Annotated in this window: 42 protein-coding genes and 1 other RNA gene (2 of these 43 only partly in view); 25 read left to right on the forward strand and 18 right to left on the reverse strand. The window is 37.1% G+C overall.

Annotated elements, in window-relative coordinates:
• A protein-coding gene (gene creD / locus IAG46_RS06710) for a cell envelope integrity protein CreD (protein ID WP_190809529.1) crosses the window boundary here: on the forward strand, positions 1-885 show its 3' portion. The gene continues 465 nt to the left of window position 1, outside the view; 885 of the gene's 1350 nt are visible here — the last part of the coding sequence; its start codon lies beyond the left edge, outside the window; its stop codon occupies positions 883-885.
• Between the two features lie 139 nt (positions 886-1024).
• Positions 1025-2140, forward strand: coding sequence for an Sb-PDE family phosphodiesterase (locus IAG46_RS06715; RefSeq protein ID WP_190809530.1), 1116 nt, complete (start codon positions 1025-1027; stop codon positions 2138-2140).
• Positions 2141-2200: 60 nt separating this feature from the next.
• Here the strand turns inward: IAG46_RS06715 and IAG46_RS06720 are convergent, their stop codons facing one another.
• Both IAG46_RS06720 and IAG46_RS06725 read right to left on the reverse strand, forming a co-directional pair.
• A complete protein-coding gene (locus IAG46_RS06720) occupies positions 2201-2476 on the reverse strand; it encodes a hypothetical protein (RefSeq protein ID WP_190809531.1) in 276 nt (91 codons plus the stop codon).
• Positions 2477-2559: 83 nt separating this feature from the next.
• Positions 2560-3765, reverse strand: coding sequence for an NAD(P)-dependent oxidoreductase (locus IAG46_RS06725; RefSeq protein ID WP_190809532.1), 1206 nt, complete (start codon positions 3763-3765; stop codon positions 2560-2562).
• A 454-nt stretch (positions 3766-4219) separates the two neighbouring features.
• On the opposite strand from IAG46_RS06725, the gene ssrA reads away from it, so the two are divergent.
• The 3 genes from ssrA (at position 4220) to IAG46_RS06740 (ending at position 6390) form a co-directional block, all read left to right on the forward strand.
• Positions 4220-4617, forward strand: a transfer-messenger RNA (tmRNA) gene (ssrA, locus tag IAG46_RS06730).
• Positions 4618-4851: 234 nt separating this feature from the next.
• On the forward strand, positions 4852-6096 hold the full coding sequence (locus IAG46_RS06735; protein WP_190809533.1) for a site-specific integrase: 1245 nt from the start codon (positions 4852-4854) through the stop codon (positions 6094-6096).
• A 9-nt stretch (positions 6097-6105) separates the two neighbouring features.
• Complete coding sequence (locus tag IAG46_RS06740; RefSeq protein WP_190809534.1) at positions 6106-6390, forward strand: DUF2188 domain-containing protein; 285 nt, start codon at positions 6106-6108, stop codon at positions 6388-6390.
• 229 nt (positions 6391-6619) lie between these two features.
• Here IAG46_RS06740 and IAG46_RS06745 read toward each other — a convergent pair whose 3' ends face one another.
• The 13 genes from IAG46_RS06745 to IAG46_RS06805 form a co-directional block, all read right to left on the reverse strand.
• Positions 6620-8413, reverse strand: a complete 1794-nt coding sequence (locus IAG46_RS06745) for an ATP-dependent endonuclease (protein WP_190809535.1) — start codon at positions 8411-8413, stop codon at positions 6620-6622.
• A 12-nt stretch (positions 8414-8425) separates the two neighbouring features.
• Positions 8426-10066 (reverse strand): response regulator receiver domain, encoded by a 1641-nt coding sequence (locus IAG46_RS06750; protein WP_190809536.1) that lies wholly within the window; start codon positions 10064-10066, stop codon positions 8426-8428.
• The gene (locus IAG46_RS06755; protein ID WP_190809537.1) at positions 10059-13046 is read right to left on the reverse strand and encodes an ATP-binding protein; all 2988 of its coding nucleotides are present in this window, start codon (positions 13044-13046) and stop codon (positions 10059-10061) included. Before IAG46_RS06755 ends, IAG46_RS06750 begins: the two co-directional genes overlap by 8 nt.
• Positions 13013-14122, reverse strand: coding sequence for a DNA cytosine methyltransferase (locus IAG46_RS06760; protein ID WP_223826598.1), 1110 nt, complete (start codon positions 14120-14122; stop codon positions 13013-13015). Before IAG46_RS06760 ends, IAG46_RS06755 begins: the two co-directional genes overlap by 34 nt.
• Before the next feature lie 1177 nt (positions 14123-15299).
• A complete protein-coding gene (locus IAG46_RS06765; RefSeq protein ID WP_190809538.1) occupies positions 15300-15953 on the reverse strand; it encodes a hypothetical protein in 654 nt (217 codons plus the stop codon).
• Positions 15954-16000: 47 nt separating this feature from the next.
• Positions 16001-16255 carry a hypothetical protein gene (locus IAG46_RS06770; RefSeq protein ID WP_190809539.1) on the reverse strand — a complete coding sequence of 85 codons (255 nt, stop codon included), beginning with the start codon at positions 16253-16255 and terminating at the stop codon, positions 16001-16003.
• Positions 16256-16337: 82 nt separating this feature from the next.
• Positions 16338-17156 (reverse strand): hypothetical protein, encoded by an 819-nt coding sequence (locus IAG46_RS06775; RefSeq protein ID WP_190809540.1) that lies wholly within the window; start codon positions 17154-17156, stop codon positions 16338-16340.
• Between the two features lie 85 nt (positions 17157-17241).
• Positions 17242-17958: a hypothetical protein gene (locus tag IAG46_RS06780; RefSeq protein WP_190809541.1), complete on the reverse strand. Its 717-nt coding sequence runs from the start codon at positions 17956-17958 to the stop codon at positions 17242-17244.
• Between the two features lie 173 nt (positions 17959-18131).
• Positions 18132-18902, reverse strand: a complete 771-nt coding sequence (locus tag IAG46_RS06785) for a LytTR family DNA-binding domain-containing protein (protein ID WP_190809542.1) — start codon at positions 18900-18902, stop codon at positions 18132-18134.
• Positions 18903-18916: 14 nt separating this feature from the next.
• Complete coding sequence (locus IAG46_RS06790; protein ID WP_223826599.1) at positions 18917-20689, reverse strand: histidine kinase dimerization/phosphoacceptor domain -containing protein; 1773 nt, start codon at positions 20687-20689, stop codon at positions 18917-18919.
• Positions 20690-20711: 22 nt separating this feature from the next.
• The gene (locus tag IAG46_RS06795) at positions 20712-21284 is read right to left on the reverse strand and encodes a hypothetical protein (protein ID WP_190809543.1); all 573 of its coding nucleotides are present in this window, start codon (positions 21282-21284) and stop codon (positions 20712-20714) included.
• Positions 21285-21837: 553 nt separating this feature from the next.
• Positions 21838-23292 carry a hypothetical protein gene (locus tag IAG46_RS06800; RefSeq protein ID WP_190809544.1) on the reverse strand — a complete coding sequence of 485 codons (1455 nt, stop codon included), beginning with the start codon at positions 23290-23292 and terminating at the stop codon, positions 21838-21840.
• 10 nt (positions 23293-23302) lie between these two features.
• Positions 23303-24706, reverse strand: a complete 1404-nt coding sequence (locus IAG46_RS06805) for a hypothetical protein (protein WP_190809545.1) — start codon at positions 24704-24706, stop codon at positions 23303-23305.
• 407 nt (positions 24707-25113) lie between these two features.
• On the opposite strand from IAG46_RS06805, the gene IAG46_RS06810 reads away from it, so the two are divergent.
• The 17 genes from IAG46_RS06810 to IAG46_RS06885 all read left to right on the forward strand — a co-directional run bounded on the left by IAG46_RS06810 (position 25114) and on the right by IAG46_RS06885 (position 44215).
• Positions 25114-26799, forward strand: coding sequence for a hypothetical protein (locus IAG46_RS06810; RefSeq protein WP_190809546.1), 1686 nt, complete (start codon positions 25114-25116; stop codon positions 26797-26799).
• A 91-nt stretch (positions 26800-26890) separates the two neighbouring features.
• Entirely contained in the window at positions 26891-28693 is a 1803-nt protein-coding gene (locus IAG46_RS06815) for an amidohydrolase family protein (RefSeq protein WP_190809547.1), read from the forward strand.
• A gap of 50 nt (positions 28694-28743) precedes the next feature.
• The gene (locus IAG46_RS06820) at positions 28744-29913 is read left to right on the forward strand and encodes an AAA family ATPase (RefSeq protein WP_190809548.1); all 1170 of its coding nucleotides are present in this window, start codon (positions 28744-28746) and stop codon (positions 29911-29913) included.
• The gene (locus IAG46_RS06825) at positions 29910-30824 is read left to right on the forward strand and encodes a hypothetical protein (protein ID WP_190809549.1); all 915 of its coding nucleotides are present in this window, start codon (positions 29910-29912) and stop codon (positions 30822-30824) included. Before IAG46_RS06820 ends, IAG46_RS06825 begins: the two co-directional genes overlap by 4 nt.
• Before the next feature lie 292 nt (positions 30825-31116).
• On the forward strand, positions 31117-31362 hold the full coding sequence (locus IAG46_RS06830) for a GIY-YIG nuclease family protein (protein WP_190809550.1): 246 nt from the start codon (positions 31117-31119) through the stop codon (positions 31360-31362).
• A gap of 57 nt (positions 31363-31419) precedes the next feature.
• Positions 31420-31704, forward strand: a complete 285-nt coding sequence (locus IAG46_RS06835) for a DUF2188 domain-containing protein (RefSeq protein WP_190809551.1) — start codon at positions 31420-31422, stop codon at positions 31702-31704.
• A gap of 282 nt (positions 31705-31986) precedes the next feature.
• On the forward strand, positions 31987-32322 hold the full coding sequence (locus IAG46_RS06840; protein WP_190809552.1) for a hypothetical protein: 336 nt from the start codon (positions 31987-31989) through the stop codon (positions 32320-32322).
• Positions 32323-32402: 80 nt separating this feature from the next.
• Positions 32403-33023, forward strand: coding sequence for a DUF1963 domain-containing protein (locus IAG46_RS06845; protein WP_190809553.1), 621 nt, complete (start codon positions 32403-32405; stop codon positions 33021-33023).
• Positions 33024-33192: 169 nt separating this feature from the next.
• Positions 33193-33534: a hypothetical protein gene (locus tag IAG46_RS06850; protein WP_190809554.1), complete on the forward strand. Its 342-nt coding sequence runs from the start codon at positions 33193-33195 to the stop codon at positions 33532-33534.
• Between the two features lie 167 nt (positions 33535-33701).
• Complete coding sequence (locus IAG46_RS17735) at positions 33702-33836, forward strand: hypothetical protein (RefSeq protein ID WP_255512506.1); 135 nt, start codon at positions 33702-33704, stop codon at positions 33834-33836.
• Positions 33837-34005: 169 nt separating this feature from the next.
• Positions 34006-34596, forward strand: a complete 591-nt coding sequence (locus IAG46_RS06855) for an RNA polymerase sigma-70 factor (RefSeq protein ID WP_190809555.1) — start codon at positions 34006-34008, stop codon at positions 34594-34596.
• A gap of 127 nt (positions 34597-34723) precedes the next feature.
• Complete coding sequence (locus IAG46_RS06860) at positions 34724-35848, forward strand: FecR family protein (protein ID WP_190809556.1); 1125 nt, start codon at positions 34724-34726, stop codon at positions 35846-35848.
• Positions 35849-36041: 193 nt separating this feature from the next.
• Entirely contained in the window at positions 36042-39563 is a 3522-nt protein-coding gene (locus tag IAG46_RS06865; RefSeq protein ID WP_190809557.1) for a TonB-dependent receptor, read from the forward strand.
• Between the two features lie 17 nt (positions 39564-39580).
• Positions 39581-40996: a RagB/SusD family nutrient uptake outer membrane protein gene (locus tag IAG46_RS06870; RefSeq protein WP_190809558.1), complete on the forward strand. Its 1416-nt coding sequence runs from the start codon at positions 39581-39583 to the stop codon at positions 40994-40996.
• Between the two features lie 156 nt (positions 40997-41152).
• Positions 41153-42082 carry a glycerophosphodiester phosphodiesterase family protein gene (locus tag IAG46_RS06875; protein ID WP_190809559.1) on the forward strand — a complete coding sequence of 310 codons (930 nt, stop codon included), beginning with the start codon at positions 41153-41155 and terminating at the stop codon, positions 42080-42082.
• A gap of 8 nt (positions 42083-42090) precedes the next feature.
• Positions 42091-42966, forward strand: coding sequence for a nucleoside phosphorylase (locus IAG46_RS06880; protein WP_190809560.1), 876 nt, complete (start codon positions 42091-42093; stop codon positions 42964-42966).
• Positions 42959-44215, forward strand: coding sequence for a ComEC/Rec2 family competence protein (locus IAG46_RS06885; protein WP_190809561.1), 1257 nt, complete (start codon positions 42959-42961; stop codon positions 44213-44215). Before IAG46_RS06880 ends, IAG46_RS06885 begins: the two co-directional genes overlap by 8 nt.
• A gap of 25 nt (positions 44216-44240) precedes the next feature.
• On the opposite strand, the gene IAG46_RS06890 is transcribed toward IAG46_RS06885, so the two are convergent.
• From IAG46_RS06890 to IAG46_RS06900, 3 genes are read right to left on the reverse strand one after another with little or no spacing between them, the layout of a single operon-like run.
• Complete coding sequence (locus IAG46_RS06890) at positions 44241-47381, reverse strand: glycoside hydrolase family 2 TIM barrel-domain containing protein (protein ID WP_190809562.1); 3141 nt, start codon at positions 47379-47381, stop codon at positions 44241-44243.
• A gap of 10 nt (positions 47382-47391) precedes the next feature.
• Positions 47392-50424: an aminotransferase class III-fold pyridoxal phosphate-dependent enzyme gene (locus IAG46_RS06895; protein WP_190809563.1), complete on the reverse strand. Its 3033-nt coding sequence runs from the start codon at positions 50422-50424 to the stop codon at positions 47392-47394.
• A gap of 3 nt (positions 50425-50427) precedes the next feature.
• Entirely contained in the window at positions 50428-52449 is a 2022-nt protein-coding gene (locus IAG46_RS06900) for a trehalase family glycosidase (RefSeq protein WP_190809564.1), read from the reverse strand.
• Positions 52450-52768: 319 nt separating this feature from the next.
• Between IAG46_RS06900 and IAG46_RS06905 the strand changes: the two genes are divergently transcribed.
• From IAG46_RS06905 to IAG46_RS06915, 3 genes are all read left to right on the forward strand, one after another.
• Positions 52769-53326, forward strand: a complete 558-nt coding sequence (locus tag IAG46_RS06905; protein ID WP_190809565.1) for an RNA polymerase sigma factor — start codon at positions 52769-52771, stop codon at positions 53324-53326.
• A 120-nt stretch (positions 53327-53446) separates the two neighbouring features.
• The gene (locus IAG46_RS06910; RefSeq protein WP_190809566.1) at positions 53447-54574 is read left to right on the forward strand and encodes a FecR family protein; all 1128 of its coding nucleotides are present in this window, start codon (positions 53447-53449) and stop codon (positions 54572-54574) included.
• 153 nt (positions 54575-54727) lie between these two features.
• Positions 54728-57671, forward strand: partial view of a TonB-dependent receptor gene (locus tag IAG46_RS06915; RefSeq protein ID WP_190809567.1) — the 5' portion only. Its footprint extends 368 nt past the window's final position; only the first 2944 of its 3312 coding nucleotides appear in the window; the start codon lies at positions 54728-54730; the stop codon falls past the right edge of the window.

Consider the following 57671-nt stretch of genomic DNA (forward strand, 5'->3'; position numbering starts at 1 on the left):
TGGGATAAAGCTACGCTGTTGTTCAAAACCAGTAACCTAAAAGGCATTCGAAATACGGTCAAAGTAACATTGGGTGAAAAGGAATATGCACTAAAGCCCAAATTTGACAACGCGTACATGAATACCCTTGAATCGAGCTACCTAGCTGATTTGCAGGAAATACAAGAGCAACCCTTCGCATTTGAGTCTAAAATTGCCATAAACGGAAGTAGTGCCCTGCAATTTATCCCTATTGGAAAGGAAACCAATGTTGCCATGAAATCCAACTGGCACTCTCCAAGTTTTAATGGCAATTTTCTTCCTGATACGGAAGGTAAAAAGATATCAAGTGCTGGTTTTGAGGCCAAATGGAAAGTTCTGGAAACCAACCGCAGGTTTGGACAATACTTTTTTGACAGCTTGCCCGATCTTTCCGATTTTTCTTTTGGAACCGAATTTTTGGTTCCCATAGATGATTATCAAAAAACCGAGCGCACAAGCAAATATGGCCTAATGATTATTGGGCTCACACTTCTGGTATTCCTATTGATTCAAATCAGCAGTAAAATAGCCATCCATCCTTTTCAGTATTTGATGATTGGATTGGCCTTGGTGATGTTCTACACGCTTTTGATCTCTATTTCCGAACATCAAAATTACCTGATTGCTTATTTAATCTCGGGAATAGCAGTAGTAGGGTTGATCACGATCTATTCACGTTCCATTTTGAAAAACCCCAAGTTCACTCTATTGATTCTAGGATCCATGTTCAGTTTGTATACTTTCATTTTTGTAATTATCCAATTGGAAGATTATGCTCTGTTGGTTGGTAGTATAGGTTTATTTATAATTCTGGGCATTATTATGTTTACCTCGCGAAGGATTGATTGGTCCGGTGGGCAATAATCCCTAAAAATTCAAGTAAGATACTGCCCCAAACTAGGGGCAGTTCTTATGTTTTAACAATCCAATAGTTAAATATTAAATAATTGCTCCATACGGTCAATCAACTTGTTTGTTTCTTATTTTTGATAAAACCACGATCATGAAAATCCAAACCATCCTTTTTGCTCTTCTTTTTTCCGTTGCGATTAGTGCCCAAGAACATTCTCATCACAGTACAAAAGCGCTGTCCTTTCCGGATGTACCGGGTTACAAAACACTAAAAACTGATTTTCATCAGCACACAGTTTTCTCAGACGGAAGTGTTTGGCCCAATATTCGAATTATGGAGGCACTCCGTGATAATCTAGATGCCGTTTCCCTTACAGAGCATTTGGAATATCAACCACACTCCAAAGATATTCCTCATCCAGACCGAAACAGGGCCTATGAGATTGCCATGAATGAGGCAAAAAACCACGATTTATTGGTCATTGCGGGTTCAGAAATCACAAGAGACGCACCTGTTGGGCATAGCAATGCAATTTTTATCACTGATGCCAATGAACTGATGGAAGATGAGGCCGAAGATGCCTTTGCAGCAGCTAAAAAACAAAATGCCTTCGTGTTTTGGAACCACCCAGCCTGGCATCCGCAAAATCCTAATGGGAACCCCTATTTGAGCGATTTTCAAAAAGCCCGGATTAAAAATGGGGAGTTGCATGGTATTGAGGTCATCAATGATGGAGATTATGCGGAAGAATCACTTGCGTTGGCCTTGGAACAAAATTTGACCATTATGGGAACCAGTGACATTCATGGTCTTATCGATTGGCATTTTAAAGAAAAAGGCCATTCCCGGCCCATTACCTTGGTCTTAGCCAAGGAAAGAACGAAAAACAGCATAAAAGAAGCGCTGTTTGCAGGAAGAACCATTGCCGTTTTTGATGATTTAATGGTAGGGAAAGAAGAAAATCTGTTGCCTTTGCTCAATGCTTGCATTAAAGTTAAGGAAGTAAAGTACATTGGAAAAACTTCAATTGTGAGCGTAACGCTTGAAAATGTATCCAGCACAGATTTATTATTCGAAAATTTGATGCCCTACACTTTTTATTCGAATCCAGCAGTATTCACAGTCCCTGCAAAAGGAACCAAAACCTTGCAAATAAAAACCTTGGAACAATTAGAAAATCTGGAACTTAAATTAAGTGCCATAAGAACATACGTCGCACCAAAGGAACACGCCGTGTTGACTAGAAATTTAAAAATTGAAGAATAACCAAACTCTTTTTGGATTCCCACCTCCGTAGGAATGACACCTTAAAAGATTCTTTTTTGACTAAGCAACGGAAAAAAGGTGGGAACCGTTGATTTCGCGATCAAAATCAACCTTGATTTTTTCGATGACCTCAACTGGTGTTTTTTCAGAAATCCAAACCCATTGATTTTTTATATCAACATCGAAATGATAACTGGAAAAATCAATAACATGATCGCCATCGAATTGCGAAAGTAAAAATTTGGTGATTCTAGGTCTTAACCTATACTCTAAATCGATACGCTCCTTCTTCATTGAAGGATTATCGTCACCTGAAATTAGCCAATTGAATGTCACGCTTTTAGCTATAAGGATAACCAATATAGCAAAAAATAGTGGTCTACTGCTTAATTTAGACTTTCGTACTCGACCAAGGGCAATTATTCCTGTCCATCCACATAATCTTGAAGATAGGCGTAGCGTTCGGTCAATTTGCCATTTTGGGTCATCCGAGCGCGTTCTAAAATTCCGTCCTCATCGTTGTTGAAGAAAGCGGGAATCACATATTTTGAAAAAGCTCCTCCAAAACCATTACTGGCATCCCTAGGCAGTTCACAAGGCAAATTATCCACCGCCATTACGGCAACTGCCTTTGGGTTTTTAAAATCAACCTCTTTTTCAGTTTGTGGGTCATACCCATAAATTGGGTCTGCAATGGTACTGGGTTTAATGGTTGTAGCCACTGGCCCGTCGATATCACAGCTCACATCGGCCACTACTTTTATGTTGAAATCGGGATGTTTGGCATCTTCACGGGTGTACAAATAGGGCGCGCCATCTCCATAAAAATGTCCAGCAATATAAAAATCGGTTACTTCGGCAAAACGGAAGAAATTGGATCTATATTCCTCTGGATTTGCAAAGAAATCGGCCTTGTTCCCGCGAACACCATCTTTGCGCTTGTTGTATTCAGAAGCATCTATCTGGCAATATACTGGTTCGCTGAACGAATCGTTTAGAAATTCGGCCACATTTACTTTTCTTAAGTTCATGGCATCCAACATTTCTCTAGAACCGTTACCTACCCTTCCCCTACCCGTCAATAATATTTTAATGTTGGGCAATTTGACTTTATTAAGTTCGGAGATCAATGCTTGCTGATCTCTGAGGGTTTCCGCTTTGGGTAGGTTGAACATATCAAATTTTAATCCATAAGCTCGAACTCCGTTGTAAGCTCCAACAATTCCAGCATAGCGCCCAAAAGCTACCAAACGTTGTCCTTTAGCATTGGTGATGACCTCGTGATCGTACAGCTCAATGTTTTTATCCAAAACAGCCTTGAGCAAGGTTCGGTTATAAGGTTGTTTTTTTATGGTATGGGAAAAGAAAAAGTATTTTTTGTTCGGAATCAAAGCATCGATAGGTACCTCTTTTACCCCCAGCATAACATCACAATCCTCTATATTTTTGGTAACAGAAATGCCCATATCCTTATATTCTTGGTTTGTGAACACTCTAATGGGTGATGATTCTACTACTATTTGTGCTTGGGGAAAGTTGGAAAGAACATTTTGACACTCAGTTGGGGACAGTACAACCCTGCGGTCGGGTGGGTTCTTTCGTTCTCTTATGATTCCGAATTTCATTAATTATATAACTTTTTGGCTGGTTATTGTTACAAACATAACTTTTAGTGTTTGGTCTTCAAAACTTTTTTTTGGAATAGTTTTTGGAATACCTTTGCAAGCTGCGTTAGGGATAGAGGCAAGTACCATGTACCGCCGATAGCCCGACCAAGATTTTACAAAGTAAAGTCTTGGTAACGCACACAAAAATAACATTGTTCTTTGACAAAAAATGAGATGCGGATTATAGGCCTTCGACACTTCGACTGCGCTCTGTGCGGGCAAGTTCAGGGCATAATTCGATTACGTAAATCATAGATTTACTTATTGCGTTGTTCGTGAGGCCCTGAAACAAGTTCAGGGCATAATTCGATTACGTAAATCAAAGATTTACTGATTGCGTTGTTCGTGAGGCCCTGAAACAAGTTCAGGGCATAATTCGATTACGTAAATCAAAGATTTACTATCTCATTATGGGGCCGACTGGTTTTGACAGCGAGACCAATTGGATTGTAAGCATGCCGAGCGCTGGGATATAGCTCGTTAATATCATTTTCCACACTTTTAATTGGCGATAATAACTACGCTCTTGCCGCTTAATCTGAATTATAGTAAGATTAGCCTCGTCTCTACTAGGTAGGGAAGCGAGATGTTCCTGGATAGCCCTTGTTGACGGCGATCCATTTAGGAGCACCAAAAAAGTCAACATAAGGGTACCATGGCTTTGATGGTATCACCAAAATCTTAAGAAGCTAAGTGTACAATAGGCGGTCTTTGGTCGGTTGTGCATCTAAAATTGAACAGGGACTAAGCATGTAGAAAGCAATGCGATTGCTTGTTTGGACGGGAGTTCGACTCTCCCCGGCTCCACTTTTAGAAGGTCAAATTAGACCAAAATCCTGTAAATCGTTGATTTACAGGATTTTTTAATTTTATATAATCTCAAATATCATCAAATAATATCATTTTACAGTACACCTAATCGACACCTATTTCGAAATTGAAAAGTGGTGTCGATTTCTTTGTAATTTACTATTTTTCAGATATTTACAAAATTATTTGATTTATTTTTATTACCTTTAAGAGGTACAAATAGACATCAAAAAAATGGTAAATACGTTTTCAACATTATTTTACATTAAAAATGAGCGCAGGGATAAGTACGGAAAAGCGGGCTTATACCTAAGGATTACAGTAGATGGGCGACGATCATCCATAAGTCTACACCGTAAAATTGATCCTTCCAAATGGGACTCTCGAATGAATAAATTAAAAGGGAAAGGTGTTGAAGCGGAAGAATTGAATCGCTTTATGACGACAATTCGGCATAAGATAAATAGAATACAACATGAATTAATAGAAGAGGGAAAACCATTTACCGCCCTGGATGTTAAAAACATTTATTTAGGCAAAGACAAAGAGGTCAAAATGCTTCTGGTCGTATTTGACGAACACAACCGCCAGATGAAAAAATTGGTGGATAAGGAATTTGCCATAGGTACCTGGAAACGCTATTTCACCACCAGAAATCATATTGCAGAATTCATTCGCCATGAATACAAGCGGGAAGATCTGCCTGTCAAGGATGTTGATCTAAAGTTTATCACCCGATTTGAGTATTTCATGAAGTCGATTAAAGACTGTAACCACAATAGTGCTTTGAAGTATGTCAACAATTTCAAAAAGATAATCCGCATGGCTGTGGCTAATGGCTGGCTAACAAAAGACCCGTTTTACAACTATAAGGTGAAATTCAAATGGGTTAATCGAGAATTCCTCTCTTCTGAAGAGTTACAAAACTTGGTTGATTTAGAAATCAAGTGGCCTCGAATCGATATTGTAAGAGACATGTTTGTATTCTGCTGTTATACGGGACTAGCCTATGTTGATGTTCAGAAATTGAATCAAGATAATCTTGTAAAAAACATAGATGGCAACTTATGGATTGAAGCCAAACGCACCAAAACAGATGCAAAGTTCAGTATACCCCTTCTTCCTACTGCTCTTGCCATCATTGAAAAGTATCAAAACCACCCCAAAGTGGTCAATGGAGAATGCATCCTTCCTGTTTTAAGCAATCAAAAGTCAAATGCCTATTTAAAAGAGATAGCAGATCTCTGTGGAATTAAAAAGAATCTCACCACCCATTTGGCCAGACACACTTTTGCAACTACTGTAACACTTTCCAATGGTGTTCCTATTGAAACAGTTGGAAAGATGTTGGGACATAAAAATCTAAGGGCTACTCAGCACTATGCAAAAATTGTCAATAAGAAGGTGGGTGATGATATGGCAATTTTGAAAGAGAAGTTGGCAGGTATGGAAAATAACAAGCAGACTAGAGAAGTTTAAAATAAATATATGTCAAAAGGCAAATCTTGGTTAAGGACGCTTATAGAACTCGTTGAAGTCTTTTTTAATAGTGCGCAAAGCGGCAAACAAGGCCGAACCTGGCACCAACATGTAGTACCTTACGAACGAGGGTGGGCAGTACGTCGTGAAGGGAACAAACGTATTACTAGTAAGCATCAAAAACAGAGCACGGCACTACGGAAGGCCAAAAGTTTAGCTCGTAAATACAAAGCCGATGTCATTATTCACCGGGAAAGTGGCGGTATTCGAGACCGGATTAGTTATAGGGAGTAAACACAAAAGCGCCCTACATAAACAATTTAGGATAGTAATTGAATTTAGATTTTTCTTTACAAACTCTAATTTCAATTTAACCTCGCAACCAAAAGTCCGATTGTTACTTTGAGTAATCAGATACAACAAACTCTTTACGAAAGGTGCGATTTGTAAAGAGTTTTATAAAAGTTTGTACAATTTTGAAAAATATGTCGGAAATCAAGAGAATCTTTTATAATAGCAGGCTCTAAATTAAATCGCTTATAAGATTTTGAATGGTATCAAAATCTTCGTTTTGATGATTAAGCCATCGCTGAATAAATTGACGTTGAACACTCAATATACTATCCGAATTGCTATCACCCAGAATTATTTTAGTAACAAAAGCAAATTTCTTCTTCATATCTGAAATTATTTCCAATTCAGCTATAAGCTTATCTTCATTATTCTTATCTGAAATTAGAGCTCTTATTTGGTTGACAGCAAATTCTTGGTTCCAAATAATATCTTCGGGAATGGATTTTGGCAGATAAAATACATTAGTTAAATAAAAATCGAGATACGATTTGAGCAATTTCAACTGCTGTTTTTGATTTCCTCCCTTGGCACCTCCATCAACCGAAAATCTGATATCTTCAGTTGTCTGTTCTTTAATCTTTTTTTTAAGGTAAGTCACATTAATATCAGAAGCCGTAAAAGATTGCCAATCAAAGTGAGGAAAATCTGGTGATTGATCACCGTCAAAAAATATGAAGTTCTCCGTATTTTCCTCACGACAGAACACACTTATGAATTCTTTCTTTATTACTGATTCACCACCAGGATTAAATCTTACGTTAAATAGGTTTTTAGTAGCATCCCCCATTTTTTCAAGCACCCCTGTTACAATCTCTTGAGCCAATATGTCTTCTACAAATATATTTTTCTTGTTAGTGATAGGAAATTCTATGTGATAGAAAGCCTCTTCAGGAGAAAAGTTCTCGCTAATCAAAAACCTTCCATTCCGAGGATTTTGGTAAAAAACTTTTATCGCTTCTTTTGGCAAACCTTTTACAATGGATGGAGAGTGACTAGTTAGTACAACTTGATGTTTTTTTAATTTTATTTGTTCTAAAAGGAACAACTTTAATCTTTCTTGTGCTCCCGGATGCAAAGATACTTCAGGTTCGTCCAATAGGATAAGAGAATACTTTTGAGCAGCAAGCATCTCTCTTACTAATCTTACTACGGCCATTTCTCCACTGCCCGCAACAGCTTCAGAATATTTCGCAAAATCTGTTTGAAATAAAACTGAGTAACCTTCATTTCGAAATAACTCATGCAAAACAGAAATGCCACTGACATAATTACGCCCTAAAACATAAGAAATCCACTCTAATTCTAAAGGAGATAAATTTTCTATTGGTTCATTTAAAGTTCTGGTGCTAGAATAAATTTTGTTTTTTTTTCCAGTAAAGAGGTTATTTAAAGAAGAGGATTTTCTTCTAAGATATTCTTGTTTGTTTCTGGCACGGCTATTCTTTAAATTCCCAAAGTAAAAATATTTATCAAAAGCGCTTAGTTCAGATCTAAAATCTAAATAGACCACATTTTTAGTTATGGGTTTGTCCCTTTCATTTTTATCTACTCTTGTTCTCATTCCTGCCCATGCCAAAGGTCTACTTGTCTCCCAATAATTAGGGTCATTTTTTCTCTTGATACGTGCTTTAATAACTTCTTTAGTTTGACCCTTTTCATTAAATGAATACCAAAAAGAGTGTCGTTTACGCTGCTCATCGTAGTACTTTACGGGGTCAACTTTTGTATCGAACCAGAATTTATAGGGTGTATAGCGGTCAGGCGCTCCGTAAAGAGCATGAAGGCATGAACTTTTGCCGCATCCGTTTTGACCTATGAAAACGGTCAATGGAAAATCAAAGTTGATTCTTGTGTCAATTTCTATGTTGCGATAATAGGGGAATCGAATGAAATCAATATAGTATTTGAATTGCATAGCCGTTTTGGCCGAATTTATTGCTGATATTTGGGTATATAGTTCCAAAGTTCTTAGCTTTTAATTACCCCATCGTCTTAACCATTCAGACTCATCTAAACCTACTCTAGAAATTTTTGCAGCAAAATTATTGGCTTCTCTTTGAGCATGGGCATCTTTTAAATCTGCTAACCATTGAAAATGTTCATCGTGATTTGACTTGAAATAAAATTGACTTTTGGACTCTTCAGCTTGAACAACTTGATTTTTTTCAGACGGCTGAAATTTAATTGTTCTTAACTCGAAAGCATCTTTTACAATGTTTAATCGAATAAACTCGGAATTATCCTCAGTTACAAAATGGAACTTGGAGTCTCTATCAACTTTTTCAAGGGGAAGGAACAGGAATTTCCTAAGTTCTCCTAACCGGACGCTATCACAACGCGCTTGAATACATAGAAAGAAACGTTCCTCTTGATCTTTTTCTAGAGGAAGTTGCTTTACCAAGGTTCCCAATGTTAAACGCGGTAATGATGACGGTTGTTTTAGATTACTCTTGTGATGCGTAAGTATTGAAAATTCAGAATCGATATCATCAGCTGGTTGTCCTATGAAAAATTCAGAAGCCGTTTTATATAGTTCTCTCTCTCTTTTAACAAACTTACCTATAGGAGCATGTTGTTCATCGCTGAAACCATTAGCTACCCATTGTTTTTTACAAGCTTCGACAAAGTTAGTGGTAATCCAATCCTTTATAAAGTCTCCACTTATGACTAATTTCTTATCCTTTATAATTTCGAGTTTTTCTTCGAATTTTTTGGTGTCAATCCATTCAAATATGTTGGATGATGAAACGGCCTCACCAGTTTCATTATAATTCAATATGGCTTGAATGGAATGTGATAGAATTTCTATAACCTGCTCCTTAGAATCTTCTGGATTGGTCAGAAGAAGTCTATGTGAAAGAAATGAAGGGTCCAGCTCTTTTTTATAAAGCTTGATCAATCTAAAAGTGTTATTTCGTATTGCCGTCAACGATTGCAAGACAAAATTGGTTAATAATCCAGAAGTTAGTTCCGTGAATTGTGTGAGGATAAAGTCAGGCAACTCATCGTAATTAATGACCTTACTATTCAATTCTGGATTATGTTTGAATTTTGGTTTACCACTTCCGTCATTACTAGCAGGTTTTGCTGCTACTAATATTTTTATATTAGTAGTAAATACACAGCAATCCCCCTTTTGGAGACCCTGAATCTCTAAGGCTTGTAAATCATTGAATATTTCATCCGTAATACCCGGTAAATCTAATTCTCCTGTATATATAACTATCAGCTTAAGACTACCCTTTCCGGTCAAGGGGTCTGATAATATTCCTCTAATAATTTTTCTGGTATGTGGCCCTCTGGGATCATCATTGTCAGCATCTTCTTCTTCGTTTTCAACTTTAACTTCCTCTTCAGCAATATTTATCTGCCAATCTAAAACCGTAATGTCAGTCTTTTTAGCCAATAAGGCTAAATTGTTGATGTCCTCCAAACTCTCAGGGTTATATACTGCACATACCTTTTTACTATTTGCAAAAATTCGTGTAATCTGCTGCGCATCGAACTCATGATGATTTGGATCCTCATTTAAAAAAGCTCTGTCGTCAATAAAAACAATACTTTGTAAAAAATCATTGGCGATTTCCTTGGAGGATTCAAAGAAGGTGCTACTCATTATCAACTTGTTTATTTTGTTCAATTTTGAAGGTAACAGTCGAACCCTTACGGGAAGTATCCAAATAAATATTATAATTCTCGGCATTCAGCACCTCCCTACTTATATGAAGACCCATACCCCTACCATTACTCTTTCTAGTAAAGCCTAATTCAAATATTCGCTTCTTATCTTGTGGAGTAACCTCAGGGCCATCATTAGATATGTAAATTCCGCTATCATCGCCATGGAGTCGTATTATTTTTTCATCTGAAGCAGTTTGATTAAGCCAATGTATGGCGTTATCTACCACGTTAACAAAAACAGGATAAAAAGTTGAGCGGAATCCGTTTATTTTCTTTTTAGCAAATCCTTTGGTATGTTTAAACTGGATATTATGCCTTTCGAACCTTGGTTTAAAAAGATCAATCAGAAATGTTTTTATTTCCAAGGCCGAAATATCCTCGCGTTTTCGATTGAGCCTTCTATTTAAAGGGGTAAACAAATTTAAATATCCATCGAGATGTTCAAAGTTAATTTTGATATTATTGTAGACACTTTCAAGGTTTTCGTTCACATCTGCCCATGCTTTTAGGTCTTTTATACTATGACGAATTGACTTAGTAGTGCTATTAAACTCATGATGTATCACACCGACTGCCAGTCCTAACTGACTCAACTCAATATCTGCATGAATACGTTCTTTCAACTCATCTAGTTCTTCTGCCATTGCATCCGCAATCTCATCACTTGTGATAACATCGTGGTTGGAGTCCTTATCCCAATAAATACCTTGCAGTTGTTTGATAATGCGTTCAAGAACACTGGTTACCCGCTCTCTTCCCCGGTTAATATCGGCCTCCATGGATCTTCGTTCGGTCACTAAATCGAAATCTTCGCTTGATTCGACACCGAGTGTTTTGAACCTATCCTTAACATCTCTAATTTGATCATCAAGCTCAATCATCAATTCGTTGGTAAGCTCTTTGACTTTAGATGTGATTTCTGAAACCGCTTCTTTCGTCTCTTTTTCTTTTCCAGAAGCTGCTCTTTTCGCCTCTATTGAAATAAAATCAACAGCTTGCTCTAAACGTTTTCTCTTACTTATTTCGATGTTTAGTCTTTCCGTATAGTCGTCCACATAAGTGTCAACATCATCAATCGCCTTAAGAAATATCCCGGACTCCAGTTTTTTAAGTTCATCCACGTAAGCTTCATAGTCCTTACGCGTATCTTTTGAAATAGTAAAGCCTTTTGGTTGAGGGACCTTAATTTTTTGCTTATAATCTTCTATTTCCTTTCTAGCCGCAAGCTCACAATCAATTAATGCCTGACTTGCCAATTCCGGATCATCTATCGAGGCTATAGAGCCGAATTTCATCTCTTGGGCTTCAAGTAAAGTATCAAGTTCAGATTTAAATCTATTGGAATTCAAATTCTCAAAAAAAGCATTTAAATTCTTTTGGAACTTCTCTTTTCTAACTTTAGCTTGTTGATCACGTCTTTCTAGTGCCTTGTAATAAGTTTCTCTTTCTGTCCTCTTTTGAGCCCAAAATTCCGTTTTTGGACTATTGCTGCCCTCTCTGAAGAAATCGGCAGCAAGTTGAATAAAGAAATTTTTCAAAATATCTTGAAGCTGTCGATAAGCCTTGTTTTCGATGAACCCTTCCCGACCAGCTTTCTCCGTTAGCTTATAATTATCAGCTCGAGAAATATTTACTACTCCAAACATCCTACGGTATGAAAAAAAGTAATAGGATGCACTTTTTGTACGGTTCCTTTCAATGTCAATAAAATCATAATCGGAATCTCCGTACGGTAACATCCTAATATTATCTCTGTAAATGTAAACTCCTCCGAATTTATCGGCCTTAGCCGTTATTCTGGAATAATTTTCAGAATCTATAATAGATTGCTTTAACCTACCTTGAACGTATGCCAGATTAATTGTGAACTTTCCGCATTCTGTTGGCTTGAAATTGTTCCCATTCCAGATAATTTTATGTTCGAACATCTTTTCTCTATAAATTTTGATTGAACCGGAGAACTGTCCAAACTCGTCAAAGGTTCCCTGGAAATGATGGTCAGCCAAGTCAAAATCCTCAGGGGTAAAAAACTGTTCTTTATCTAGAATATCGATATAGGTGCCATCATTATTTCTATAGTCCCTAAACTCTAGGTCAATTAACGGCTTTGGATGATCGGGTGTCATTGTATTCGTAAAACCCACCAACATCTTTTCAATTTTGGTGGCATCAGAATTATTTTTATCACCATCTATATAATGATTCAAAGTTTCATCGACCGGTGCAATATAAAATTGTGTTCCACCTTGATCATTTGAAAAGGCAAAATTTCCAATTAGAGTTTGATTTAGATCTTTTGGAGAAACATCGAAACTTTTAACATTACTTATTATCCGCTTGGCATCTGCTTTAGTGATGTCATCTTTTTTTGCCAATACTTCTAAGGAGTCTAGCAGCTCCTTTTTCAATAGTTCAATTTCTTTTCTGGTTGGTAAATCATCAAACTCTTGAATGGGAACAACAACGTCATCTAAGTTGAGTCCAGGCAATTCAAAAATATTCCAATTAATCAGGGCAGCTACGATCTTATGTTCTTTCTCCTTACGCTTAGCTTTTGAAATAATTAGAACCTGACTGCCAATAGAAGCAATTGCCAAACGTCCGATTCCCTTTTCGCCCATTATTGGCCGTTTTGGTTTGCCGGGATCTACTGGAGGTAGAGGAATTTTTTTGTTAGCAAATTTACTTTCAGTACCCAACGTTAGCCATCGCGATTCGAAGTCGTCCTTCGTCATCCCTAAACCATTATCCCGCAAAACCATTAGTTTTTGTTTACGGAAATAGTCTATTTCAACGTTGTCGGCATAGGCATCATGGGCATTTTTAAATAACTCATTGATTGCAGTAGGAATTCCAGCTATTTGCTGTCTTCCAAGTAAATCTAGCGCACGTGCTCTTGCTTTGAATTTTGCCATTTGTTCCAATGTTCTTTAAGTGCGTTCCCAATGGCTTCAGCCAGTTTTGGAGGCACTGCGTTTCCAATCATAGTTGCAATTGTACCCTTGCTGGATGAATAAAAGTTATAATCTAAAGGGAATGATTGGAGGGTAGCTCCTTCCCGTAAAGAAATTGCACGATTTTGCTCGGGATGAGAGTATCTTCCGGTGCTAGTATAAGTAAATCTTGTTGTAATAGTAGGTGCCGGTTTATCCCACGATAGACGGCCATATACGTCATGATGACCATCATGATTCTTATAACATTCTAGTTGGAGTCTTTCATTGTTGGCCCATGCTTTTCTGGAACCCCCATTTTTTGGTGTGTTTTTAACTCTTTCTAGGTTAAGTCCTGAAAGCCTTGATGAAGAGTGCAAAAATGAACTATTATCTTGGGTGCCTGCGCTAATCTTAGGAAATGTTTTGTAATTACCAATGGCACGTTTTACTGTAATTAAATTCTCTTTCTTTCTGATTTGTTTAGGTAGTGAAATATTTTTGGTAACCCTACTAGCAATTAAAACAAATCTTCGCCGATTTTGAGGAACACCAAAATATTTGGCGTTCAATATCTTTTGATCAAAAACATATCCTTCTTTTCTAAGGGCTTTTTTAAATTTGTGCAATGGACTGCCCGATTTAGTTTCCAAACCAGGAACATTTTCAACAAAAACAAATCCTGGAAGATAGTAAAGAACAAACTCCTTAAAATCATCTAACAATAATCTATTTCCTTTAGACTTTGTTTTATCGGATTTAAGATTTGAATAGTACTGGCAAGGACTGCATCCAACGAAGATTATATTGTCGTCGTTCCTTTTAACCGCGAGCAATTCACTCAACTTTTCACACGCAAGGTTCGAGACATCTTCATTTAAAAATTTAGCGTCGTTATTATTTTCGAAAGTCTTTTCAAACTTGGAATCTATGTCAATTCCACCAAGTACTTCGATACCAGCATTTCTGAATCCACAGCTAACCCCTCCCGCACCACAAAAGAAATCCACAGCTTTTAAAATAGGTATATCTAAGTAGTTTTTTGTTGCGGTAGTCAAGTTGATTTATTTTTTAAAGCGGTAAAACTCTTACAAATTTAAAGAAATGTTTTTAAAGTTATTTGCCTTAAACCCAGTAAACCCATTGGTAATGACTAATACTTGTTCATCATCTCCAAAGGAATCTTTGAAATCACCAATATTAATTTAGGAGGAACCCCTCTAGACACTCGTCCAAACAAATTTCACTTTGTATGCCATATTGAACTTGTCTTTTTTTAACCCTTTACATTATGCCTGCTGAAAAAGCCCTTTGGTTTGTGGGTAGACCCAGCAAAATTCACTCAAAAAAATAAAACTCTTTACAAAATCCGCTTTATGTAAAGAGTCTAATTCGAATATGGAGTCATTTTCAGAAATGGTCTAAAGGTCCATCAAACAGCAAATCTTTTTTATAGAAAGAGTAGCCCCCAAATCTTACCCTTAAACTTTGCGCATGGATCCTGTTTCGATTTTATAGTGTTCCCGCAGATAAGCGTCAAGTAAAATCGAAATAGGGCGCACTTACTATGGAGTCAATTAATATTTCCTTTTCAAAATCCTCTTTCGCAGCCTTCTTCAAATAGCAACAAACAACATCAAATTAAATCCGCAAAAAAAGGTGGGCCAAAAAGAAACAAATTGCAGCAAATAATATTTTTTACAGCAAACTTTTTCAGTGTTTATAGGGCCTCCCAAGGTTTTTGCTGTAAAAACTTTTGGAAGGTGTCTTTAATGATTCACTAATTAATTGATTTTCAATTAATTAAAAAATGTAGCGTCGCTTTAGCGCGCTACCCTCTTGCTTTACCTTCTTCGTCCTGCAAGCAGGACAAAAAATGCAAACACTACGTGCTTTATACACCTATTAAACGAACGTAAAATCCATCAAATTTAATGGAAACTTAGAGTTGAATGTTTCCGCTTATTATTTAGTTGTAAATGAATTCAATTGAATAGAAAATCTGATATCAATAGCTTTTTAGTACGTTTATTTGAATTCTCAGATTTTGGTGAGTTATTCGGTGAGCTGTAAAAATGATACCCTTGAGAAACCAATGGTAAATGTAATTCCAAAATTAGGTTCGGGAGTATATAAAAACTCCACAACACCCAAAAATACTCAGCAGCTTTAAGTATAAGAAAATACCTATTATTAATACAATAAATCTATAATCTGCACTTTACAAAAAGTAATTTAATTCAAAACGGCTTCAACCTTAATAGGAAAATGATTGCTCGTTCTGCTACCATAAAACTTCAGGACATCAGTGGTATATCCATTTGCCTGACAATTTTCATTTATTATAGTATAGTCCAATTTCTTTTTATTTGATGTAGTATCTGCATCAGGTGGAAGAATTTCCAATCCCCTATAACGAAGCCCATTGGGCTCGGTATTCCAATCGCCTATAGCACACTGAAATTCGTTATTTTTAAGACGCTGGATTATATTTTGCCGCTCTGAAGTTTTCTGGGCCGTATTTGAACATGAAAGATGAAAAGTTGCTACCTTAAATCCTCCAAAGAATTCTACCACGATAATATCCCTGGACTGTTGGGATGTACCAACATTCAATACACTTATATTTTTGAGTTCAACAGTGGATAATACAGCAATACTTTCCCCATGACCAAAATAAGTTGTTCCCCTTACAAAAAGAATATTAATATAAATATTCTTCCCATACTGCTTGGCCGCATACTCCAACTTCTTCTCTAATCCTTTTCCTTTACTCGTAATCTCTGAAAGAAACATAACATCAAAGTCTTGGTTGAATATTGTAGCTACCGAATTAAGGATTTTATCAGCATTGTTATTTTCTAGATTCCAATATATAATTTTTGCCATTTTTTTATCTAAAATGTTATTGAATTGTTATAATAGCACTGCATTAACTATTGCCAAATAAGTCCAAAATCATTTGGGCTTCCTTCTTGGCGTACCTCCAAAGTTTTATTGCCAGTTTCATAGGTAATCATCTTATTATTATTTGAAGTTGATACCTTAATACTCGAATCGTCTTTAAGCTCTTTTATACTCGCTTTTGCTTTTCTAGCACCTACTGATTGTTTTATACTATTGCCATCTTTAGCTGTGTATGAAACATTAATTGGTTCCGGCAATTGATTTTTTATATTGATTTTTGACATGGTATGTGAATTTTAATAGTAAGAGCCTTCATTCACCATCATTTCTAATTTAATAAATGAAGACTCCTATCTAGGTTAATTGCTAGACATTAAAGTAATTCTCCGAATCTTCTACTTGAGCAACTAAATTTCCAGTTACCAACTGGTCAATTTTAGCTTTTACCTTAGGATTATTCAGGGCATCTAGATCAAAAGCAGCGACAAACGTATCCGCTTCAAAATCAAGCTTGAATTTCTCATACTTAAAACAACTTGCTACCGTTGTCTTAACATCCTTAAGATTAAGTGACGTACTAGTAATCTTGAATTTGGCAATAACCGTATTTGCGGCACCTTCTCCGATAACCTCAATTGCAGAGGAAAACATAGTAACCGCATAGTTTGTTGCTTTAACATCATGACTGACTTTTATCTGATCCCCAAGTGATGTTAAGAAATCTTGGGTTTTCTTTAATACGGTTGGGTCATCTATTGCCATACCCACAGCTATTTGAAGAAACTTCGTTGAAAACGCCACAGTAGTGGTCTCTTCATGGTTAGAAGTTTGGGAAGATTTAAAGTTTGCCAAAAGAGGTAAATGTTGGGCAATTTCGAGAATTTTTGTCCCTGGAATGTTGAATGAAGGTTCTGTTTGACCTTTCATTAATTTATTTGTCACGAGACTTACAAAACCTTGAAGATAATATCTTGCATCATCAACTTTCTTTTGAATTTTTGGGTCATCAAATAAATTTTCACCTGCAAATACCATTGAAAAAAGACCGTCAGAGCCTGTGAATTTTTTACTATCCCCTTGAACACTTAACGCTTTAGGTGATTCAGCTGCGAAAATGGTCATCGCCTTTTCAGCTTTGGCAATATGCTGCAAATGTTTGTCTTGTACTGCTTCTTTTGTTGTCATAATATATAATTTAAAGAGTTAATATTCAAAATCGATTAGTAATTGTGGTATCCTGAAAGCCGAAATAGCAAGCTAAATTTTTATGCTACGGATTAAAATAATTTCTAGAATTGCGAATGGGGTCTAAATCTTTTGGCTTGAACAACCTATCTAAACCTGTCTTTACTTTAGGTTGATAAAGACTTTGTAGGTTTAGGAGAGCTTCAAATGATTGAACATGATAATCGAAATTTCCACAACTACCAGCATACATATAATTTTCAATCGCTTTATCTTGGAGGTTACTTAAAATTATTTTTGACACCTTAAACTTGGCTTGAAGAGAATGATCATTATGCACTATGCTTGCAGAGAGTATATTGAGAGCATATCCTGGATTAATTTTATCTCTAATTTCTATCTGTGAACCAATATTCATCAAATATGCCATCGTCTTCTTCAGTCTTTTTTCCTTTGGGTCCTGGTCATCAATTGTGATATTTAAAAAATCACGTGCAATGAGGTAAGTATCTTTTACATTTCTACGGTTGAATTCTTTCGAACTGAAATTTGACAATAAGGGCAGTCTTTCAACAACCTCCATAATAGCATTGGCTGAGAATTCAAAGTCTTGAGCCTTCTGGTCTTCAGCAAGTTTTCTGACTATCAAAGTCCAATACCCTTCCAAATAATATTTTGCTGTTTTCAATTCTTCTTGAAGCGTTTCATTTTTTATTTCTTGGCATTCTGGAAAAACAAAACAGAACATTCCCTTGGAACCCGTAAAATCATCTATCGATTTGTACTTATTTATTATCTCCATTTTGTATTTATTGATGAAACTTTAAATAATCTCTCATCAAATTTGACCAAACATGGGAGCTAACGAAAAATAGATGTGTGTATGGGAGTGTTTAATTAGCGAGTGGACCAAAAACTCATGTAAACAAAAAAATGAATAAAGTAATCTAAAGGAGATTAGAGGAAAAAGGTGATTTAAATGGTTCGAAACAACTTGAAAACAACTTGTTTGTGAGCTTTACTTACCGGGACTTTCTTCTCCCCTACGAAAAGCATGTTCCCAGAAAAGCCTTTGACAGAATTTATATTGACCACATAGCTCCTATGGGTTCTCAAAAAACGATCGACAGGTAATTGTGCTTCAATTTTATTGAGTCCCACGGAATACATAAAACGTTCTGATTTAGTATGTACTGAGCAATAATTACTGTCTGCTTCCAAAAAAAGAATTTCTTGAAGGGGTACGCGTTCAAAATAATGGTTCTTTTTTAGAAATAAACTATCCTTAATCTGCAAGACTTGGTTTTCATTGGAAGAAAACTCACGCTTCCCTAACATGTCTTCTTCAGGACTATTATTGGAAAAGTTCTTCAAGGCTAGTTCTATGGCAATACTCACTTGGCGGTCATTGAACGGTTTAAGTAAATAAGCATAAGGTTTTACGCTTTTGGCTCTTTCAATCAAATAATTATCTGCATGAGAAGTTAGAAAGAGAAAGGGGAGGTCGTATCTATGGTTAATCATTCGTGCCAATTCGATACCATCATGTTCCCCTTTTAGCACAATATCAATCAATATCATGTCCACATCCGGATTTTGTGCCAAAAGTTTCATAGCCTTATCAGCTGTATCTGCTATACCGGCAATTACATAATTACAGTCTCGTAATCTATTTGCAATATCATTGGCAAGTAATATCTCGTCCTCTACAACTATTAATTTTACCGATGCCGTATCCTTTGCCATGAATTTATCTGTATTTAAGCCGCTTTTAGTTTCATTTTCCAATGCGTCCCTTGATCGGTTAATCGCTTTATATTCCCATCCAGTTGCTCTATCAAGGATGTAATGAGTTTTATTCCAAAAGAGTTTTCCTTGTTCTCATCTTGAGTTGAAAAACCAACACCGTTATCACTAATATTTATTTCGAGCTCATTCTTCACTTTTTTGACACTTATCTCCAAGTTTGGGTTCGCTACGCCTTTATAAGCATATTTCAAAGAATTGACTACAACTTCATTAATGATCAATGCTACAGGAACCACTGTATCTACTGAAAGACTTACATCTATAATATCAAAACTCGGTTTGAATTTCACGCCATAACCATGAAAAAGGTCCAGCACAAGTTCTTCAATATAGTCTTTCAAGAAAATCCGGGTTTCCAAACCTTCTTGATACAATTTCTTGTGTACCAAAGACAAAGCCTCCACTCTATTCCTTCCCATCAAGATAGCTTCTTGGGCCGGATGACCGCTAAGCTCACGACTTTGAAGATTTAATAAGCTTGAAACCATTTGAAGATTATTCTTTACCCTATGATTTAGTTCTTTTAATAGCAACGCTTTCTCTTGTTCTCTAAGTGCAAGGTCATTATTTGTTCTTTTGATGGTTCTATTGCTTCTAAAAAGCAAATACGCCAACATTAGTAATATTAAGACTCCAACGACCAATATGATGACGGTATTTTTTTGGTTGGCATTAATAGTATTAAGTAATCCTATTTCTGTTTCTCTTTTATCAATCTCATAACCTGCCTTGAGTTGTTCTATTTTTTGAATTGACTCCTTATTAAGCAAACTATCATGATATACCTTATTCAATTCAAGATATTCCAAAGCTTTTTGATGGTTCTCCATTTCTTTATAGAAATCAGACAAATTTTTGCTAAAATCCCGTATTTGTTCTTTAAGTCCCGCAGTGATCGCCATATTATGGGCTTCCAACAGCTTGTCTTCTGCTAATTCCCAATTTGATTCCTTCTTATGAATACTACCAAGTTCTGCAATGTAAACTGAAGTCGAATAAGGATCACTTATTGGCCTCAATACCTTTATTGCTCCATTTAGATGATTTTTTGCCTGCACTAATTTATTTTGCGCTGCATAAACCATTCCTAGGTTTCCGAGTGTATAACCCTGCACTATGTCATGCTTTATTACTCTGTTTCTCTTTAAGGTCTCTTGAAAATACACCTCGGCACTATCGAGCCTTCCCGCCAGTCGGAAGGCCTCCCCAAGATTGAGCACCGTTAGTATTTGATTCCCATTTTTATCCGAGATATCGTAAATTTTCTTGGCCTTTTTCAAGTACCCTATGGCAGTGTTAAAATCTTCGTCACTAATACTATTGCTCGCCAATTGTCCGTATGAAGCAGCCTGTTCTTCTCTCAATCCCAAAGATTCGTATATGCGAAGCGCTGTCAACGACGCCTGCAACGAAACACTATTGTTACCCAAACGTCTTTCTATATGACCAATCTCTTCCCAAGCAGCAGCTTGAAGCAATGGCTTATCGATTTTTTGGGCAATGGCCAAGGCTTGTTTAGCAGAGATCAATGACGAATCAATATCTTGAAGATGGTAGGCCCTGAGACTTAGCAGCCTAGACTTTTCCTCAAGTGTGAGCTTTTCTTGTTGAATAAGCTTTCTAAGGCTATCGGCTATTTGAACACTTTGGGAATATGAGCAGACAAAAAAAAGTTGTATTATAAGGATAAAAATCCTTTTCATAGATACAGCTAGGGCTTTCATGAAATACTAATTTGGATTCTACTTAAGGGGTACCTGTGCCCCCTCCAGAACTAATCTTCACTAAAGGGTCTAGAACAAAGTAATACCTGCGCTGCTTATTTTTTTTCTCCTTCAAAACCATTGAGAACATAATACTATAAGAGACATTATCATCCAATTGCACATCCTTTGTTGAAATCTTACATTTCTTTTTTTTGTCAGGAGCTATATAAAGTGTCCCATCAGGGGTATTTTGTACCCATTCCTTTTTGTAATCAAATATATCATCCCAATAGCCTTGGAGCTTACAATTCTTGTCTGTAAATGCCTTGCCTACATTTTTAACCATACAGCAAACTAATTTGGGGTCCTTAAGCATACCCTTATCATCATCGCTATTGGGCTCAAGGCTAATAGTAATATGCGAGTCTGGTTCTAAAACTGGGAAAACATAGTTGCCTATGGTCACAAAATTATCAATGGCAATAGGTTCGTAAGGAGTGCCAATACCAAGATAACATTCTGTCATGGCCTCCTGAAGTGCGGGCAACAAAATTGGAAATATTATGGGCTTGGAATAGATTTTGGTCGGTTTTAATTTTATTTTAATATACATTGGTCTGGTTTTTAAATAATTGCCAATCAATATAATTGAACATCCTAAAATATTGAGCAATGTGGTTGCCTTTTTACACTTGTTTGAATTTAAGTAAAGAAATTTATTTTATCTACACATAACAAGATTTTCTTGAATGCTAAATTTTTGATTTTTTTATCCTTAAAATAAAAGATGCATGGATATTTGACTATTTAGTACGTGATTCTGCTTATGCTACATAAAAAGTTGTAGAAATTTGGCGGCAAAGAGAAGCAGATTACTAAGAGGATGTCTATTCAGGTATTGGCTAATCTAATTCAATGGAATATAAATTAGCCCAGTAAGTGTTTCTACCTCAATAATTTAATATTATACATTTGGTTTGTCTGGATTTGTTTAATACTTTTTTTATGCAAATACAATGCTATTGTGCAAATAGGGGCCTATTCGGTGAGCATAAATTTCACACCATCTCAAAAGCCCATAATATAGGGACATCTAGCTTTAAGTTCTGGTCTTTATACGCCCCTAAAGAATTGAGATTGATTTTCATTTAGCATAATTACAAAAATCAGATTTGAATCATTCTTTTGAACTCAGCCTCATAATTCTTCACTAGTCCTGTAAGGTTAAACTCCTTTCTAATTTGACTTTTGGATTTATTATCAAGTGTGTTTTTTACAATTTCCAATTCCAAAAGCATTAGTCTTGCAAAACAGAAATAAACATCTTTCATGGTATGACTACTAAAAATAGTATTGTCTATAAAAAGAAAAATGCTACTATCGTAAAAATTCAATTCACTCTTTGCAAAACCATTGTCCCAAAAATAACCATCGCTAATATTCTTGCCTCGGTACATATCTGTAAGTGGGGACCACGTGACAATAGAATCTCCATATGACATTTTCAATTTTGAATCTTGACTTCTTCCATATTTCAATAGTGATAAATAGGTTTCATAATTATCTACACTAATAAAATTGATATACTCCCTAGCGTTATAGTCCTTTTTTTGTTTGATTCTCAACACCAATTCCTCTGCAGTAGAATTGTTATAGTAGAATAGATTGTTTTGCTTAATTGGGCTGCTTTTATGCCCCTCAACGGTTAAAATATTCTGTGTTTCATTGAATAAACAGGCAAAAGGGTAAAAAACTTCTTTTCCATTAATGTCCTTGTTGGTTCCTTCATACATCAAAAATGCTGAAATTGGAGCTATAAAGATTATTGGCCCGTCCGAGTCTAACAGTTTTTCCGTATAGGACTTTGAAATTGTTTGAGGACCTGTGGTTGTTCTAGTAATTAGCTCAAAAGTATTGTGCAGTTTATGACGTTCCAGAATTTTGGTCAAGAGGGCTATAATACTTGGTTGAACTGTAGCAACAAAAATTTTAATTTTTTTTCCTTTGGACTGTGTATCAATACTACTTTTTAAAGAATCTGCGGCCATCTCGAGTTCAATAATCAGATTGTTTAACCCTATTGGAATATTGAAAAGTGAGCTGGCAACACTCTTGTAATTAGAATCCCATGTCCAATCTACCTTGTTCAGATTTAAATTATTGATAAGCTTTTCATTCAAAGCGGCATCAATCGATTTTTCTAGTTTTTTACCTTCTTCAATTTGTTTATTTATCTCACTTTCACTTATAACCTTGATACCTTTGAATTCATCAAAAGTTTTTTGCTCTATCAATTCCTGAAGATTGTTAAAAGTATTCCTGTTTTTCAACTCAATAAGTCTGTGAGTTCTGTATCCCTGATAAAACTTTGTGATAAGTATGACAAACGAAGTCGTGGTCAAAATTGTAAGAATCATTGACAATACATCTTTTACTCCAACTATACGCTCTTTACTTGAAAATGCAGAAAACCATTCTTCAATATTGGTATAAACATTCTCTGCATAGAAAATCGAAAGAATGAGCCATACTATCCCCATTAAACCAACATTACATAGTATGAATTGAAAGGTGTTCAGTCTTAAAAGCTCTCTCTTATTTTTAACAAATACTATGTCCATTAGTATTTTTTTAGTTTTTTACCGACACTATACTCACAATCAAACCACTTAACGTTAACCCTAATATTGCGGATAATACAATTAGGTTAGTGTTTCCGATAACATTAGCATAAATGGAAAGAGGTGTTGCAACCAAAAAACCAATTATGATACCTAACGATATTGCTTTCGCAGTCGTCCTGCGCCAAAAAAGAGTCAAGAAAGTTGGCAAAAAAATTGAAGCAGCTAACGCTCCATAAATCAAAAAGACCCACAATAGTTTAGGTTGTAAGAGGGCTATGGATACCCCAACGACTGCAAAAAAGACCATACCAATCCTAGCTAGAGTTATTGTATCGCATTTAGGGAGTAAAGCATTTTCTTTCAAATCAACCGAAATCAACGAGCCGACTGCACAAAAAGCAGAATCTAAGGTAGAAGTAAGTCCCGAGAATGCCATTAATGCAAATAAAATCAAACCCCATTTTGGCAGAAAATGGTCAATAACTATCGGGCCAACCATTTGTGGATCCGTCACTTCGATATTACCATTCATTACTTCACTTGCACCAACGAAACCTAACAGGGACAAAGTAATTGGAACAATCCCAAATAAAAGCCCCCCATAGATGAAAATCTTTTTAAGAGATCCTTTTTTGGCTGCATGTGCTCTTTGAGAAAACATTTGATCGGCAACTGGACCTGATATTAACCCAATAGTTGTGGCTATGCCAAAAGAGAATGCTACAACTGGATCAAATAAGTCATTAAATTGTCCAGTAACTCCACCTATTCCATTTGTAATTGCTTCAAACCCACCAGCCTCAATAACAACCCAGGGAATCAAAAAAAATCCTATTCCCAGTATCATTATCATTTGTATCATGTCAGATATAACACTTGCTCGCAATCCTGAAATCAACGAATAAACCAAGGATACAGTCGCCATCATAACAACACCATAACTGTACGGAATCCCCGCCAAAAGGCTTATTAAGGTAGCACCAGCTACACAGTTGATAACAATAGCTCCTAGTTGGTAACCCAAAGTAACAACCAGAGAGGCCTTATGTGGTAATTTCGTATTAGGAAATTTGTACTTGAAAACTTGACTTATCGTATATCCCGATGGCATTTCTTTTTTCATCTTTAAAGCAATAGGGATAAACACAAAAAAACAAATGATATTAGGTAAGGTAAACCAAAATATTCCCGGCAAACCCTGTTGATATGATTGTAAAGAGCATATAAAAATTGCTGGTGCCCATATCCACGAAACGGCCATACTAAGAGACCCTTGAAATGTTCCAAGTTTTCTGCTCATAACCAAAAAATCATCAGAAGCTCGGTTTTTACCTCTAAACAGATAAACGATTGATACTATTGCAATCGAGTAAAGAATGAAAACAAGAATTCCATTTGTATTTGTAAGCACGGTCTTTTGGTTTGGTTACTGCTAAATATATAAATAATTAGTTATCCTTTATCAAAGCAAATCTTTTTGGTTAAGCTTTTTGAATTACTTTTTATTGAATTCAAATCCATTATACTAACAGTTCACTAGATTCAATTTGAGTTCGAGGGGAGTAAAACCAATAAATATACAAATAAGAGATACAATAGAATTGCACAAAAACCTTAGTTTTTTTATGACTTTTATGTACGTTTCTTATAGGTAATCCTTAATATTTTAGGGTTTTTACACACTTAGTGCATTTCATCTAAATAATTGATTTTTAATCTATTATTATTCTCATTACCTATTCATGTTGTAATTTGAAGAAGCTCATTTCTTAAGAGTTCTTTCCCTTCAAAAAAATTACAATAATTAACCATTGAGTCATGAAAAAAGCTTTTTTTATTACCTTATTTATTTTACCTTTTTTTTTACTTGGTCAAACTGTTGAAAAACCTGATCTCTTTAAAACCGTTGATAACATTACACTTAATGACTCGGTTTACACTATAAAATCAAAGCATTCCAAATTAGATTTTAATCTTAAGCTTTGTACAAAAGATAATTGCCATGTGACCCAAGAATTTTCAAGAGGCATTCTTCCACAGACCTTGTCCAGGGCAATTATAAATTTTGTGGCAAATGAGATTGATACAACGTTGACAGACAGTTTGGTAAAACCAGAGGAAAAATTATATTTAAACCAATTGTTAACTCGAATAAATGCCGCTATAGAAGCTGAAAAGTCAGAAGCCCAAAAAGCTACAGAAGCAATAGATAATGAGAAAGATCAAGATGCTGCTATAGTTGTGTTTAAAGAAACAGCAAGGTTTTCGGTTAATCCTCCAACAAAACTTGAAAAGAGAAAGTATTATAAACATGTTGACACCACTCATAGTCATGAAGGAGAAGAACTAATTTTAAAAGAAGCAGTAATACATTTTTTCAATAACAAAGCTTCTTCAATTTATCTGCAAGCTAAGATTAAATGTGAAACGAATAGTTATGAATCTATAAATCTATATAATTACAAATACAGTATTCCCTTACGAGCTTTCAATTATTATGATAATGCGAGCAAATTAGTAAGAGTTAAATACATTTTAACTGGAGAAGCTAATAATGGAGAGGAGATTGAAGTTCATGTAAATGATGTATTTGATTATATAAACGTAGGAGAAAAGAACCAAGGAAACTTTGGCTTTTCAATAGCCAACCAAAAGTTCAGAGTAGCCAATGGTGAAAACGAACCAAATACATTTAAGGTAACTCAACGTCGTTTCTTCGACTTTTTTACTGGTGTAGTCCATTCTGATTTGATGGGATTCAATACGGATAACAGCAACTCACTTATTAATGCACAGGCAAGCCTTTTAATGCCATTGAATCTGGGTAACTGGTCAAAGTTAACAGCCATAAAACAATTTAGGCTTACAATTAATGTCGCATTGAATAATAGTTTTGAAAATGAAAATCGATTCATAAGTTTTTCAGATACCGATATGGTTTCGCATTTCGATTTATTGAGAAAAAACAATCTTAATGGAACCTTAAGTGCAGATATATTGAGTTATGAATCTAAGGGCTGGTTTTCAACTTATTCACTTGGCTATAATCTTGGATTTTATCGATCAGGCTTTCGCTATTCAAACACTCAAGCAGGCACGGAAGATGCTGTAACCAATGGTCAAGTGCTCTCTATTTCCCACGGGCCGTATATCAATTTTGAGTTCCGCCCTCAAGATAACTTTGGGGCAGATATTATGTTTAGTTTGGAGGAATTTAACATAAACGATCAGTTAGATATTAACGAACGTGATTTTAGAGATGATATTATTGAAGAGGCTGAATCTAACTTATTTTTGGTTAAACATAATTTGGTGAATTTTTCTGCAAATTTTTATTGGCTTACCAGTCCTCAGAAGTCTAATGGTGGGGTTTACGCTCGAGTTGGTGCAGCATACCATACCCCTACCGATGCTATTTTTCCACAAATATTAGTTGGTTATGCAACCAATCTAACATCTTTTGTAAATCGTTTTAAACCGAAAACAACCTCGGAACCTAACTAGAATTAAACAGATTCAAAACCTATATAAACTGACCGTTTTTTGATTATACTGTTATGGCTTTACAAATGATTAAAATCTAAATAATATTACCATGCCAATTAAACAACCAATAGAAAAATTACCAATAATCAATGCCCATTCACATGTTTTTACCTCAAAACATGTGCCTCCTCTTTTGGCTAAAAAATTCATGCCTTTTCCTTTATATTATTTAGCACACCTAGATATGATTATCGGAATCTATAAATTCTTTAGAAGTTTCAAAAACCTTTATTATCAAAATTGGCATCGTAGTTTACGTAGATTCCTTTACTATTTATCGGCAGCAGTTACCAGAAATCCTGTACTAAAGGTGCTCCATTGGCTATTTAGTGTTTGGCTGGTGCTGTTGGCATTTTATTATTTATATGATTGGATTATAAGACTAACAGGTGATACAGGTACCAAGGGAACATCGATTGGCGTTGCAATAGAGGCCTTAAGGGTTGTACTTGTAAAATACAGCATTTTCCCTGTGAATCTCCCCATTTTAACTCGGATAGTTATTGTTCTATTCGTTTTACTATTTATTAAGTCTGGTAGAAATCTCATCTTCTTTGTTTTCAAAAAGGTTTTAAAGTTTTTTAAACTTATTCCTGGCAAAGAAAGTACAAAATTGATAGACAGGTATTTGCTGATAGCCAAGTTTGCCGTATATAAAAAACAAACAAATATCTTTTCGAAGATGAAAGACCAGTACCCAAAAGGTTCTGGTTTCATATTGCTTCCAATGGACATGAAATACATGAAAGCTGGAAATTGTAAGGAATCTTATCAAAGTCAACTTATGGAGTTGGAGAAAATTAAAACCTCCGATACCTATAAACGCCAGGGAGTTAAAATTCACCCCTTTGTCTTTATCGACCCCAGAAGAATTCGAGATGATATGAAAAACGGTAAGACCAATTCATTTTCAAAATCAGACCTATTCAACTATTCGTATGTTGATGGACAAATTAATTTAGAAAAAAGCTTGGTAAAAACCTTTATTGAAGAGCACAAGTTTAGCGGTTTTAAGATCTATCCCGCAATAGGATATTATCCATTTGAAAAGGAATTACTTCCTCTTTGGAAATATGCCGCAGATAACGAAATACCGATTATGAGCCATTGCATTAAGGGTACTATCTTCTATAGAGGTAATAAAAAAAGAGAATGGGATGAGCATTGGGTTTTTAAAGATGAGGACACTGATGCCCAACTTTTGTTGCCCCAGGTAAAAAATATTGAATTCCAAATAAATTTTACGCATCCGATGAATTTCTTATGTCTTATAGAGGAGCCTTTCTTAAGGGTTTTAATTGAAAAGTATAACGATATTGATTTAAAGAAAATCTTTGGTTATACTGATTCAAAAACGCCATTAAAGCATAATTTAAGAAATCTAAAAATATGTTTAGCACATTATGGTGGTGAAGACCAATGGAAAAAATATCTGGAAAAGGATAGTTATGGGTATAGTCAGCAAATAATTAAGCAACCTGGGTTTGGAATTGATTTCATTAAATTTTTACCAGCAACAAAGGATATCGACTACAACCGTCTTGCTCAAATGTGGAAGTATGTGGACTGGTATAGTATAATAAGTAGTATGATGATGCGGTATCCTAATGTTTATGCGGATATCAGTTATATCCTTCATGATGCAGAAATTTTTCCGCTTTTGAAGGAAACTTTGAAATCTAGATATGGGCAATTAAAGCATCGAGTTCTATTTGGAACTGACTTTTACGTTGTTCGAAATCATAATTCTGAGAAAGATTTATTTGTATCTAGCGATGCCCTGCTCTCAGATGAAGAATTTCATTTAATCGCTAAAGAAAATCCAAGAAATTTTTTGAAATTAACAACATAGATAATTATAATATAATATTGAAGTTAGAAACTATTTAAAACCTGCGGAGTATGGCACTTACAAAAAAGAGTATTCCAAAATACAGTATAAAAGATTTGAGCTTTTATAATTTCAAGGGAATACAAGATATAGCAATTTCTAATTTGCCAAAGGGGGCTCCGTGGATATTCCTAACTGGAGAAAATGGATTTGGGAAAACCTCCGTCTTGCAGGCTATAGCATCAAGTCTGATTGGACTTGAAGAACATACTTTTAAGTTTTTCAGTAATAGAAATAATACATCTATAAAAACGAAATTACATGGCAGTAATCGAAAATATGAAGTCTCAGGGTCAAATTTGAACTACGCTAACAATAGTAATGGTAGATTTCCATATCTGGCATGTTATGGTTCATCTAGATTGGATACATATACAGAAAGTAGCTTAAAATCAAATGATTCTTTTGGCATTAGCAAAAGTTTATATGATTCAAGAGCTTACTTAGAAAATATTGAATTTCAGTTCACACGGTGGCATGCAAAAGAAAAGCATAAAGATTCTCAGGAAAAATATGAATACATCAAAGAACTACTTGTAGACATATTGGAACTAGATGACATTATAGTCGACTATGAATCTGATAAGGTCCAATATATTGAAAAAGATCATGATAATATTTTATACGAAAAGGTAACTTCTGAAGAATTGGCATCTGGGTATAGAAGTCTTATAGCAATGATTGGTGATATGATTTTAAGGTTATTCAGAACTCAACTCAACATTAATAATCCTTCAAAACTTGAAGGGCTAGTTATTATCGATGAATTAGATTTACATTTTCATCCTAAGTGGCAAAAAAAGCTGCCTGGTATTTTAACCAAACATTTCCCTAAAATACAGTTCATAGCATCTACCCATAGCCCAATCCCTCTTCTGGGAGCGCCAAAAAATAGTGTTGTATTGAGAGTTGATAGAAATGTCCAAAGCGGTATTTCTATTACTAGAGTCGATGACAAAATTTATTTGGAAGAGTTGCTACCCAACACGATATTGACTTCTCCCATTTTTGGAATGGAAAACATCACAAATGATTTTAGAGAACAAGGAAGTATGGTTAGAACCGAAAGCACTTATGATGAACTAAAATTCTCAGATCAATTGAAAGGCAAAATAGAGGGTTTTATGACGGATCAAAAGGAACATGACTTAATCGAAAGATTTAAAAAGAAAAGATCATGAGATTCATAATAAAACCGACAGAACATCAAACAGCCAAGTTAAAAAGTCAAGCAACATATCTTGAATTGTTAAATATTGCTCGGAACAAATTAAAAAATAGAATAAAGGATTCTATATACCGAGATTCTTATAGTACGGCTGAAGAAAAGCGGTCTAAGGTTGAGGATCAACTCGCTCTAAGCTATTTCAACAAATGTGGGTATTGCGAAAGATTATGTAAAGCCGATGTAGAACATTACAGGCCTAAAAAGGGAGTAGATGACGATGGAAATCATGAGGGTTATTATTGGTTATGTTATGAGTGGACTAATTTATTGCCTGCCTGCGTAAAGTGTAATAGAGATGGTGGTAAGCATAATCAATTTCCAATTCTTGGTCAAAGAGTAAACAATCCGTCTTTTTTACCAGATAACAATTTAGATTTAGATAAAAATAAAGCGAATAATACTCCTCTTAGGGAAGAATCTCCATATTTGCTTCATCCAGAAGTAGATAACCCATCTGATTATTTTGAATTTGAGTTAGATCCAAATGGAGATGGCATAAGAATTAAAGGAAATGATGATATTGGAAGAGGGGAAAGCACAATAAGTATTTGTTCGTTAAATAGACAAGAGTTACGTTTAGAAAGAGTAGAAAACGTAATTAATCAATTTAAAATGTCAATAGAAAGTGCCTTCGTAATGTTTGACGAGGAGGATTCATTTACTGAGGATGATCTTATAAACTCGATTGAGCTCCAGCTATTTGCTCTTATAAATTTTTCCAACAATAAAGAATCTACACATACTCTTTTACGAAAGTATATAGTAGAAAGTTCTGGGAATTTTGAAAAAATTGTACTTCCTTTTTTGTCGACGGGTATAAGAAATATAGTCATGGCTGCCTATAATTCGATAGTAAACAACTAGAGTAATAAGATACAAAAACATTTGGCTATATGTGAAATCGAGTAGGGCGTTTAGATGAAATATTACCCAAAAGTCACCTATTCGGTGAGCTTAAATTCTTGAGCGGTTGAAAAGCCCTTATTTATTAGCATTTTGAGACATTAGTTCTAGTCCCTCCGGCTCCACCTACGCTCCCCGAAGCCTTATGCGAAGGGGAGCTTTTTCATTAAATCTTATATCTTTCTGGTTTATAAATTTTGTGTCCCTATCAGGGAAGCTCCGGTGGACGCTATCCACTTTATACCCAAATCTTATGAAACTTCCCTACGCAGTCTACATTTTAAAATGTTCCAACGGACAATATTATACCGGTTTTTCTGGAAATCTGAGTCAACGCATCAGTGCCCATTCCAAAGGTCAAGTTCACTTTACTATGGATAAACTGCCCATTGAACTGGTGCATGTTTCCTACTTTATCCATAAACAAAAAACGTATGATTATGAGCGCTATCTAAAATCGGGTTCTGGAATCGCATTCCGTAACAAACGTTTGATTTAAAATTCAACACTGCTCTTTCGTTGATTACCATTATCTTCGAAATCATTACTAATTCCCATGTCCACAGGAAAATCTTGGTTACGCATTCTTATCGACCTCATCGAGGCTTTTATTAATAGCAAGGAGGGCAACAAAAGAGGCCGCACTTGGCACCAACATGTAGTCCCATTTGAAGAAGGTTGGGCCTTACGCCGTGAAGGTAACAAACGTGTGACCAGCAAACATCGCAAACAGAGTACGGCGATTCGCAAAGCCAAAAGTCTGGCCAAAAAATATAAGGCAGACGTTATAATTCATAGAGCAAGTGGAGGTATTCGGGAGCGAATTAGTTATGACGATTAAAACTAGCGTATGTTAAGTTGAATCTCGATTCAAGCATAGACTTCCGCCAAAGTCTCTCCGCCACCGCTAGACTATGTCCAGTGGTTTAATAGTAAACAAAAAAATACAAAAGCTATTCAGGTAAAACGTAAGAAGCTATTTGTTTTACCACAAGATGCAATCTTGCGGCAGCATGCGGAAATTTTTATTGGCTTTTAAACTAAGAAAACTTTTTTTGTGTACTTTTAGCTACAAATCATACAATTAAAACCCCAAATTTTAGTTGAAACTTAATCTTTTTTTATGGAACTATTTCAAAGATTTTTCCGTGGTGGAGAGGATTTCTGTATTAAAATGACTGCTCAGCCTTATAGTCTAGCAATATATGAATCTTTCGATGCTGACGTTGAACCTACCTTTACAGCAAATTATAATAACATTGAAGCACTTCAGGAAGCATATGATCAAAAAGTAGTGCCGATCTTTCCTGAATTAGATGACCTTGTCAGTGCCCCATGTATGGATGAAAATAATGAAGAAGTAGAACCGTTAAATGACCTTGCTGCTGAATTTAAAAAAATAGCAAAACATCAAAAAAAAAGCGTAAGGCCCCGAAGAACAAAAAAAACAATCGATTAGAAGCACTTTATGCTGTCACACAGCATCTTGAGGATGAATGTGAGTATACTATTGTCCTTAAAGATAAAAATGCTTCTGTATTGAATGTAGGCCCGTCGAAGCAAGGTGGTTTACCTGACTTACCGGAAGATATTGAATGGCCACCTAAACTTCAGTTTCTATGTCAAATTAACCTTGATGAGATAAAAAAATATGATTGGCACGATTATCTTCCCGGTTCTGGAATGATTTGGGTCTTTATCAGTGATGATGCATTGGAAGGGCAGGTTTTTTACAGAACATCAAGTGAAGGTTTAAGCCAAAGGCCAAAACCTGAATTTCTCAAAACTATCAACAATGCAACTTTTAAGGAAAAGGCATGGGACTATTCTAGTGCTTATTACTTGGTAAGGGAAGAAAACGAGTATGATGGATTAGTGGAATTATCACAAGATTTATATGACAGGATAGATAAGGTAAGCCCATATCTTGAACACGTCAGAGATCAATCGGACAGGCTTTTCGGTGAACCAACCGATTTTATGGGGTCGGGCATTGACTGGGAGGTTTATGGTCAGGACCTAAATACCATAGATAATCCAGTTCAACTTCTTCAGCTATCTTATTACGATGGATTCATTTACGTGGCATGTTCTAGGGCAGCATTAAAACTAGGCCGTTTAGACAGCAGTGATTTTGTCTTTGCTGGAGCAGGGTCTTAGCAGTTTCCTGTGCTTACAACCTCCTCTCGCTAGTTAAAACTAGCGACAACCACAAGTAACTAAATACAAAAACTATCTGAAAAACTGAATTCTATTTTGTGGCGGATTATCGTCCGCAGATTTCTCGATTTTTTCCTTTTCCTTTGATTTCAAACCCAAATCATTTCCCATGGAAAAAGACAAAACATTAGACCTAGAAAACCTAGACCTCCCTTTGCAAGCTTATTTTGGTTCGTTAACGCCCCAGAAAAGAGATTTTAGTGCCACTCACCTGAAGTTTAAAGGCTATCGTGATCTGCTTTTTAAGTTGGAGTCGCTGCTCCATGTTTGTATTTTGGCCCTGGACAATGAAAATTCTGGAAATCATACAGACATTGTGGAACCGGATGTGAGCATCTTATCTGTTTTGGAAATGGCGGCCCAAATGATTCCGCATGAAGAGGCAGAGTTTTTGGATGGGGTGAGGGAGCAAAGTTTAAATTGTAAAGTCAAATCTGATTCAACAAACTAGTAACTAGATTTAATTCAACTCTCTCCTTCACCAAAAAAATAGCTGAAAAACCTCATTTTCCGACCAAAACAACCACATCTACCATTTATCTATACCATTTTTGCTTTTATCGAATGATTTATGTCAAAACATGAGGTTTTCAAAACTTTGCCCCAAAGAAATTCCCCATGAAAACAATAGCGTACAACCTCAAAAAAGAGTTTTCCATTCCTTCTAATGTGACCGCGGCTATCTGCTGTTTCATACTCTCCGTTACTATTTTTTTTATAATGGGAGTCATTAACAGGGAAGTGCTTTTGTAATCAATAGATCAAGACAGTCCCCCTTACTTTTTAAGCACTAGATTATTTCAGATACTCACATTAAATTATCCTTATTAATCGGTTAGGTTTTTTGTCATTTTTCGGTGATACTGACATTTTTTATACATTTATCATATGAAAATTTCATTTAATGAAGCATTAGATTGAAATGTCAGTTACAAAACCAAAAACTAACAAACTACTCTTAGCGGAATTCAAAAAGGGCAATAAAAAAGCTTTTAAAAAGCTATTTGAACTTTTTTGGGAACCTATGTTCATCAATGCCAAATCCATAGTTCTTGATGAGGATGTAGCCAAGGATATTGTACAGGAAATTTGGCTGAATTTGTGGCAAAAAAGAGAACATAGCACCATCAAAAATTTCGAAGCCTATATTTTTAGATCTGTCACCAATGGTTGCTTTAAGTATTTGCGCGACCATAAACTTAAGACCACCCATCTTCAAGCTATAGAAGCATTGGAACTCCCCACGGAATCCAATGTTGAAAATCAGCATAACCTAGACCAGACCCAATTCATTATAGAAAAGTCGTTGACAGAATTACCTCCCAGATGCCAACAGATATTTAGGCTCAGCAGAATGGAAGCAGCCAGCAATGAAGAAATTGCAAAGCGTTTGGGCATTTCAAAACGATCTGTGGAAAACCAGATGTCCATCGCCTTAAAATCCATTCGGCAAAATTTAAGACTGGCCCAGTCCACGTTAACTTCCTTCTTTATTTTCCTCACCCTCTTTTAATTTCTTGGCTAAAACAAAGGTTTTGGCTTTCCTGTGAATCATTCCAAATTGTTAAAGAAATGTTAATATAAAGAAATTCGTGTGAGTTCCCTACACTTTGCGGTTCATTAGTATATAGCGCCGAAATATGCAAGAGCAAGAATTTAAAAAATTATTGGACAAATACCTTAACGGGACCATTTCTAATGAAGAACTGGAACTATTGGAAAAGTTCAAGGAAGAACTCGACAAGGTCAATAAAGACCCTCATTTTAAAAACGAGTTACATAAAACTGCCATTAAGGAGTCTTTGTGGGCATCGATCAATACACAAACCCGTGCTTCCAAGCAGAGAAAGTCGATTCTTTGGAAAGTGTCAGCCGCAGCAGCTGTGTTTATTGGTCTATTGGCAACGGGCTACTTCTATCTACAAAATAATACATCGAATACCAATCTTATAATACCGGAAAACGCCATCACCCTTCAACTCGAAAATGGTGAAACGAAAATCATTAATGAGGACGGGCAGGTAGAGATTTTAGATGCTAAAGGCAATGTAGTTGGACAACAAGATGGGAAACGTTTGAAGTATGCCAACACCGATTCTAAAAACGAACTTGCCTACAATACCTTGAACGTGCCCCATGGAAAAACCTTCCAACTTCAGCTCTCCGATGGCACAATTGTACATTTGAACGCGGGATCCTCGATTAAATATCCCGTTCAATTTATTGAAGGCTCAAACCGACAGATCTCTGTAACTGGTGAAGCATACCTCGATGTGGCCAAAGATCCTGCACGTCCATTTATCGTAAACACCAATGGATTGAACGTTCGTGTGCTTGGCACACAATTTAATGTTTCGGCATACCCGGAGGATGAAACAACCGAGGTTGTACTTGTTGAAGGCTCGGTAAGCCTATATACTGCGGAAGAAACCTATGGTTCAGAGAAAAATGTATACCTAAAGCCCGGATTTAAAGGGAGTTTGGACAAGGCCAATAATAATATCGACACTTCTGAGGTCATTACCAGTTTGTACACTTCATGGATCAATGGTAAACTGGTTTTCAGAAACATGACTTTCAAAAATATATTGAAGAAGTTGGAACGGCATTATGATGTGGTTATAGAAAACAACAATTCAGATTTGACGCATGAGGAGTTCAATGCAAATTTCGGTAATGAACCAATAGAAGACGTACTCATGGAATTAAAGGCCAACTATGGAATTGAATATACAATTTTAGATAATCAAATAATTATTGAATAACTACCCAACAACTAAACTTTAAAACAGTATCGCCTATGAAATGAATCCAGCAAGATGTAACCAAACGCTAAAATGATTACTTCTAATATGGGTCGAAAAAGGCCATAAAAAAATCGGAAAATGCTACGAACATCTTCCGATTGGTAGTAGTGATCAACCTAAAAAGATTAACCACATTTAACACTATAAAAGTATGAAAAAACTTCTTAAGCTTACAAGAAGCCTATTTCCAGTATTTAAATATGATCTAAAAATGAAACTCAGTACGTTGTTCATCTTGGCTGCTCTCTTTTCCATGCAGGCCAATGATGCCTACGGACAACGTGCCAAAGTAACACTGGATTTGAACAACGTTTCCGTTGGACAATTAATAGATGAAATAGAAAGTAAAACCGAGTTTGAGTTTGTCTATAAAATCAAAGACGTAAACATAGACCGGATCGTATCGATCAAAGTGGATCGGGAGCGTATCACCAATGTGCTCAACAAAGTTTTTCAAAACACTGAGACCACATTCAACCTCAATGATCGCCGAATTTATCTGGTGAAACGAACAGAGCCTGAAAGTACTTCCCAACCAGAGGAATCCAACTTGGGAACCAAAGTCCAGTTTTCGGTAAATGGTACGGTTACGGATGAGGGTGGACAGCCACTTCCAGGTGCCAGTATCATTGAGCAAGGAACCACTAATGGGGTTAGTTCAGATTTTGACGGAAACTACACCATAGAGGTTTCATCGGGCAACGCCATACTTGAGGTTTCCTATTTGGGGTATTCCACACAAGAAATCGCTGTTAGTGAACAAACCGTCGTAAATGTTCAGCTGCTTCCAGATGCTGGAAAATTGGAAGAGGTGGTCATTATCGGGTATGGATCCACCACCAAGGAAAAGTTCAATGGAGCTGTTTCCAAAGTAGACAGTGAAGAGTTGAACAATTATTCTTCAGCGAACTTTGAGCAAGCGCTTTCAGGTAACGTTTCGGGAATACAGGTTCTTGGAAATGGAAAAAATCCAGGTGAGAATTCGGTAATTCAGATTCGCGGACTCAACACATTGACTGCGGGGACCAATCCATTGATCGTGATAGATGGCAATCCCTTATCTGAAGGGTCTTCCTTTAGTTCCATCAACACCCAAGACATCGAATCCATCAATATTTTAAAAGATGCAGCATCTGCTGCAATTTATGGTTCCAGAGCTTCCAATGGAGTTATTCTGATTACCACAAAAAAAGGAAGACAGGGTAGCCTGAAAGTTACTTATGACACCTATTACGGTTTTCAAGACCGAATTGACAATTTCGAATTGGTCGATGCGTATGATGCGGCTTTGTTTGATTCTGATTCCAGAAACTTTGGATACGTTTCAGGAGGTCCTGGACGAAGTATTTCCGATGACAATGCTACCCGTGATGCCAACGGAGGGGGCAAACGAAGTAGGATTCCAGGGTACCTGCAAGGCTATTTGGACGGACAGGCCGGCTTGACCAATACCAATTGGACAAATGCCGTATTCCGAAACGCTTCGCAGCAAAATCACTATGTAAACCTTAGCGGAGGGACCGAGAAAACAGATTACTCCATCTCTTTTGGATATTTAGACCAGGAGAACATTATAATGGATTCCGATTATAAGCGCTACACGGCCAATATGCAATTGAATTCGCAAATAAGCAAACGCATTCGGTTTGGGGTAACCTCAAATATTTCTTTGGTGAATTCAAACCCAACAGGTGAAGCAGGTTGGTCCAACTATGGATTGGGTGTCAAGGCACAACCAGATCCCAGTTTTTCAATAATATTGATGCAACCGTACTATCCAATCCGAAATTCAGATGGGACTTTCGCCATCGCTAATCAATTGCATGACAATAATGATAATTGGGATGGACCTATCTCGGAGAATACTGTGGCGCAAACCTCACTGACCGACTTTTTTGAACGTCGCTTAAGGGTATTTGGAAACGCTTATTTGGAAATTGAACCTTTGGATGGACTGAAATTCAAAACTTCTTTGGGAGGTGATTTCAATTCCATTTTCACTGAGTTCTTTGCACCTTCCAATATTGGAAACTACCGAACACCGGTTGCAAACAACCTTACACAAGCTTTTGAAAACAACGCAAGAAGGGAAAACTATATTACAGAGAACCTTCTAACCTATACTCGAACTCTGGACAAGCATAGCTTTGATGCATTACTTGGTTTTAGTTATCAAGAAGAAAGCTTTTTCAACACAAGATTACAGAGCAATAATTTTGCTGATGACAACCTTCGGAATATCTCTGGGGCGACCAATCCTTCCGCAACAGTTCGCAGAAGTAAACGGGCGCTTGAATCTTATTTTACACGTTTACAATACGATTATGATGGACGCTATTCCCTTTCTGGTTCTTTTAGAAGGGATGGTTCATCACGTTTCGGAGCAAATACGAAATATGGAAACTTCGCATCCGTTTCCGCAGGATGGACATTAAGCAATGAAAGCTTCTTCCCTGAAGACGGGCTTGTAAGCTTTACAAAACTAAGAGCAAGTTGGGGCCAGACCGGTAATAACCAAATTGGTGATTTTGGTTCTATTGCTTTGATTGAATCTGATAACTATGTTATAGATGGTCAATTGATTCCAGGTGCCTACACAGATACCTCGCCTAATCCAGATTTATCTTGGGAAACCAATTCTGCCCTTAATATTGGTTTAGATTTAGGATTCTTGGATAACAAAATTTTGCTTACCGCAGAGTACTATAAATCCAAAACCACGGACCTCTTGTTGGAAGTTCCGGTACCCCAGCAGTCCGGATTCTCAGAATCTCTTCAGAATATTGGAGAGTTGGAAAACAAAGGATTTGAATTTGAAATCCGTGGAAATAACTTCGAGGTTGGTGATGTCAGGCTTAGTTTTAATGCCAATATTACCAGCAGTGATAATGAGGTATTGGCCTTAAGTGAAGGCCAAGAGCAAATTATTCAAAGCAACGGAGGTATGGGCTTCCTTACCAAGGTCGGTGGAAGCATTGCTGAGTTCTACGCCTATGATATTCAAGGTGTGTTTCGAACCCAGGCCGAGATAGATGCGGCAACTGTAGCTCCTTTAGCAGGCACAGAAGTTGGGGATTACATAGTTAGAGATGCCAATGGGGACGGTCAAATAACTCCAGATGATAGGGTGACCCTTGGCGATTACAATCCTGATTTTACCTATGGTTTTGGTTTTAACCTAAACTATAAAGGATTTGATTTTAGTGCTCAATTTACGGGTATTGAAGGTAGAAAAGTCTCCGATAGAATGGTATACTTTGCCGAAAGTGGAGAAGGCTTTTTTGTGCCTACCCAACATTATTTTGACAATTATTATTCTGATAGAAATCCAAATGGCGTTTTTAGAAGACCGGATTTTTCAAGTTTTTCTTCGGCAGGAAGGTTGACAAGGTCGTCAAGTCTTTCTGTATATGATGCAGATTATTTCCGTTTAAGAAGCCTGCAATTGGGATATAATTTCGAAGAAAGCGTTACGGAGTATTTAGGAATCGATTTTCTTAGACTTTACCTAACTGGAAACAATATTTTCAATAGCACCAATTTCAGAGGATATAATCCTGATGCTTTGGATACTAGAACCAGTGGTAATCAACAGACATTGACTAGAGGTTGGATTCAGTCAGCAAGCCCTTTGACCCGCTTTGTTGCGCTTGGATTAAACGTTAAATTTTAAACCGAAAACTGAACAAAATGAACTTTAATAAATATACATTTTTAATAGTTATCGTCTTCCTTGGGCTGTTTTCATGTGAAGACGAATTAGACATTGTGCCAATTACAGAAAAGGCATCCAATAACTTTTATTCTAACGAGCAAGAATTGGAAAGTGCCGTGACCGGTGTTTATGCTCAGTTGCAAAACGGTGGCCTTTATGGTCTAGACCTAATAGGTGTAGGAGAAATTTCCGCAGAAGATTCCTTTGAGGAAATTGCTGCTAACGATGGTGGCCGGTTTGGACAGTTGGATGATTTCTCGACAAACGCTGGCAATGATTTAGTAGGCGATATTTGGCGGGAATCCTTCAAAGGCATTCAGCGTGCCAATACCGTTTTAAATAGAATTACAGATATAGAATATGAAGACTCTTCCCTAAAAACGAACAGAATAGGTGAAATGAAATTTATTCGTGCTCTGTTATACTTCAATTTGGTAAGATTATATGGCGATGTGCCTTTGGTAACAACCGAAACCGAGAGTCCTTTCGATTTCTTTGGTCAAGGTCGTACCGCAATGGCTGAGGTTTATACCCAAATAGAAACTGATTTGAACGATGCCATTCAAGATCTTCCAGTTGCCAAAGCATCAGGGAAACCTGCAAGAGGCGCAGCTCAAGCTTTATTAGGTGATGTGCAACTGACACAAGGTAATTTCAGCAGTGCTTTGACCAATTTGGAGGCTGTTGTTAATTCCGCTGAATATGCATTGGCAGGAACCACTTCAGAAATATTCGGTGTGGCCAATGAAGGTAATTCCGAGATATTGTTCGAAGTGCAGTTCGCCAGTGGTTTTAATGTTGATGGTCAGCTAGAAGGTAGTCCTGCGGGTTCACAATTCCGTCCCTCCGGGACAACAGCAAATGCAAAAGGCCACAATTTACCAACCCAGGCTTTTATAGATTCATTTGAAGCTGGAGATACTAGACTCAGTGATTATGTGGCGGTAGATCCTGGAGCTAACCCTTTCTACTTTTCAACAAAGTACGAAGTGTCTGCGACAGGTGCCGATGACGGTGGTAGTGATCATCTAATCATTCGATATTCCGATGTCATTCTAAAGTATGCGGAAGCACTAAATGAGAATAGTCAGACCGCCGAAGCCATAATACAACTGAATGCCATACGCTCAAGAGCCGGTTTAGCCGCCACAACAGCGACCACGCAGGCCGAGGTTCGAGCAGCGATTCGTCAAGAGCGTCGTTTTGAGTTTATCGGAGAGGGTCATCGTTGGTTTGATTTAAAAAGATATGGGACAGCGGTAGCTGTAATGAACGCTTTCTTTGGCAGTACAGGATCCATTGTAACCATAGATGCCAATAATTTAGTACTTCCAATACCACAAAGTCAATTGGATACTGATTCATCTATAACTCAAAACCCAGGATATTAAACAAAAAACTAAGTGTGGAATAAGTATTAATTCTTATTCACTGAATAGCGATAGTTAGTTTGAGTTGGTTTATTTTAATTCAATTGGGGGGATTTCATCCCCCCTTTTATTTATTTTAATAGCATTGCTAGCAAACTAAATCATAAAAAACATCATATGAAACGTATTTTCTTTTTTGCCCTACTTCTAATATTGGGAAGTTGTAAAAACAACAAAACAACAAATGAAACTTCCATTGCCGAGAAAGCAACACAAGTATCTACCATTCAAAATAAAATTGCCAATCTTAAAGATTCAAAAAACAAAGAAATCATAGTGGTAGCACATAGAGGAGACTGGCGCAATGCTCCGGAAAACTCATTGCAAGCTATTCAAAATTGTATCGATATGGGTGTAGATATGGTCGAAATTGATATTAGGGAAACCAAAGATGGCCATTTGGTACTAATGCATGACGAGACCATTGACAGAACCACCAATGGAAAAGGATTTGTAAAGGACTGGACATTGGATTCGTTAAGAACACTACAATTGAAAGATGGTTTAGGGGTGCCCACACCACATAAAATACCAACGCTCGAGGAAGCACTTTCGACCACTAAGGACAAGATTTTGGTGAATCTGGACAAAAGCTATAAAATTTTTGACAAGTGCTTTCAAATTGTGAAACTTACAGAAACCCTCGATCAGGTAATTATCAAGGGAACAAAGACAAGGGAACAAGTTGAGGAAGAGTTTGGAACCTATTTGGACCAAGTTTATTTCATGCCAGTAGTTCGACTTGCTAAGGGCAGCAATCTTGTTGTAGATGATTATTTAAAAAACAGGAAGCCTGTTGCCTTCGAATTCATTGTGCCAAACGACACCACCGGGCTAAACACGTATTTTAATGAACTCAGAGAAAAAGGAGCTGGCGTATGGGTTAACTCTCTTTGGCCCAAACTGAGCGGAGGACATGATGATGAAAAAGCCGCAATGGATATCAATACCTATCAATGGTATATCGATAACAATGTTGATATTATTCAAACGGATCGTCCAGAACTTCTATTGGAGTTTTTAAGACGTAAGGGTCACCATAATTAAAATGAAAGATGATTTCAAATTCCGAATTAATCCTAAATCCAGACGGTAGTATTTTCCATCTTCACCTAAAACCAGGGCAGGTTGCTGATACTATAATTTTAGTTGGTGACCCTGGACGCGTAACTGTAATCGGGTCGTTTTTCACGGATGTTGAATACAAAATAGCTAATAGGGAATACGTAACCATTACAGGAAAATTCAATGAAAAAAGAATCACCGTCGTTTCAACAGGGGTAGGAATTGGGAACATCGATATCGTAATAAACGAGTTGGACGCCTTGGTCAATATTGATTTTGAGACAAGGGAAATAAAGAAAGAGAAACGAAAACTGGAATTCATTAGAATTGGCACCTCAGGGAGTCTTCAAAAAGATATTACAGTCAATTCTTATGTCATTTCCGAAAAGTCCGCTGGGTTCGATAATCTTCTATATTTCTATGAAGATGAAAGAAAAGTAGTCAATGAGGAGTTCCTCAGATTACTACGGATTGTAGTGGGGGAACATTCTATATTCTTAAATCCATATGTGGTAGATGCTTCTGAAAAACTACTCAACCAGTTGAACAGTAAAGATACGTTTACGGGAATCACTGTAACCTCTCCAGGTTTTTACGTCCCACAGGGCAGGGAGCTACGTCTTTCAAAAAAAATGAAAGACATCAACCAAAAGCTTTCCGATTTCGAATATCATGGTCATAAAATCACCAACTATGAAATGGAGAGTTCTGCAATGTACGGACTCGCTAAAATGCTTGGACACGAAGCAATCACCATTTGTTTGATAATTGCCAACAGGCTCAACAAAACAGCCAACGAAAACTACCAGAAGAAAATGAAAGAGCTTATAACATATGTTCTGAACAAAATAACCGACCATGCATAGTAAAAACCTCCAAATTCTTGCTGCAGTACTGTTTATATTTCAAATAGGCTGTAATTCCAAGGTGGAAAACACCAACACAGACCAGCAAAAAATTACTTTGGCAGATTCTAAAAAAAAACTAGAAGCATGGCAAGAAGGTTATTTGGATATTCATCATATCAATACGGGAAGTGGCGACGCGACCTACTTTATCTTTCCGGATGGCACTACCCTACTTTTTGATGCCGGGAGTATGGACAAAACAGGTTTCGAAAAAAAATATGCTCCATTAAAGGCCACTTCTCCGGTTCCAGATAACAGCAAATCAACTGCGGAATGGCTATTGACTTATATCAAAAATGTCACTCCAAAGGCACATCAAGATACAATCGACTACGCTTTAATTTCCCATTTCCACTCCGATCACTATGGCAGTTTGATGGGTTTAGGAAAAGAAATTCCATTTGGTAAAATCATAGACCGGAATTCTCCTGATTTGGATTTTCCGGTTAATCTTAAAACATATTTAAAAGATGATGATATTTTCCAAAGCTATCTTTCATTAATCACAAATGAAAAAGTGTCGGTTGAGGCATTGGAAGTAGGGAGCAAATCGCAATTACATCTGTTGAACGATCAAAACGCATTTCCAGGTTTTTCTATTCGTAATATAAAATCCAATGCAACCATTTGGACCGGTGTTGACAATACTACCATGGAATATTTTACCGCAGAAGACATGACCTCTTTTTACAAAGGAGGTTATAATGAAAATCCGCTGAGCTTGGCATTAAAAATATCTTACGGAGATTTCGACTATTTCACCGGAGGTGACAATACGGGCCTGCAAGGATATGGCCTTCCCCAATGGTTTGATGTGGAAACCCCAATAGCAAAGGTGGTAGGCCAAGTGGAAGTTACCACCCTTAATCACCATGGAAACCGTGACGCCACAAACGAATTCTTTGTAAACACATTAAATCCCAAGGTCGTTATTCAGCAATTATGGTGTTCCGACCATCCCGGACAAGAGGTATACCAACGTTTGATTTATCAAGATAAAGAAACCATGGAAAGGGATATTTTCTCTACCAATATGCACCCTGAAACATTGGTTACTTACGGGCCATGGTTCAAGGATAACTACAAAAGTCTGCAAGGTCATATTGTTATTCGTGTCAACCCAGATGGCAATACCTTTATGGTCTATATTTTAAATGAGGGCACAATGGGCCTAAAGAATGTATACGGTCCCTATCAGTGCAATTAAAAATCTATTTGTAAAACTTGAACTATTAATCGTTCTTCCTAGGCTTTAAGATGAAGGAATAAGAATACTGGGCTGGTTTAATGGTATATTCATCATGTACTAATCTTCCCCAAGAGGTATCTCCTCCTACACCCATTTGTTGCAAATCGATATTCCATTGTACGTTATCACCAATTTTGATATCAGCTCCGTGTTTTTTGGTTACAGGTACTAATCCAGAGGCTGAAGCTGCACCATCTTCGTCGGAGTTAAAGTCCAACTCTGATATGGAAAAAGGCCAAACGCTTGAATTTATCAATCTGTCACCGACAACTTTAATGGACAGATCTTGTGAGGCCACTTCCATCCAACGCACATCGGTTTTATTCCCTGTTTCCTGTGGTCTAGAATATCGATGGAACTGTTTATTTACTTCTCCAGAATAAAGCCCAGTTTTCATTCCAGTTTTTCTATCCCAATAACTCTCTTCTGGACCATTTCCGTACCAAGCTACCTGATCATATCTTTTGGAAAGGGTAAGATACATTCCCAATCTTGGAATATTTGGCAAATCTTTTTGATTTGGAACAAAATCATAAACAATCTTTAAACTTCCATCCGAATCCAACGTAAAAATAGTATTGACATTGGCTTCATTATTCGGTAGTGTGTACCCAACCTTAAAAGTCACGTCACCATCTTTTGTTTTGAACGGAGGAGTTACAAGTTTTGCTTGATAATTATAGGTCGCATCTTGCCATATTTTTGCCCATCTATCCATACCGTTGCCCAGGTCATTATCCGTAGGCGGACGCCAAAAGTTTGGTCTTATGGGTTGATTGGTTATTTCAGTTCCTTTATATACCCAAGAAACCAACTCACCGGATTTTGCGTCAATCTTTAACTGAGTCTTATCATTCTTCAATTCAAAAGCCGCTTCCGAAGTGATTATCTGTAGAGGATTAGCTTCGAGTTTATTTTCAATCTGGAATTGCCCTTTCTGAAGCACGAATTGGTCCCAAGCAATTTCGTATCCCTTCGGGATAAGATGAGAGCCTTCTTTTTGTAGCAAGCTTACCTCAACGATGTACTCCTTTTTTGGCTGATAAGCATTGGGCATCTTATCAATACGAATACGACTGGACTGCTGTGGTCCAACTCCAATTTCGATATTGTTCTCTTCGTTTTCTAAAACTCCATCCACCAAAATTCTGACCCTAATTTCTTTATCAGAAAAATCTGTGAAGAAATTTTTATTTTCGACCCCGATAACACCATTTCCCTTATAGGTAAAATGAACAGGTTCGTATACTTTTTTTACTTCCGCCAAATGCGGATGTGAATTACGGTAAGGGTCTACAAGTCCGTTGTTCAAAAAATTGCCATCAGTTGGCAAATCGGCATGATAATCGTGCCCATAGGCCAGGTAGGGCTTGCCATTTTCATCTTTATATTCCAAACTCTGGTCCACCCAGTCCCAGATAAAACCACCCTGGAGGTTAGGATACTTTTCAATAATATCCCAATAGTCCTGTAAATTTCCCACTGAATTTCCCATCGCATGGGCATATTCAATCATTATAGAAGGTTTATCGGAATCGGATTCTCCATGGTTCACCAAATATTCTGGCTTGGGGTACATGGGGCAATATAAATCGGTGTAATCTTCCTTACCGGCAGGTTCATATTGCACAATGCGGTTATCATCCTGTTCTTTTAGCCATTTATAAGTGGTCCTAAAAATATTCCCTTCTCCGGCCTCATTGCCCAAAGACCATGAATAAATGGAAGGATGGTTTCTATCTCGATAATACATCCGTTGGGTGCGCATCATATGTGCAGGTAGCCAACTCATCTCATTACCGATTTGTGTTTTCTCATCAATAGCCAACGGATGGCTCTCAATATTGGCCTCATTCACAACATATAATCCATATTTATCACATAAATCTAACCAATATGGATCATTGGGGTAATGTGAACTCCTGACCGCGTTGATGTTGTTCTGTTTCATTAATTGAATATCTTTCTCCATAGATTTCCTTGAAACTACATGTCCGGTGGATGGATCCGTTTCATGGCGATCTACGCCTCTAATGTAAATGGGTTTCCCATTGATCAGTACTTGTGCATTTTTGATTTCGACCCGTTTAAAACCTACATGATTTTTTATGTAACTATTGTTTTCAGGATTCTGGATATCCTCCAATACTATATGAATTTGGTATAGATTTGGTGCTTCGGCCGACCATTGCCTTGCATTTTTGACAAGGTGATCAAACGTAAACTGATTTGTATCGTTCTTGGAAATTTCTACCTGCTCTGTTTTCCTATAAATTGATTCGGTTCCATCAAAAAGCTCCAGAACAAGGTTTCGTTTTACATTTTCCTCGGATTGATTTTCCACATGAATCGTACTTCTAAAAATGCCATCGGAATAGGTTCCATCCAAATTGGTATAGGAATGATAATCTGAAATGAAGACCTTGGGACGGGTATACAGATAAACATCACGTTCAATTCCGCTCATGCGAAGCATATCCTGACTTTCCAAATAACTGGCATCACTCCACCGGAACATTTGCAAAGCAATTAGGTTTTTACCTGGATTTAAATATTTGGTTATGTCAAACTCCGTCGGAGTCTTGCTCCCTTGGGAATATCCAACATATTCGCCATTGATATAGACATACATCGCAGATTTTGCCCCTGCAAAATGAAGAATCACATCTTCTTTTAAAAACTCCTCCGATAGTTCAATCGTTTTGCGATAGGTTCCAACTGGATTGTAATCTTGAGGAATATTGGGCCATTTTGTATCAAAAGGATACCGTTCATCCAAATAAATCGGATGGTCGTAGCCTTCCACTTCCCAATTTGCGGGTACGGGAATGGTTTTCCATTCACTATCATCAAAAGTTATATTTTGAAAAGTGACCGGTCTATTTTTAGGGTCTTTTACAAAGTAAAACTTCCATTCGCCATTCAAATTCATAAATCGTCGGGAATCTCCTCTGTCTTCTTTTTCAAGAGATTCCAAACCAAAAAAACTAGCTCGTGGTGGAAGCTTGTTCTCCTCAAAAATTTCGTGGTTATAGTGGTACGTTTGTTCTGTTACTTCCGCTAAATGTTCTTTTTTGCAACTGAACACTGCACATAGTAAAAGGCTTAAATATAAATATCGCATCGAGTTGTTTTTAGATTGAAATTTGCATGAAATCTTCTGCAAACACTTTTCTTAAATAGAAAATCAGTTCTTGGGCATTTTCTAAAGAAAAAACCATAGGAGGTTTTATTTTAAGGACATTGTGGTCAGGGCCGTCTGTACTCATCAATATACCATGGTCCTTCATCCGGTTGGCCAAATAATCGGCCTTATCACCTAGTGGATTCATGTTGGCATCCACCAATTCAAATCCTAAAAAGAGTCCTTGTCCCCTTACATCGCCAATAATGGGAAATTCTTTGCTTAATTTTTCCAATGCTACTTTGAGGAAATTCCCAACGCTAAGGGCATTTTCTTGTAGTTTTTCCCTTTTTACGATTCTAAGCACCTCAGCACCAATAGCACAGGACACCGGGTTACCCCCAAAGGTGTTGAAATATTCCATGCCGTTGGCAAACTTTTCGGCCACTTCTAGGGTACAGGCCACGGCAGCCAACGGATGCCCATTTCCCAAAGGTTTACCTATGGTAACAATATCAGGAATCACATTGTGCAATTGGAAACCCCAAAACGTTTTGCCCATACGACCACAGCCCACTTGAACCTCATCTGAAATGCAAAGTCCACCCGCTTTTCTGATATATTCGTAAGCCAAAGGAAGAAATCCTTCTGGGAGCTCAATCTGTCCTCCACAACTAATGATAGGTTCTATGATAAAGGCCCCAACGCCTCTACCTTTCGAGTGAATGGCATTAATTTGATTTTGTACTTCTTCGGCATATCGTTTTCCTGTGTTTTTATCTCGATGTTTACCTCTATATGCATCTGGTAAAGGGAAAATATGGGTATGTTCTGGTGCACCAGCCCCCCCTTTTCCATCAAATTTATAGGAACTGATATCGATACACATATTGGAATTTCCATGATAGCCCACTTCCGAAGCAATAATGTTTTTTTCACCTGTTACCGCCTTAACCATGCGAATGGCCAATTCATTTGCCTCGCTTCCAGAATTCACAAAATGAAGTACCGATAATTCCGAAGGAAGTGTCTCCAATAGCTCTTGGGTCAACGCATTGATGTTGTCGTGCAAATAGCGAGAATTGGTGTTAAGCAAAGCCATTTGTTCTTGTCCAGCTTTGACCACGGCATGGTTTTCATGCCCCACATGGGCTACATTATTGACCGTATCCAAGTATTTTTTTCCATATTGATCAATTAAATATTGACCAGAGCCGCGCACCATTTTTAAGGGTATTTTGTATTGAAGGCTGAGGCTTTTCCCTAAATGTTTTTTTCGATAATCGATTACGGATGAATCATCGGTCCTTTTTGGTTGTTTTAGACCTTCCAACTTAAAAAGGTGATTTGGGTCGGGACACAAGTCTTTCCAAACAGCTAACTGATTGGGATAAGCCACTCCGGGAAAATCATCTTTACACCCGAGCATAGACAACATAGTTTGAAAATGTAAATGGGATACCCAATTTCCATTTTCCGGAAAATCTCCTAAAATGCCGATACGCTCTCCTTTTTTTATTTGGTCCCCTACTTTGTTTTTTGTTGCACTTTCTGGGGATAAATGTCCGTAAAGGGAATAAAATTCAAGTTCTTTTAAACTATGTTTTAAAATGATAAGGCCACCGTATTCTTTATCTCCAGCATCATTCGTTGCGGTAACAACCTCCCCATCAAAAAGAGCATGGACAGGAGTGTTTTTTGGCAACCAAAAATCAACTCCCAAATGTACCGCCCTGCTTTCACGTCCAGAATTTCCAACTTTATCGTAAGAGGAAGAGGTATATAATGCTCTGGGCTCTAAATATCCACCAGCAATAACTTTTTTGGGATGTTCTTTTTGAAGTCTGTCAAATTTAAACTGAAGCAGTTCCAAATCATTGAACTCTTCCTGATGGCCAACCCACAGACTGGAAACACTTAAATCTACAGGAAACACTCCATTTTGTGATACCGTAGGGAACAAAGCATCCAGCATAAAGGAATTTTCCTTTGCCCAGCGATTGAACATCTCTTTTTTGGGATGCGCAGCGAAGCCACAGGCTTCTCGAAAACTGTAGTGGGCAAAATCCGCATTGATTTGAAACCATTTTTTAAGTACTTCCCAAGCTGGTTTTTCACTGATCAATAAATAGGTGTTGTCAGGCTCTTTAATTTTGTTCAAAGCTGATTTTGTCACCGAAATTGCCAACCGCATGGCAATGGCCGCATATAGGTGCTCCAACTCTTTTTCCATCAACGGAAAGGTTGAATGATATCCTCTTACAATAGGTAAAGCTGCATCCAAAGGATCAGTATGGTTCATGATCGCATAGGCGCAAGCAATGGCCACGTCATTAATAATTTGTGTATAGATTGCATCCCCATAATCAATAAATGCATTTACCTTTGGATTCACCAAGTCTTCGGAAACAATAATGTTATTATCGTTTGCATCATTATGGACGACAGATTTTCGCAGCTTGGCGTATGAATCAAGATTTTTCTCGAACTGTTCTATAAAAAATGAGAGTATTTTCTTTTCTTCCTTATTGAATAAATCAAGATGTTGTTTGATCCACAATGCTTGGGCAATGTCCCATTCAAAATTACGCTGTGCCTGAGGATGATCAAATCCCTGCAAAGCGGTCGTCAATAATCCACATTGAGCACCTAGGTTAAAACGCAATTCATCCAACTGAGGGTTGACCTTGCTCCAAATGCGGCCGGGAATCCAACTGAGTAGACGAACTTTTCTACTATTTCCATTTTGGTCTGTATATTCGCTTATAGCCTTTCCATCTTTGTCCTTGATTACCAAGGGAGAAAGTAAATATTTACCCTTCTTTTCAACATATTGCAGTAATTGTTGTTGGTAATTGAGATAAGTTTCATCTTCATCTGTACGGGAAACTTTCAAAATATACCCTTCACCTCCAGCTGTTTTGATTCTAAAGTTGAAATCAACTTCGCCTGGTAAAGAAGAAGCGCTTCCTTCAATAGCATACAACTGCTGTAAAATATTTTCTGCCTTTTCGGGTATGATTTTCAGTGTCAAATATTCCATTGATTACTTCTCGCTTGTCAATAACATTAATATATGGGCAGCACTCCAACTAAAGTTTGGGGCATTAAGTCCCTTACCTGTCAACGGGTGGTAATTTTCATAAATAGGTGAACCTTTGTCCAATAGTCCTTCCGCACCATGAAACAGTTTTACGGTCACATCATCTGCTTCCTTATTAAAGCCATACTTGCGTAAGCCCTTAATTCCGAAGTAGGCCTGATCCAACCAATTAGGGCCTCTCCAATATCCTTTTAACGGGTTGAACTTTGGATGATCGGCAGACATGGTCTGAAAGGGCACCTTTACATTGAATTTGTTGGGGTCCATCATTTTGATTATTACCGCGTCGGCCTGTTCCTTGGTTGCTGCTTCGGCCCAAAGTGGAATCCAACCTTCGCTTCCTGCTCCTTTTATAAAAGTATCGCCTTTTAGATTGGTATCATAAAACCATCCATCTTCCTTATCGAAAAATTGTTTTTGGATGTGCTCTTTTAAAATGGATGCATCGCTCTTCCATGTTTGGGTCTCCTCGTTTTTGCCCAAGACTTCCGCCAAGGTGGCCATATATAACTTTTCTGCGTAGAGGTATGCATTCAGATCTACACTTTCTTGATCAAGAGAGAACGCATTTTCTGAATTCTTCAGGATTTTGGAATTATCGAAACGTATGGCATTGTCCATTCCGCTTTCCCATTTAGCTGCAATAATAGTCCCGTCCGTTGATCCATATTCGCATAATCCATCTTGGTCATGATCGCGCTCTTCAAACCACCAATTGTGATATTTTTTCAATTTTGGATACATTTCTTTTACAAAACTGGTATCCGAATCTTTTTCCATTATTTTAACCACTGCCCATGCAGAAAGTGGAGGCTTGGTATCTCGATAGTTATGGGCTTCGATGGTGGTATCTCGATACACGCAATCCACAATAAACCCATTTTCGCTCTGAAAATCATACATGGCCCTTATCTGGTCTTTTGCCAATTCAGGATTATAAAGTGAAAGTCCCACGGCGTGTTTCCAAGAATCCCAAGACCAGAATCCATGAAACCATTCGTAATGATAGCTTGGAAAGAGTCCTTGATGCTTCAATTCACCTGCCGGAATTCTCCAATTGTTCTGCAACGTTAAATGTGCTTTGGAAAGTAGTTGATCATATATACTATCCTTAAAATTCTCCTTTCGATTTGAACACAAGCTTGTAATTTCACTTTCCTTTTCCACCTGTCGGGCATTTAAAAGCGCGTTAAAATCAACTTTGGAAATTATTTCTTGTTCATTTTTCCATGAATATTCAGGAAAGATAAAAGTCTGTGAAACCAAAAAGGATTTGGAAGTTCCAGGTTCTAAAATAAAATATTCTGTGTTGGACCTGTAAGAATTTCCATTCTCTACAGAAATATCCATTTCTTCACCCAAAAATTGCACATATCCAACAGCATCGCTTTTGCTCGACACCAATTTTAAGAAATTGTCCTCAGTTGAAACTGTGACTCCAATATCAAAAAGTTCACCTGCATAATTTGCCTTAAGGGTTATTGGGTCTTTAGATTTATTGGTGACAACGGTGCGCTGAATTGCGGTATGGCCTGATAAAAAAACCAATTGTTGCCAAACACCCAAAACCGAATTGGTGAAAACTTGTTCTAAATGACTCGAGTAGCTTTTTTGGGCAACCAAAGTGCTTTTCCAATCTATTGTCTTGTGCCCATTATTTGTGGTAAGTTGAAATTGTAAAAGATTAGGGCTTGACCATACCCCATTTTCTTGGGTCATTAAAAACGGTCCGGAAAATCCTGCACTTTTGATGGTCTTTGGCATGCTATAGCCAAACCAAGCGCCTTGGTCCGAAAACATCAACATATTTCTATCACGTGGTTCGGTCGGTGATCCCGTAAAACTCAGTATGTTTTCTGCAATGGCCGTATGACGTGGATGATGCGCACTCTGTTCAACCTCCGTTTGTACGCAGTTACATAGTAAAAAAATCAAAAATAAATAAGGGAATATTTGTTTGTCCATGGATTATCTATCATATAAATGACTTCGCCAATTACTGACGAAAATTCTTTCAAATACTATACGAACGATATGATAAAACACAACGAAAAGAAAAACGTTGTTCCTTTTGGACACGGCCAAAATACAAAAAAAACCATTTTAACAAGAGCTGCTAAGTAAAATCGTTGTTAATTCATACATTTAATCTTGTATTTTTTCAAAAGTCATAAAATAATTTTGAATAGATTTAAGGGAACGGGATTGTAACCAACATTCATAAAAACAGAGACCGATCGCACTTTAAAATCTATTTAAAGATCAGCCTTTAGCCTAAACTACTTTGGATTCAAATTCAATTTTACAGGAGATAAAAAATAAAAATCGGTTTGTCTACAAAAAGTTTTTTGAGGACACCTATGAAGAACTGATCCATTATGCCAATAGTTATCTTTTCGACCAAAATTGGAGTGAGGATATTGTCCAGGAGGTCTTTATCTACATCTGGGAAAAGGCTGACACCCTTGAAATTAAAACTTCGTTTAAGGGGTACCTATATGCCATGGTACGAAATAGATGCCTTAACTTTTTAAAGACCATAAAAATTACGGATGATGCCAAAGTCCTGGACATGCAATCCATGATCAGCACGGATTATGACTTAGAATTTTTCTCAAACGACGACCTAAAAATTATTCATCATCAATTATTAAAAGTGGTCGAAGGACTGCCTACCAAAATGCAGCAAATCGTAAAAATGAGATTCATAGAGAACTATAAGTATGTTGACATAGCTGAAGAACTAGGAATTTCTGTCAATACGGTAAAAACACAATTGAAGCGGGCCAAATTAAAAATAGCCCAGCAAATGGCCATGATAATTACTTTACTTATTACTTAATAAACAGCTGTTTTATTGAGGATTTCACTTTTTCAACACTTCCATTTTAAATTTTCATCATTTTTTTGTCACCCTTTTTAAGATTTTGATTGTCTTATTAAAAAGTAAGCGAAAATTATAATGGAGTTTAAGTTAATTCTCAAGAAACTAAACAACAACCTAACCCAAGAAGAAGAACAGATTTTCAACGATTGGATTTCTGAATCTCAAACCCACCTTACCTACTTTGAAAAAGTACAGGAAAGTTACCTCAATAAGTCGCCCAATCTGGTAGATATCCAAAAAAGCTGGAAAAGTGTCAATTCAAAAGTGAATTCCTCAAAGGGGGTAATTAGATACTGGAAATATGCGGCTGCGGCCGTTGTTGTGGCCTTGCTAAGCTTACCTTTTCTAATCTCCGAACAAAAATCAACTACACAACCTACAATCAATGTAGTGGACAATGTTATTGAAATTGGATCGGATAAAGCAACTCTAACACTTGAAGATGGTACTAAAGTGCCTTTGGAAAAAGGAAAAGCATTCAACACCCAAACACTCTCCAGTAACGGTAAGGAATTAGTGTACAAAACCAAATCGGAAGCTGCAAAAGCTATTAAGTATAACACACTTACCATTCCTAGAGGAGGACAATTTTATCTGGTACTTTCAGATGGCACCAAGGTATGGTTGAATTCAGATTCAGAATTAAGGTATCCTGTAACATTTGCTACTGATATGCCCCGAAAGGTTGAATTATTATATGGTGAAGCTTATTTTGAGGTTACTCCCAGTACCCAAAACAATGGCGCCCATTTTTTGGTGGCCACCCAATCGCAAGAAGTTGATGTACTCGGCACGGAATTCAACATAAGGGCATTCAAGGAGGATTCATTCATCGAAACCACATTGGTAAATGGCAAAGTAGCGATCAAAAATGAAGGGAATACCAACAACTTAAGCCCAGGTTACCAATCTAGATTGGAAAAAGAAAGCCATGAAATAAGTATAGTCAAAGCAGATGTGGATAACATAATTTCATGGAAGGATGGTCTGTTCAGTTTTAAGAACATGGCTTTGAAAGATATTATGACCGTGTTGTCTAGATGGTACGATGTGGATGTGGATATTATGAATGATGAGGCGGCAAAAGTTACCTTCAATGGTGTTTTTAACCGAAATCAAGATTTGGAAAACATTCTTTCCATTATACAAAATACGAACGAAGCGAAATTAACAACCAAAGGAAAAACAATTATGGTAGAATAAAAAAGGGGATGGAGCTTAGACCTGGACAATTTAAACTTCCATCCCCGAGTCGATCAATTAATTAAATATTAACTAACTAACGCAATCAAATTTATGAAAACAAAATTTGTTAGGCTACCTATTTTAAATAGGAATAGGCTATTACTTGTCATTATGAGGACATTCATTTTTTTATTTTGCATGACAACCTTTGGCTTTACGGCCAAAATTGGCTTCTCACAAGACAAAAAAATCGTAATCAAAGCTACTGAAGAGCTTACAGTGGAAGAGGTTTTTGACCTCATCCGGGAACAAACGGATTATTCTTTTATCTATAGATCCGATTTATTTACAAATGCCCCCAAGGTTAGGGTAAAAAAAGGCAAAACCAAAATAAACAACCTGCTTCAAAAGACCCTTTCTTTTGCTGATTTTGATTATCAATTATCGCAAGATGGGTCAATTCTTTTAACCAAACTGCCAGAACCAATAGTACCAAAAGTGGTTGAAGTGCAGCAAACCGTTTCAGGAACCGTGACGGACAAAGATGGTGCCCCGCTACCAGGTGCTAGTGTCAATGTCAAAGAAAATCCCACGGTGGGAACCCAAACCGATTTTGATGGAAATTATACCCTTGAAGTCGATTCAGGAAATGCCACGTTGGTATTTCGTTACTTAGGTTTTATAACCAGAGAAGTTGCCATTGGTAATCAGACAACCATTAACGTAACCCTTGACGAAGATGCCCAAGGTTTAGAAGAAGTCATTCTAGTTGGTTTCGGTACACAAAGAAAAGCGGAGGTAACAGCTGCTATTTCTTCTGTTGATATCGAAGAAATCCAAAAAATACCTACTGCAGATGTTGCAACTTCCTTGCAAGGGCAAGTTGCAGGTCTGAATGTGGCAATTGCAACCGGTGCTCCGGGAAGCGAGCCGATTATCAGAATTCGTGGATTGGGTACCATAGGTAACAACAATCCTTTGGTTGTTATAGATGGTATTCCAGGTGACCTCTCATATATCAATCCATCCGATATTGAAGACATCAGTATCTTAAGAGACGCTTCTGCAGCCACTATTTATGGATCCAGGGCATCTAATGGGGTTGTTATTGTAACCACCAAAAGAGGTAGAACAGGTGATCCAAAAGTTACCATCGGCTCTTATTTGAGCACGCAATGGTTCAGCAACAATGTTGATGTGGCCAATAGAGCACAACATGATCAAATTAAACTGGATGCATTCAATAATGCTGGTGATACCCCCGCACCCTATTTGACCAACGGTCAACAATATGCCGATTCGGATTGGGTTGGGGCCTATATTGATAACGCCTTTGAACAAAAGCATGACATTGGCATTTCTGGAGGAACCGAAAACATGAAGTACAATTTTTCCGCTGGCTATTTCGAAAATACCGGAACTGTTGTAAATACTGATTTTAACAGATTGAGTACACGTCTAAACATAGATTTCAATCTATTGGAGGGCCGTCTTAAAATTGCTCCAGGACTAAGTTACACAAGAGAAAATACCGGAGGAATTTTTGAGCCAATCGGAGGAGGAAATGCAAGTTTCTCCCCATTCTTACAGATCTATCAGCAATTACCGCACAAAGAGATTTTTGACTCTAGTACGCTTAATGGTTTTGCTGTTCCGCCGTCAGAACTTGGGTCTGGGAATCCAGTTGGTGAATCTGAACTTAACGATAGAGCAGATCAAGATGATTATCTGCAATTTAACGTATCGGCAACGCTGAAGCTTTTCGATGGGTTAAACTATCAATTCCAATACGGAGCAAATATTGAAAACACTCATTTTTCAAACTTCTTGCCAACCTATAATTTTGGTCCACAAGCAATCAATGAGAATCCATTCCTAACAGAAAATAGAGCACGTACCAACGAATGGACACTGAACAACACCTTGAATTATCGCAAATCTTTCAATCAACATGATGTTGAGGTACTTTTAGGAATCTCCCGCGAAAAAAGCGAGTTTAGATCAGTTGGAGGCACAAACAATGAATTGGCCTCCGATCAGTTAAGAGGTCTTAGTTCAGGTATTGGCGATGAATCGTCATTTGGGTTCAACTCAACAAGCACATTACAATCTTATTTTGGAAGGTTGAGTTATGATTTTGACGATAAATACTATGTACAAGGAAGTGTAAGGCGAGATGGTTCTTCCCGTTTTGCCGACACCAATAAGTACGGTAATTTTTATTCGCTCTCTCTTGGTTGGGCCGTTCATAATGAAGATTTTTTCAATTCAGATCTTATTTCCCAGCTTAAACCAAGGTTTAGTTATGGAACTTTAGGGAACCAATTGATTGGAGATCATTTATTCTTGGCTCGAATCGGTTCTGGAGGACAACAGTTGAACTATCCTTTTGGAGAAGGGCAAAGTCAATCTGTAGTTGTGGGTGCCATAAGCACCTCCCTACCTACCCCTGACATTCAGTGGGAAGAAACTTCTACAACCAACATAGGTGTCGATTTAGGTCTTTTGCAAAATCAACTTAAATTCTCTTTCGACTACTTTACTTCCAAGACTACGGATATGTTGGTGAACGTACCAATTCCAGCCACCTCTGGTATCACCACGTTCCCATTGACCAATGGTGGTAATTTGGAAAATAAGGGTTGGGAATTTTCAGCATCCTATAACAATGGTGTTGGAAACGACTTTACATACAGCGTAAGCGCAAACATCAGTGGTTCTACCAATGAAGTGACCCAATTGGGTGTTGCCGGAGAGGCTTTTACCGACGGATTTATCGAATTCAACAATTTCCCAACAACCCGCACCGAAGTTGGTGGCGAAATAGGACGATTCTATTTGTATGAAGCCAATGGTATTTTCCAAACACAGGCAGAAGTTGACTCGCATGGTGTTCAACCCAATGCAGCTCCTGGTGATTTACGTTTTGTTGACTCCAATGGAGATGGCACCCTTGATGATGATGACAAACAATTTATGGGCAGCGGTCTTCCAGATTTTGAATATGGAATCAATCTTAATGCTTCCTACAAGAATTTTGACCTAAGCCTATTCTTCCAAGGAACCCATGGAAATAATATTTTCAATGGTGTTCGAATGTGGCTTTACAGAACAG

Source organism: Flagellimonas sp. S3867 (genome assembly GCF_014698935.1).
Taxonomy (GTDB): domain Bacteria; phylum Bacteroidota; class Bacteroidia; order Flavobacteriales; family Flavobacteriaceae; genus Flagellimonas.

What these genes read in the sequence shown, in the direction of transcription:
- IAG46_RS06715 (WP_190809530.1), top strand. Translation starts at nt 1,025, where the DNA reads ATGAAAATCCAAACCATCCTTTTTGCTCTTCTTTTTTCCGTTGCGATT.
- IAG46_RS06725 (WP_190809532.1), bottom strand. Translation starts at nt 3,765, where the DNA reads ATGAAATTCGGAATCATAAGAGAACGAAAGAACCCACCCGACCGCAGG.
- IAG46_RS06735 (WP_190809533.1), top strand. Translation starts at nt 4,852, where the DNA reads ATGGTAAATACGTTTTCAACATTATTTTACATTAAAAATGAGCGCAGG.
- IAG46_RS06740 (WP_190809534.1), top strand. Translation starts at nt 6,106, where the DNA reads ATGTCAAAAGGCAAATCTTGGTTAAGGACGCTTATAGAACTCGTTGAA.
- IAG46_RS06750 (WP_190809536.1), bottom strand. Translation starts at nt 10,066, where the DNA reads ATGAGTAGCACCTTCTTTGAATCCTCCAAGGAAATCGCCAATGATTTT.
- IAG46_RS06755 (WP_190809537.1), bottom strand. Translation starts at nt 13,046, where the DNA reads ATGGCAAAATTCAAAGCAAGAGCACGTGCGCTAGATTTACTTGGAAGA.
- IAG46_RS06765 (WP_190809538.1), bottom strand. Translation starts at nt 15,953, where the DNA reads ATGGCAAAAATTATATATTGGAATCTAGAAAATAACAATGCTGATAAA.
- IAG46_RS06770 (WP_190809539.1), bottom strand. Translation starts at nt 16,255, where the DNA reads ATGTCAAAAATCAATATAAAAAATCAATTGCCGGAACCAATTAATGTT.
- IAG46_RS06775 (WP_190809540.1), bottom strand. Translation starts at nt 17,156, where the DNA reads ATGACAACAAAAGAAGCAGTACAAGACAAACATTTGCAGCATATTGCC.
- IAG46_RS06780 (WP_190809541.1), bottom strand. Translation starts at nt 17,958, where the DNA reads ATGGAGATAATAAATAAGTACAAATCGATAGATGATTTTACGGGTTCC.
- IAG46_RS06785 (WP_190809542.1), bottom strand. Translation starts at nt 18,902, where the DNA reads ATGGCAAAGGATACGGCATCGGTAAAATTAATAGTTGTAGAGGACGAG.
- IAG46_RS06790 (WP_223826599.1), bottom strand. Translation starts at nt 20,689, where the DNA reads ATGAAAGCCCTAGCTGTATCTATGAAAAGGATTTTTATCCTTATAATA.
- IAG46_RS06795 (WP_190809543.1), bottom strand. Translation starts at nt 21,284, where the DNA reads ATGTATATTAAAATAAAATTAAAACCGACCAAAATCTATTCCAAGCCC.
- IAG46_RS06800 (WP_190809544.1), bottom strand. Translation starts at nt 23,292, where the DNA reads ATGGACATAGTATTTGTTAAAAATAAGAGAGAGCTTTTAAGACTGAAC.
- IAG46_RS06810 (WP_190809546.1), top strand. Translation starts at nt 25,114, where the DNA reads ATGAAAAAAGCTTTTTTTATTACCTTATTTATTTTACCTTTTTTTTTA.
- IAG46_RS06815 (WP_190809547.1), top strand. Translation starts at nt 26,891, where the DNA reads ATGCCAATTAAACAACCAATAGAAAAATTACCAATAATCAATGCCCAT.
- IAG46_RS06820 (WP_190809548.1), top strand. Translation starts at nt 28,744, where the DNA reads ATGGCACTTACAAAAAAGAGTATTCCAAAATACAGTATAAAAGATTTG.
- IAG46_RS06825 (WP_190809549.1), top strand. Translation starts at nt 29,910, where the DNA reads ATGAGATTCATAATAAAACCGACAGAACATCAAACAGCCAAGTTAAAA.
- IAG46_RS06830 (WP_190809550.1), top strand. Translation starts at nt 31,117, where the DNA reads ATGAAACTTCCCTACGCAGTCTACATTTTAAAATGTTCCAACGGACAA.
- IAG46_RS06835 (WP_190809551.1), top strand. Translation starts at nt 31,420, where the DNA reads ATGTCCACAGGAAAATCTTGGTTACGCATTCTTATCGACCTCATCGAG.
- IAG46_RS06840 (WP_190809552.1), top strand. Translation starts at nt 31,987, where the DNA reads ATGGAACTATTTCAAAGATTTTTCCGTGGTGGAGAGGATTTCTGTATT.
- IAG46_RS06850 (WP_190809554.1), top strand. Translation starts at nt 33,193, where the DNA reads ATGGAAAAAGACAAAACATTAGACCTAGAAAACCTAGACCTCCCTTTG.
- IAG46_RS17735 (WP_255512506.1), top strand. Translation starts at nt 33,702, where the DNA reads ATGAAAACAATAGCGTACAACCTCAAAAAAGAGTTTTCCATTCCTTCT.
- IAG46_RS06855 (WP_190809555.1), top strand. Translation starts at nt 34,006, where the DNA reads ATGTCAGTTACAAAACCAAAAACTAACAAACTACTCTTAGCGGAATTC.
- IAG46_RS06860 (WP_190809556.1), top strand. Translation starts at nt 34,724, where the DNA reads ATGCAAGAGCAAGAATTTAAAAAATTATTGGACAAATACCTTAACGGG.
- IAG46_RS06865 (WP_190809557.1), top strand. Translation starts at nt 36,042, where the DNA reads ATGAAAAAACTTCTTAAGCTTACAAGAAGCCTATTTCCAGTATTTAAA.
- IAG46_RS06870 (WP_190809558.1), top strand. Translation starts at nt 39,581, where the DNA reads ATGAACTTTAATAAATATACATTTTTAATAGTTATCGTCTTCCTTGGG.
- IAG46_RS06875 (WP_190809559.1), top strand. Translation starts at nt 41,153, where the DNA reads ATGAAACGTATTTTCTTTTTTGCCCTACTTCTAATATTGGGAAGTTGT.
- IAG46_RS06880 (WP_190809560.1), top strand. Translation starts at nt 42,091, where the DNA reads ATGATTTCAAATTCCGAATTAATCCTAAATCCAGACGGTAGTATTTTC.
- IAG46_RS06885 (WP_190809561.1), top strand. Translation starts at nt 42,959, where the DNA reads ATGCATAGTAAAAACCTCCAAATTCTTGCTGCAGTACTGTTTATATTT.
- IAG46_RS06890 (WP_190809562.1), bottom strand. Translation starts at nt 47,381, where the DNA reads ATGCGATATTTATATTTAAGCCTTTTACTATGTGCAGTGTTCAGTTGC.
- IAG46_RS06895 (WP_190809563.1), bottom strand. Translation starts at nt 50,424, where the DNA reads ATGGAATATTTGACACTGAAAATCATACCCGAAAAGGCAGAAAATATT.
- IAG46_RS06900 (WP_190809564.1), bottom strand. Translation starts at nt 52,449, where the DNA reads ATGGACAAACAAATATTCCCTTATTTATTTTTGATTTTTTTACTATGT.
- IAG46_RS06910 (WP_190809566.1), top strand. Translation starts at nt 53,447, where the DNA reads ATGGAGTTTAAGTTAATTCTCAAGAAACTAAACAACAACCTAACCCAA.